48 protein-coding genes (1 of these 48 running past the window's edge) are annotated in these 57,671 nt (G+C 58.5%); 30 read left to right on the top strand and 18 right to left on the bottom strand.

Annotated elements, in window-relative coordinates; translation table 11 throughout:
- Positions 1-371: the beginning of an ATP-binding protein gene (locus CFII64_RS22360; RefSeq protein WP_020293126.1), read on the bottom strand. Its footprint begins 892 nt before the window's first position; only the first 371 of its 1,263 coding nucleotides appear in the window; it begins with the start codon at positions 369-371; the stop codon falls past the left edge of the window.
- Positions 372-785: 414 nt separating this feature from the next.
- Here CFII64_RS22360 and CFII64_RS22355 point away from each other — a divergent pair, with 414 nt between their 5' ends.
- The 11 genes from CFII64_RS22355 (at position 786) to CFII64_RS22305 (ending at position 16,029) form a co-directional block, all read left to right on the top strand.
- A complete protein-coding gene (locus CFII64_RS22355; RefSeq protein WP_020293125.1) occupies positions 786-1,499 on the top strand; it encodes an SIMPL domain-containing protein in 714 nt (237 codons plus the stop codon).
- Positions 1,500-1,750: 251 nt separating this feature from the next.
- Complete coding sequence (locus CFII64_RS22350; protein ID WP_020293124.1) at positions 1,751-3,292, top strand: HET-C-related protein; 1,542 nt, start codon at positions 1,751-1,753, stop codon at positions 3,290-3,292.
- 130 nt (positions 3,293-3,422) lie between these two features.
- Complete coding sequence (locus tag CFII64_RS22345; RefSeq protein ID WP_020293123.1) at positions 3,423-5,024, top strand: ABC transporter substrate-binding protein; 1,602 nt, start codon at positions 3,423-3,425, stop codon at positions 5,022-5,024.
- Positions 5,025-5,308: 284 nt separating this feature from the next.
- The gene (locus CFII64_RS22340; RefSeq protein WP_020293122.1) at positions 5,309-6,937 is read left to right on the top strand and encodes an ABC transporter substrate-binding protein; all 1,629 of its coding nucleotides are present in this window, start codon (positions 5,309-5,311) and stop codon (positions 6,935-6,937) included.
- A 323-nt stretch (positions 6,938-7,260) separates the two neighbouring features.
- Positions 7,261-8,856 carry an ABC transporter substrate-binding protein gene (locus tag CFII64_RS22335; protein WP_020293121.1) on the top strand — a complete coding sequence of 532 codons (1,596 nt, stop codon included), beginning with the start codon at positions 7,261-7,263 and terminating at the stop codon, positions 8,854-8,856.
- A 163-nt stretch (positions 8,857-9,019) separates the two neighbouring features.
- Positions 9,020-10,399 (top strand): OprD family porin, encoded by a 1,380-nt coding sequence (locus CFII64_RS22330; RefSeq protein WP_020293120.1) that lies wholly within the window; start codon positions 9,020-9,022, stop codon positions 10,397-10,399.
- Between the two features lie 74 nt (positions 10,400-10,473).
- Positions 10,474-12,069, top strand: a complete 1,596-nt coding sequence (locus CFII64_RS22325; protein ID WP_020293119.1) for an ABC transporter substrate-binding protein — start codon at positions 10,474-10,476, stop codon at positions 12,067-12,069.
- 74 nt (positions 12,070-12,143) lie between these two features.
- Complete coding sequence (locus CFII64_RS22320; protein ID WP_020293118.1) at positions 12,144-13,154, top strand: ABC transporter permease subunit; 1,011 nt, start codon at positions 12,144-12,146, stop codon at positions 13,152-13,154.
- 10 nt (positions 13,155-13,164) lie between these two features.
- Positions 13,165-14,076, top strand: coding sequence for an ABC transporter permease subunit (locus tag CFII64_RS22315; protein WP_020293117.1), 912 nt, complete (start codon positions 13,165-13,167; stop codon positions 14,074-14,076).
- Between the two features lie 10 nt (positions 14,077-14,086).
- Positions 14,087-15,055, top strand: a complete 969-nt coding sequence (locus CFII64_RS22310) for an ABC transporter ATP-binding protein (RefSeq protein WP_020293116.1) — start codon at positions 14,087-14,089, stop codon at positions 15,053-15,055.
- Positions 15,055-16,029 (top strand): peptide ABC transporter ATP-binding protein, encoded by a 975-nt coding sequence (locus CFII64_RS22305; RefSeq protein ID WP_020293115.1) that lies wholly within the window; start codon positions 15,055-15,057, stop codon positions 16,027-16,029. The genes CFII64_RS22310 and CFII64_RS22305 overlap by 1 nt, the downstream gene beginning before the upstream one ends.
- 74 nt (positions 16,030-16,103) lie before the next feature.
- On the opposite strand, the gene CFII64_RS22300 is transcribed toward CFII64_RS22305, so the two are convergent.
- Positions 16,104-18,653: a sulfite reductase flavoprotein subunit alpha gene (locus CFII64_RS22300; protein WP_044901629.1), complete on the bottom strand. Its 2,550-nt coding sequence runs from the start codon at positions 18,651-18,653 to the stop codon at positions 16,104-16,106.
- Positions 18,654-18,961: 308 nt separating this feature from the next.
- Positions 18,962-21,211 (bottom strand): TonB-dependent siderophore receptor, encoded by a 2,250-nt coding sequence (locus CFII64_RS22295; RefSeq protein WP_020293113.1) that lies wholly within the window; start codon positions 21,209-21,211, stop codon positions 18,962-18,964.
- 216 nt (positions 21,212-21,427) lie between these two features.
- Between CFII64_RS22295 and CFII64_RS22290 the strand changes: the two genes are divergently transcribed.
- Both CFII64_RS22290 and CFII64_RS22285 read left to right on the top strand, forming a co-directional pair.
- Positions 21,428-22,108, top strand: a complete 681-nt coding sequence (locus tag CFII64_RS22290; protein WP_020293112.1) for a Fe2+-dependent dioxygenase — start codon at positions 21,428-21,430, stop codon at positions 22,106-22,108.
- A gap of 3 nt (positions 22,109-22,111) precedes the next feature.
- Positions 22,112-22,909, top strand: coding sequence for a tetratricopeptide repeat protein (locus tag CFII64_RS22285; RefSeq protein WP_020293111.1), 798 nt, complete (start codon positions 22,112-22,114; stop codon positions 22,907-22,909).
- Here the strand turns inward: CFII64_RS22285 and CFII64_RS22280 are convergent.
- Positions 22,873-23,526: a hypothetical protein gene (locus tag CFII64_RS22280; RefSeq protein WP_156883252.1), complete on the bottom strand. Its 654-nt coding sequence runs from the start codon at positions 23,524-23,526 to the stop codon at positions 22,873-22,875. The genes CFII64_RS22285 and CFII64_RS22280 overlap by 37 nt on opposite strands.
- Before the next feature lie 56 nt (positions 23,527-23,582).
- Positions 23,583-24,746, bottom strand: a complete 1,164-nt coding sequence (locus CFII64_RS22275; protein WP_020293109.1) for an alpha-xenorhabdolysin family binary toxin subunit A — start codon at positions 24,744-24,746, stop codon at positions 23,583-23,585.
- Positions 24,747-25,063: 317 nt separating this feature from the next.
- Here CFII64_RS22275 and CFII64_RS22270 point away from each other — a divergent pair, with 317 nt between their 5' ends.
- Together CFII64_RS22270 and CFII64_RS22265 are read left to right on the top strand one after the other, a co-directional pair.
- Complete coding sequence (locus tag CFII64_RS22270) at positions 25,064-26,272, top strand: alpha-xenorhabdolysin family binary toxin subunit A (RefSeq protein WP_020293108.1); 1,209 nt, start codon at positions 25,064-25,066, stop codon at positions 26,270-26,272.
- A gap of 51 nt (positions 26,273-26,323) precedes the next feature.
- Positions 26,324-27,298: an alpha-xenorhabdolysin family binary toxin subunit B gene (locus tag CFII64_RS22265; protein WP_020293107.1), complete on the top strand. Its 975-nt coding sequence runs from the start codon at positions 26,324-26,326 to the stop codon at positions 27,296-27,298.
- Between the two features lie 68 nt (positions 27,299-27,366).
- Here CFII64_RS22265 and CFII64_RS22260 read toward each other — a convergent pair whose 3' ends face one another.
- On the bottom strand, positions 27,367-28,530 hold the full coding sequence (locus tag CFII64_RS22260) for a type III PLP-dependent enzyme (RefSeq protein WP_020293106.1): 1,164 nt from the start codon (positions 28,528-28,530) through the stop codon (positions 27,367-27,369).
- Positions 28,531-29,372: 842 nt separating this feature from the next.
- On the opposite strand from CFII64_RS22260, the gene CFII64_RS22255 reads away from it, so the two are divergent.
- Positions 29,373-29,582 (top strand): DUF6124 family protein, encoded by a 210-nt coding sequence (locus tag CFII64_RS22255; RefSeq protein WP_020293105.1) that lies wholly within the window; start codon positions 29,373-29,375, stop codon positions 29,580-29,582.
- Positions 29,583-29,889: 307 nt separating this feature from the next.
- On the opposite strand, the gene CFII64_RS22250 is transcribed toward CFII64_RS22255, so the two are convergent.
- The 4 genes from CFII64_RS22250 to CFII64_RS22235 are packed head-to-tail and all read right to left on the bottom strand — an operon-like array spanning position 29,890 to position 33,342.
- Positions 29,890-31,056, bottom strand: coding sequence for a betaine/proline/choline family ABC transporter ATP-binding protein (locus tag CFII64_RS22250; RefSeq protein WP_020293104.1), 1,167 nt, complete (start codon positions 31,054-31,056; stop codon positions 29,890-29,892).
- On the bottom strand, positions 31,053-31,706 hold the full coding sequence (locus CFII64_RS22245; RefSeq protein ID WP_020293103.1) for an ABC transporter permease: 654 nt from the start codon (positions 31,704-31,706) through the stop codon (positions 31,053-31,055). Before CFII64_RS22245 ends, CFII64_RS22250 begins: the two co-directional genes overlap by 4 nt.
- 13 nt (positions 31,707-31,719) lie before the next feature.
- A complete protein-coding gene (locus CFII64_RS22240) occupies positions 31,720-32,613 on the bottom strand; it encodes a glycine betaine ABC transporter substrate-binding protein (protein WP_020293102.1) in 894 nt (297 codons plus the stop codon).
- Between the two features lie 15 nt (positions 32,614-32,628).
- The gene (locus CFII64_RS22235) at positions 32,629-33,342 is read right to left on the bottom strand and encodes an ABC transporter permease (protein WP_020293101.1); all 714 of its coding nucleotides are present in this window, start codon (positions 33,340-33,342) and stop codon (positions 32,629-32,631) included.
- A gap of 335 nt (positions 33,343-33,677) precedes the next feature.
- Here CFII64_RS22235 and CFII64_RS22230 point away from each other — a divergent pair, with 335 nt between their 5' ends.
- Positions 33,678-35,261 (top strand): peptide chain release factor 3, encoded by a 1,584-nt coding sequence (locus CFII64_RS22230; protein ID WP_020293100.1) that lies wholly within the window; start codon positions 33,678-33,680, stop codon positions 35,259-35,261.
- Between the two features lie 118 nt (positions 35,262-35,379).
- Here the strand turns inward: CFII64_RS22230 and ggt are convergent, their stop codons facing one another.
- The 4 genes from ggt to CFII64_RS22210 form a co-directional block, all read right to left on the bottom strand.
- Complete coding sequence (ggt, locus tag CFII64_RS22225; protein WP_020293099.1) at positions 35,380-37,047, bottom strand: gamma-glutamyltransferase; 1,668 nt, start codon at positions 37,045-37,047, stop codon at positions 35,380-35,382.
- Positions 37,048-37,160: 113 nt separating this feature from the next.
- On the bottom strand, positions 37,161-38,057 hold the full coding sequence (locus CFII64_RS22220) for an NAD-dependent epimerase/dehydratase family protein (RefSeq protein ID WP_020293098.1): 897 nt from the start codon (positions 38,055-38,057) through the stop codon (positions 37,161-37,163).
- Positions 38,058-38,248: 191 nt separating this feature from the next.
- Positions 38,249-39,145, bottom strand: a complete 897-nt coding sequence (locus CFII64_RS22215) for a LysR family transcriptional regulator (RefSeq protein ID WP_020293097.1) — start codon at positions 39,143-39,145, stop codon at positions 38,249-38,251.
- Positions 39,146-39,208: 63 nt separating this feature from the next.
- Positions 39,209-39,973, bottom strand: coding sequence for a sulfite exporter TauE/SafE family protein (locus CFII64_RS22210; RefSeq protein WP_020293096.1), 765 nt, complete (start codon positions 39,971-39,973; stop codon positions 39,209-39,211).
- A gap of 105 nt (positions 39,974-40,078) precedes the next feature.
- Here CFII64_RS22210 and CFII64_RS22205 point away from each other — a divergent pair, with 105 nt between their 5' ends.
- From CFII64_RS22205 to CFII64_RS22195, 3 genes are all read left to right on the top strand, one after another.
- Complete coding sequence (locus CFII64_RS22205; protein WP_020293095.1) at positions 40,079-41,014, top strand: LysR substrate-binding domain-containing protein; 936 nt, start codon at positions 40,079-40,081, stop codon at positions 41,012-41,014.
- Between the two features lie 39 nt (positions 41,015-41,053).
- Entirely contained in the window at positions 41,054-41,398 is a 345-nt protein-coding gene (locus CFII64_RS22200) for a cupin domain-containing protein (protein ID WP_020293094.1), read from the top strand.
- Between the two features lie 353 nt (positions 41,399-41,751).
- Positions 41,752-42,747: an NAD-dependent epimerase/dehydratase family protein gene (locus CFII64_RS22195; RefSeq protein ID WP_229635575.1), complete on the top strand. Its 996-nt coding sequence runs from the start codon at positions 41,752-41,754 to the stop codon at positions 42,745-42,747.
- Between the two features lie 60 nt (positions 42,748-42,807).
- Here CFII64_RS22195 and CFII64_RS22190 read toward each other — a convergent pair whose 3' ends face one another.
- The 3 genes from CFII64_RS22190 to CFII64_RS22180 all read right to left on the bottom strand — a co-directional run bounded on the left by CFII64_RS22190 (position 42,808) and on the right by CFII64_RS22180 (position 46,136).
- Positions 42,808-44,049 (bottom strand): OprD family porin, encoded by a 1,242-nt coding sequence (locus CFII64_RS22190; RefSeq protein ID WP_020293092.1) that lies wholly within the window; start codon positions 44,047-44,049, stop codon positions 42,808-42,810.
- 387 nt (positions 44,050-44,436) lie between these two features.
- Positions 44,437-45,363, bottom strand: a complete 927-nt coding sequence (locus CFII64_RS22185; RefSeq protein WP_020293091.1) for a glyoxylate/hydroxypyruvate reductase A — start codon at positions 45,361-45,363, stop codon at positions 44,437-44,439.
- Positions 45,360-46,136: a class II aldolase/adducin family protein gene (locus CFII64_RS22180; RefSeq protein WP_044901628.1), complete on the bottom strand. Its 777-nt coding sequence runs from the start codon at positions 46,134-46,136 to the stop codon at positions 45,360-45,362. Before CFII64_RS22180 ends, CFII64_RS22185 begins: the two co-directional genes overlap by 4 nt.
- A 122-nt stretch (positions 46,137-46,258) precedes the next feature.
- Between CFII64_RS22180 and CFII64_RS22175 the strand changes: the two genes are divergently transcribed.
- Entirely contained in the window at positions 46,259-47,230 is a 972-nt protein-coding gene (locus tag CFII64_RS22175; RefSeq protein WP_256208153.1) for a LysR family transcriptional regulator, read from the top strand.
- A gap of 72 nt (positions 47,231-47,302) precedes the next feature.
- On the opposite strand, the gene CFII64_RS22170 is transcribed toward CFII64_RS22175, so the two are convergent.
- Positions 47,303-48,274: a LysR family transcriptional regulator gene (locus tag CFII64_RS22170; protein ID WP_044901617.1), complete on the bottom strand. Its 972-nt coding sequence runs from the start codon at positions 48,272-48,274 to the stop codon at positions 47,303-47,305.
- 162 nt (positions 48,275-48,436) lie between these two features.
- On the opposite strand from CFII64_RS22170, the gene argH reads away from it, so the two are divergent.
- The 9 genes from argH (at position 48,437) to CFII64_RS22125 (ending at position 57,564) form a co-directional block, all read left to right on the top strand.
- Entirely contained in the window at positions 48,437-49,864 is a 1,428-nt protein-coding gene (gene argH, locus CFII64_RS22165) for an argininosuccinate lyase (protein ID WP_020293087.1), read from the top strand.
- Between the two features lie 22 nt (positions 49,865-49,886).
- Positions 49,887-50,762, top strand: coding sequence for an amino acid ABC transporter permease (locus CFII64_RS22160; protein WP_020293086.1), 876 nt, complete (start codon positions 49,887-49,889; stop codon positions 50,760-50,762).
- 16 nt (positions 50,763-50,778) lie between these two features.
- The gene (locus CFII64_RS22155; protein ID WP_020293085.1) at positions 50,779-51,543 is read left to right on the top strand and encodes an amino acid ABC transporter ATP-binding protein; all 765 of its coding nucleotides are present in this window, start codon (positions 50,779-50,781) and stop codon (positions 51,541-51,543) included.
- Between the two features lie 28 nt (positions 51,544-51,571).
- Positions 51,572-52,408: an ABC transporter substrate-binding protein gene (locus CFII64_RS22150; RefSeq protein WP_020293084.1), complete on the top strand. Its 837-nt coding sequence runs from the start codon at positions 51,572-51,574 to the stop codon at positions 52,406-52,408.
- Positions 52,409-52,474: 66 nt separating this feature from the next.
- A complete protein-coding gene (locus CFII64_RS22145; RefSeq protein WP_020293083.1) occupies positions 52,475-53,323 on the top strand; it encodes a polysaccharide deacetylase in 849 nt (282 codons plus the stop codon).
- Positions 53,316-54,218, top strand: a complete 903-nt coding sequence (locus tag CFII64_RS22140) for a polysaccharide deacetylase family protein (RefSeq protein ID WP_020293082.1) — start codon at positions 53,316-53,318, stop codon at positions 54,216-54,218. The genes CFII64_RS22145 and CFII64_RS22140 overlap by 8 nt, the downstream gene beginning before the upstream one ends.
- A complete protein-coding gene (locus CFII64_RS22135; RefSeq protein WP_020293081.1) occupies positions 54,215-55,576 on the top strand; it encodes an MmgE/PrpD family protein in 1,362 nt (453 codons plus the stop codon). The genes CFII64_RS22140 and CFII64_RS22135 overlap by 4 nt, the downstream gene beginning before the upstream one ends.
- Before the next feature lie 38 nt (positions 55,577-55,614).
- Positions 55,615-56,430, top strand: a complete 816-nt coding sequence (locus CFII64_RS22130; RefSeq protein ID WP_020293080.1) for a transporter substrate-binding domain-containing protein — start codon at positions 55,615-55,617, stop codon at positions 56,428-56,430.
- A 144-nt stretch (positions 56,431-56,574) separates the two neighbouring features.
- A complete protein-coding gene (locus tag CFII64_RS22125) occupies positions 56,575-57,564 on the top strand; it encodes an NAD(P)H-quinone oxidoreductase (protein ID WP_020293079.1) in 990 nt (329 codons plus the stop codon).
- Positions 57,565-57,671 lie beyond the last annotated feature (107 nt).

The raw sequence follows: 57,671 nt of genomic DNA, 5'->3' as shown, positions 1-57,671 counted from the left end.
AGCGAAAAACGCCATGGCAGCGTTACGGCAGCGATGGTCAGCGGCACCAGATAATAAGAAACAAACGGGTTGGTCGAGCCGCCGGAGTAGTACAGCAGCGCGCTATGGATCAGCAGGTCGAAGGCCAGCTGCACGGCATATTCCAGTTCGGTGACCGGCAACGACGTGCGCAGCCGAACGGCGGTCAGGACACACCAGACCATGGAAAAGCCGAGGGTAATCGCCAGCTGCATCCAGGGCAGCGGCAACAAGTGAAACAGGTAGGCAATACCCACTGATCCAGCCTGCGCGGCCAGCACCAGCATACGGATAAGCGTCAGGCGCCAGAGGTTCTGGCGAGTAGCGGACAGCAATTGAACGGGGGCGAGCATGAGCTCTCCTGATGAGTGCTCCAGGCGAATCGGTGCGAGTATAACCAGCCACAGGTGAAAACTGCGAAAAGTGAGGCATGTTTCATGAAGCTTTGCGCTTAAGAGCGAACTTGCTCGCAAGACACTATTTCAGTGCATGCCGGACGAATGCCTCGCCAACAAGTTGCCTCGCGGTGTCACTTACATTGCGATATAGGCCAGCACCCAAGTTCCGCAGGACCGGCTTCAGCCGGGAGGGCGCAAGGTCTGACGATGCCACTGCGGCGATGTACCGGCCTCCTCCCGGCTAAAGCCGGTCCTACGGCATGAAGTCAGCGCTGGCACCCTTAGTTCGCGCGAGGAACCTGCCCCCGCTTTCACAGTCTGATAGCTTTGCGTCTCAGCTCGACCACACGTCTATAAAAGGAAGTTTCCATGTTCAGCCTTCGTCCTGCCGCCACCCTGCTCGCCTTGGGTGCTGCCGCCCTTTCCAGCGTTTCAGCCATGGCTGAAGACGTTCATTACAACCAGATTTCCGTGCGCGCCGAAGTCGACCAGGAAGTCGCTCGTGACTTGATGAACGTCACGCTCTACAGCGAGGCGCAGAACACCGACCCGGCCAAACTCGCTGCTGAAATCACCGAAACCCTGAACAAGGCGCTCGCGCAGGCGCGACAGGTTAACGGCGTGACGATCCGCCAGGGCAATCGCAGCAGCTATCCGGTCTATGACGACAAGGGCCAGAAGATCACCGGCTGGCGTGAACGCGCTGAGCTGCGTCTGGAAAGCGCGGATTTCGCGGCGCTGTCCAAGCTCACCGGGGAAATGCTCGGCGACATGAAAATGGGCGGCATGGACTTCTCCATCGCCAAACCCACCCGCAAGACCAGCGAAGACGCCCTGCTCAAAAGTGCCGTAACAGCATTCCGCGCCCGGGCGCAGCTGTTGACCGAAGCGTTGGGCGGCACTGGCTACAAAGTGATCAACCTGAACTTCAATACGTCGGGCTACCCACAGCCGTATCTGCGCGCACCGGTCATGATGATGAAAGCCGAACGCTCTGACGCAGCACCCACTCCGGATGTCGAAGCCGGCACCAGCCAGGTCACCGTCACCGCCGACGGCGTGATTGAAGTCGCCATTCCCTGATTGACCCTGGCGGCAAGCAAATCATGGTTGCCGCCATTTCCTCCAAGTCCCGCCGACACCTCGCTACACCTGTGTGCCTTCTGCCTACAACCCCTGGTGAACTGGCTGATTCCGCCGTTTTTCCCAGTCCGTAAACTCACACCCCGTTACACCCAATTCATTTTTACGCGCACGTCGCTAGCCGTCGACGGCGGCTGCACGCTTGCGTTTACTGCATGCACTCACGTGCATCTACTAAAGAGGAATCACGGATGAATCCTTCAAAAAATACAGCTGAATCATTTCTCGATGACGAGACCATTATTGAGCCGCGTCCGGTCGCGTTCCGATTCGAAGCCGGCAAAGGCGACGAACATAAAGCCACCCACGGCTCAATCGAGGCGGTCCTCGCCAGCGCAGGTTTCACCCCGTATCAGATGCGCGCCATCTATTACGGCAATTGGCTCAGGGATTATTCGCAGCTGCTCGACCCCAAACTTGTCCGCGCAGTCGACATGCCGAAAAACTTCCCGGACGTGCTGTCTCGGGAAGCCTTGACCCAAATCGTCGATGTGCTGGCGGTGCGGGAATTTACCGACCTGATGCAAAACGATCGGGAAAATTTCAAGGTGACTCCCGAGCGCCTCGGCGTCTATCGCCCAAGCGAACACCTGGACAACCCCAAACCCGCCAACGACAAACGTAGCGACCCGAAAAGCATCGACACCGATTTCGAAGACGGGGTCGCACCTGATGACGCGTCGCTGCAAGTCGACCCTGAAACGTCAATGAAGCGGTATTTGCAGCAGGGTCTGGGCTTCATGACCGCCCAGCTCAACCTGGCGCGTCAGGCTGGCCCGCAATCCGCCGACGGCCTGCGGACATTGGGCTCTGCACTGCATGTGCTGGAAGACTTTTTCGCCCATTCCAATTTCGTCGAGCTCAGCCTGAAAAAGGTGGGCCATGACGACGTGCTGCCATGGACCTCCAAGGCCGACTGCAAGCATGGCTTGCCTTTGGTGACCGGCACTTTCGGCGGTACCGACATCATCGCCAGTCTGGCGGCGCCGCTGGGCAGGATCCTGTTCTCCACCGACGACAAACCGTTTGAAGCCACCAGGCCCGGCGTACGTTATGAGCGTGACCAGATCATCCAGATCCTGCTCGGTGAACACCCGGACCCGAAATGGAATGACGCCCACGAGACATTCCTGAGCGCTCGCGATAAATGGGCCGATCTGCCGTTTGCCAGCAAGGTGGAAGAAATATTCAATGTCATTGGCGCGCCGGGCAGAATCGTTGGCAACGCTATCGGCACCGCCATGCAAGGCCTGACCACGCTGTTCGGTAACAGCGTTGACGACGCGCAAACCGTCTTTGGCGAAGATCCCAACACCAGTGGCTCGACAGATCCGTCTCACTCGCAGCTCGCCAAGGACCATGCCGAACATCCCCTGCATCGGCTTGCGGCACTGCTGGCAGAAACTGCGGTACTTCGCGTCGGGCAGGCCATGCTCGGGCAATGGGAACAGAAGTTCGGGGTTCAGGACCCGGCACAAATAGCAGCGCAGTACTTTACCCACCCCATGGACAGTAACTGGCAGGACGCACTGGTGCGCGAATGGGCGAAAGACAATCCCGGTCTTGTGATGCGTGCAACCCGCAAAAGCGAGCTGGATAACGTCCATAAAAAATTACAGAACAGTGCGGAAAAAGCGCTGGACCGATTCAAAAACGAGAGCAGCAATTTCCTGAGCAAGTTCAGCGAAATAAAATCGGTCAAAGACGTGTGGAACCTGATCACTGGCAAGTAGCGTTTCGCGAGTCGCCGCTGGCTGGCAGCCCAGCAAGAAGTTTGTAGGAACCCAGACAGTGCGGCACTATCCGATGTCTATCGTTTGTCGATATTCAGGCACGGCTATTGCCGCACTTCGCGAGGACTCCATGACACCGAAGTTATTCAAACCGCTGTTGCTGACTACCGCGCTGCTGGCTTGCGCGCCTCTCGCCCAAGCCGCCAGCACCCTTGTGTATTGCTCTGAAGCCAGCCCCGCAGGCTTCGATCCGAGCCAGTACACCAGCGGCACGGATTTCGATGCGTCCGCCGAAACCGTGTTCAATCGCCTGACTCAATTCAAGCGTGGGGGCACCGAAGTCGAGCCCGGACTCGCGACCCGCTGGGATGTTTCCAGCGACGGCCTGAACTACACCTTTCACCTGCGGCCCGGCGTGAAGTTCCACACCACCGATTACTTCAAACCAGGTCGGGATTTCAACGCCGACGATGTGCTGTTCACCTTCAATCGGCTACTGGATGCCAACCAGCCGTTTCGTAAGGCGTATCCGTCCGAGTCGCCCTATTTCACCGACATGGACATGAACAAAACCATCAAGAGCGTGGAAAAGGTCGACGACCAGACCGTCACGTTCAAGCTGAACAACATCGACGCCGCTTTCGTGCAGAACCTGGCGATGAGCTTCGCCTCGATTCAGTCCGCCGAATACGCCGACCAATTGCTCAAGCAGGGCAAAGCCGAAGAGATCAATCAAAAGCCCATCGGCACCGGCCCGTTTGTGTTCAAGCGTTATCAGAAGGACACGCAGATTCGCTACGACGCCAACACGTCGTACTGGAAACCTGAGGACGTCAAACTCGATCACCTGATTTTCTCGATCAACAGCGACGCCGCCGTACGGCTGCAAAAGCTCAAGGCCGGCGAATGCCAGGTCAGCGGTTACCCGCGTCCGCAAGACATCGAGCTGATGCAGAAAGATCCGAATCTGAAGGTGCTGAGCCAGCCCGGTTTCAACCTGGGTTTCCTGGCTTACAACGTGACCCACCCGCCCCTGGATCAACTCAAGGTGCGTCAGGCGCTGGACATGGCCATCGACAAGCCCGCAATCATCAAGGCGGTTTACCAGAGTGCCGGCCAGTTGGCCGAGAACGCCATTCCACCGGGCCAGTGGAGCTATGACCCAAGCGTGAAAGACGCGCCATACGACCCGACCAAGGCCAAACAGCTGCTCAAGGAAGCCGGCATCGCGCCAGGCACCCAGATCAACCTGTGGGCCATGACCGTCCAGCGCGCGTCGAATCCCAATGCACGCATGTCGGCGCAGATGATTCAGGCCGACTGGTCGAAGATCGGCATCAAGGCCAACATCGTCAGCTATGAATGGGGCGAGTACATCAAGCGCGCCAAGGCTGGCGAGCACGACGTGATGATCTATGGCTGGACCGGTGACAATGGCGACCCGGACAACTGGCTTGGCGTCTTGTACAGCTGCGCAGCGGTCAAGGGCAGCAACTACGCCAAATGGTGTGATCCGGCCTACGACAAGCTCGTGCAACAGGCCAAGCTGACCACCAACCGCGACGAGCGGATCAAGCTTTACCAACAGGCCCAGCACATTCTCAAGGCCCAGGTGCCGATCACGCCGATTGCCAATTCCAAGGTCTTCCAGCCGATGCGCAAGGAAGTTCAGGACTTCAAATTGAGCCCGTTTGGCCTGACGCCTTTTTATGGGGTTAGCCTGAGCCAATAAAGCGGACCAATGCAAAATATTGGTAACACTCGCGCGCCAACCGGGTGCATTCACCACGTTCGGTTGCGCGCAGTTGGTGCGTAAAACTTTCCTGAATGCGACGCGCAAACGATCAAATGCGCTAATAATTATACTTATGCGACATTCGTGTACGCTCGTGCCACACATTGTGTCTTCTTTGACGTCAGGATCTTGCTTTGGGTATGGCCCCTGCATAACTATCCGCAAGGTCTAGCCCACAAGGTCAGATCCTCTCTTAAAAAATGACAACAACTGAGGCCACCATGCTCAAACAAGCGGTCATTCCGTTTCTACTCAGCGCAGGTTTGCTCGCTGCAGCTCCTTTCGCCCAGGCAGCATCGAACCTAGTGTTCTGCTCCGAAGGCAGCCCGGCCGGTTTCGACCCAGGCCAGTACACCACTGGTACTGACTTCGACGCAGCGGCAGAAACCATTTTCAACCGTTTGAGCCAGTTCGAACGTGGCGGTACCGCAGTTGTGCCAGGTCTGGCAACCAGCTGGGATATCTCGCCCGACGTGCTGACCTACACCTTCCATTTGCGTGAAGGCGTCAAGTTCCACACCACGCCGTACTTCAAGCCTACCCGCGAGTTCAATGCCGATGACGTGCTGTTCACGTTCAATCGCATGATCGACAAGGATATGCCGTTCCGCAAAGCGTACCCGACCGAATTCCCGTACTTCACCGACATGGCCATGGACACCAACATCGCCAAGATCGAAAAAGTCGACGACCACACGGTCAAGTTTGTCCTGAAAACCGTTGATGCCGCGTTCATCCAGAACATGGCGATGAGCTTTGCCTCAATTCAGTCCGCTGAATATGCCGCGCAACTGCTCAAGGAAGGCAAGGCTGCGGACATCAACCAGAAGCCAGTCGGCACCGGCCCGTTCGTCTTCAAGAGCTACCAGAAAGACTCCAATATCCGCTACACCGGCAACAAGGATTACTGGAAGCCTGAAGACGTTAAGATCGACAACCTGATCTTCGCTATCACCACCGACGCTTCGGTACGTGCGCAAAAGCTGAAGAAAGGCGAATGCCAGATCACCGCTTACCCACGTCCGGCCGACCTTGCGCCGCTCAACGCTGACAAAGACCTGAAGATGCCGGATCAGGCAGGCTTCAACCTGGGTTACATCGCCTACAACACGATGGACAAGATCAAGGGTGACGACAAGCCGAACCCTCTGGCCATCAAGGAAGTACGCCAGGCGCTGGACATGGCCGTGAACAAGCAAGGCATCATCGATGCCGTGTATCAGGGCGCGGGCCAACTGGCCGTCAACGCCATGCCGCCGACCCAATGGTCGTACGACACCACCATCAAAGATGCTCCGTTTGATGTTGAAAAAGCCAAGGCACTGCTCAAGCAGGCGGGCGTCAAGGAAGGCACCGAAATCACCCTGTGGGCGATGCCGGTTCAGCGTCCTTACAACCCGAACGCCAAGTTGATGGCCGAAATGCTCCAGTCCGACTGGAAGAAGATCGGTATCAACGCCAAGATCGTCAGCTATGAGTGGGGCGAGTACATCAAGCGCGCCAAGGCCGGTGAAAACGGCGCCATGCTGATTGGCTGGAGCGGCGACAACGGTGACCCGGACAACTGGCTCGGCACCCTGTTTGGCTGCGACGCCGTCAATGGCAACAACTTTGCCAAATGGTGTGACAAGCCGTTCGATACCTTGATCCACCAGGCCAAGGAAACACCTGACCAGGCCAAGCGCACCGAACTGTACAAACAGGCGCAACACCTCCTCAAGGAAGCCGTACCGATGACGCCTATCGCGCACTCGACGGTTTACCAGCCAATGCGTACCTCCGTTCAGGACTTCAAGATCAGCCCGTTTGGTCTGAACTCCTTCTACGGCGTCAGCGTTAGCGGCAAGTAACAATGATGTAATTGCGCCACTACTGTGGCGCAATTACGTTTGTTATCCGCAAGCTTAAAGTATTCGACAAGTGGCAATTTGTTCCAATATGGAAATTTCCTACTTTATAGACGACTTATTCCTACGAACTGCGTCTGCATAATTTCCATTTACTGTATTGGCTGACCGACATACCTTCGACGCCGGCAGTAATTGCCATCACCCCTATAAAAACAATCAGGAAGATTTCCGGATTGGAGTTTTCCTTTTGTCAGCGATTAACGATGGACGATTTCAGTTCGTCCCGCGTTCGTTGCTCACTCGTTGAAAGGATAAGGAGCATCATGAATAAAAATATCGTCATGGCGTCAGTGTTCGGGCTTGGCCTGGCCAGCGCGCCGTTCGCCCAGGCCGCCAGCAGCCTGGTGTTCTGCTCTGAAGGCAGCCCCGCCGGTTTTGACATTGCCCAATACACCTCGGGCACCGACAACGATGCAGCCGAGCCGATCTACAACCGGCTTACCGAATTCGAACAAGGCGGCACCGGCGTGGTTCCGGCGCTGGCGACCCAGTGGGACGTCTCGCCAGACGGTCTGGTCTACACCTTTCATCTGCGCGAAGGGGTGAAATTCCATAGCAATGCCACGTTCAAACCGAGCCGCGATTTCAATGCGGACGACGTGCTGTTCACTTTCAACCGCATGCTCAAGCCGGATCATCCATTTCGCGTTGCTTACCCGACCGAATTTCCGTACTTCAGCAGCATGGGCCTGAACAAGAACATCAAGTCCGTCGAAAAGACCGACCCACTGACCGTGGTCTTCACGCTCAACAAGGTGGACGCCGCCTTCATCCAGAACGTGGCGATGAACTTCGCCTCGATACTGTCTGCCGAATACGCCGATCAACTGCTCGCCGCCGGCAATATGCGCGATATCAATCAGCAGCCGATCGGTACGGGTCCGTTCGTATTTCAGCGCTATCAGAAAGATTCGCAGATCCGCTACAAAGGCAACAAAGAGTTCTGGGATCCGAGCCGGGTCAAGATCGACCAGCTGATATTCGCGATCAACACCGACGCTTCGGTGCGCCTGCAAAAGCTCAAGAAAAATGAATGCCAGGTGACGCTCAATCCGCGTCCGGCCGACGTTGCGGCGCTCAAGGAAGACAAGCAACTGAAGGTCATCGAACAAGCCGGCTTCAACCTCGGTTATATCTCCTACAACGTGCGCCATGAGCCTTTGGGCAAGCTGGAAGTGCGTCAGGCGCTGGATATGGCCGTGAACAAACAGGCCATCATCAACGCCGTTTACCAGGGCGCGGGCCAGCTGGCCGTGGGCGCCATGCCGCCGACCCAATGGTCTTACGACGACACCATCAAGGACGCGGGCTACAACCCGGAAAAAGCCAAGGAGCTGCTGCGTGCCGCGGGCGTCAAGGAAGGCACCGAGCTGACCCTGTGGGCCATGCCGGTACAGCGTCCGTACAACCCGAACGCCAAGCTGATGGCTGAAATGCTCCAGGCCGATTGGGCCAAGGTCGGCATCAAGGTCAAGATCGTCAGCTATGAATGGGGCGAATACCTCAAGCGCACCAAGAACGGCGAGCACGATATCTCGCTGATTGGCTGGACCGGCGACAACGGTGACCCGGATAACTGGCTCGGCACGCTGTACAGCTGTGCTTCGATTGGCGGCAACAACTACTCGATGTGGTGCGACGAGAAATACGACGCCCTGGTCAAGGCCGCTGTTGCCACCGCCGACAAAACCCAGCGCATCGACCTGTACAAACAGGCCCAGCAGTACCTGAAACAACAAGTGCCGATCACGCCGATTGCGCACTCAACGGTCAATCAGCCATTACGCGCTGAAGTTCAGGGTTTCCGCGTCAGTCCGTTCGGCCGCAACAACTTCTCCGGCGTCAGCATCGCCGAATAACCGTTTTGATCGATCTGGAGCTCGCTGCCTTTACGCAGGCGGCGCGCTCCGCTGTTCCAGCGATTCAGGTTTTAGCTAAAAAACAAAGCCGGGCCACAAGTCCGGCGCCGTCAAGCCAGACCAAAAAAACTGGCGTTAATAAGAGCAGTAAGGGAGCGTCACCGTGAAGAAAGTCAACACCGCTGCATTCGCCTTGTCCATCGCCACCTTGAGCGCAATGGTCCAGGCAGAGCCAACCAGCCAGGCATTCGTGCCCACCGAGCTCAGCTCGAAAAGCGCACAGGGAGAAGCCAATGGTTTCTTCGAAGACCAGCACCTGACCGGCACAACGCGCAACTGGTACGCCAACGAGCTGGCCCGTCGCGACACCAGCTTCTCGTACCGCAAGGGCGGCGACACCCCGACGCCAACCTCGCGCCGGATCAACTGGGTGCAAGGCACCATCGTTGACTACACCTCGGGCTTCACTCAGGGCACCGTGGGTTTCAGCACCGAAATGGCGCTGTACAACGCCATCGCCCTGGACCGTGACCGCAAGGACATGGCCGGCGGCTCGAACCGTACGCTGACCGAAAACGACGGCGACGCCGTGGGTCAGTGGAGCAAAATGGGCCTGGCCAACGTCAAGGCGCGGATCTCCAACACCACCCTGACCGGCGGGCGCCAGTCGGTGAACACGCCGGTCATCGCCTACATCGGCAACCGTGCGCTGCCATCGAGCTTCAACGGTTTCGCCCTCAAGAGCGACGAGTTCAACAACCTGTCGTTCCAGGCCGGTAGCTTCGACCGCGTTTCGCCGCGTACCGAACAGAGCCTGACCAAGTTCCGCTCCGAATACGCCAGCACCACCGCCTTTGCCGATCGCATCGACATGGCCGGCGTTGACTACAAACCGTTCGAGAGCCTGACCACCAGCTTCTACGCCTCGAACGTCGAAGACTTCTGGCACCAATACTACTTCGCCTTCACCCACGAACTGGGTGACACCGATGTACTGGGCCTGAGCACCAACCTGAACTACTACAAGACCAAGGATGCCGGCCAGCGCAAGCTCGGCCCTATCGACAACGACACCTACAGCCTGTCGTTCACCGCGACCCACCAGGCGCACAGCCTGACGCTCGCGTATCAGGAAGTCGAAGGCGACGAATACTTCGACTACGCCCACGAAACCAACGCCATCTTCCTGGCCAACTCCCTGCTCTCGGACTTCAACGGCCCGAACGAGAAATCCCTGCAGATCGGCTACGTGCTGAACATGGCCGAATACGGCGTGCCGGGCCTGAAGTTCAACGTTTACCAGGCGCGCGGCTGGGGCATCGACGGTACGCATTACAAAGGTACTGCCTATGACGTGAAGAGCATGGACGGCGAATCTCATTACGAATATGGCGTCGGCACTTCTTATACGGTACAAGACGGCCCGCTCAAGGCCACCGCTGTACGTGCGACCTACACCACGCACCGCGCCAGCGAATTCCAGGCTGATGGCAGCCTGAACGAGTTCCGTCTGGTCACCACCATTCCGTTCAACATCCTGTAAGCGACATCGACAAGGCCGGGCGAGCGCCACGCGCACGTCCGGCTCACAGGCGTCACCTTAATGGAGGGTTCCTATTGAAACTGTTATCACTACGCAACTCGATTGCCCTGGCCTTGTTCAGCGTCGCGGTCGGCGTCTCGGCAAAACCGCTGGTGGTCTGCACCGAAGCCAGCCCCGAAGGCTTTGATATCGTTCAGTACACGACAGCGGTTACCGCCGATGCCACGGCAGAAACCCTCTTCGACAAGCTGGTCGCGTTCAAGCCCGGCACCACGGACACCGAACCGAATCTGGCGCAAAGCTGGGACATCAGTGAAGACGGCCTGACGTACACCTTCCACCTGCGCAAGGGCGTCAAGTTCCAGACCACCGATTACTTCAAGCCGACGCGGGAAATGAACGCCGACGATGTGCTGTGGAGCTTTCAGCGCCAGCTGGACCCCAAGCATCCCTGGCATGCGAAGTCCCTCACCGGTTTCCCGTATTTTGAAAGCATGGGCTTCAATGACCTGCTGAAGAACATCGAAAAGCTCGACGACTACACCGTCAAGTTCACCCTGACGCGTCCCGAATCGCCGTTCCTGCGCGATCTGGCGATGCCGTTCACCTCGATCTATTCGGCCGAGTACGCCGACCAGCTGCTCAAGGCTGGCAAGACCGGCGAACTGAACAGCAAACCCATCGGCACCGGGCCGTTCATCCTGACCCGCTATGCCAAGGACGCCCAAGTCCGATATAAAGCCAACCCTGATTACTGGAAGGGTGTGGTGCCCAGCGAAGCGCTGATTTTCGCCATTACGCTGGACAGCAATGTCCGTCTGCAAAAGCTCAAGGCGAACGAATGCCAGGTCGCGCTTTATCCAAAGCCGGACGACATCGCCAGCATCAAGGCTGACCCCAATCTCAAGATCGACGAGATGGAAGCCATGATGACCAGTTACATCGCGATCAACACCACACATAAGTACCTCAGCGATGTGCGTGTGCGTGAAGCGATCAACCTGGCCTTCGATAAAAAGGCGTATATCCGGGCGTTGTTCGGCGAAGGCAAGGCAACCGAAGGCGTAAACCCTTACCCGCCTACACTGTTGGGTTATGCCACCGATATCCAGAACCCGCCGTTCGATCCGCAGAAGGCACGGGCATTGCTCAAGGAAGCAGGCGTACCGGATGGCTACGAATTCAGCCTGTTCCTGCGCAATGGCGGTGCGGTGACCAACCCGAACCCGGCCCTGGGCGCGCAAATGATGCAGGCGGACCTGGCCAAGGTCGGGATCAAGCTCAATCTGCGGGTGCTGGAATGGGGCGAAATGCTCAAACGCGCCAAAGGTGGCGAACATGACATGGTGTTTGCAGGCTGGGCCGGCGACAACGGCGACCCGGATAACTTCCTGACGCCAAACCTGAGTTGCGCTGCGGCCAGTAATGGTGAAAATTACGCGCGCTGGTGTAACAAGGCGTTTGAGGAAGCGATTTCCAGGGCTCGGGAGAAGACCGATCCGGCCGAACGCGCCGCCTTGTACGAGCAAGCGCAGCAAATCGTTCGCAAGGACATGCCATGGATAAGCCTGGCGTATCCGAAACTGTTTACCGCAATGCGCAAGAACGTCGAAGGCTACCAAATCAGCCCGCTGACCAATAACAACTTCGCCACTACCAGGGTGAAGTAGAAGAATAATCCGGCGGGCTCATAACCCGAGACCCGCCGGAACACGCCTAACCGGCCGATGAGGTACACGAGAAGATGTTTAGTTTTATTGCCCGCCGAGTGGGGTTGCTGATACCCACCTTCTTCGGCATCACCTTGCTGACGTTCGCCCTGATTCGCCTGATTCCTGGCGACCCGGTCGAAGTCATGATGGGTGAACGCCGGGTCGATCCGGAAATGCACGCCCAAGCCATGGAACGTCTTGGCCTCAACAAGCCGCTTTATGCGCAATACATCGATTACGTCGGCAAGCTCGCTCAAGGCGATCTCGGCGAATCGTTGCGTACACGGACCAGCGTCTGGACCGAGTTCACCGCACTGTTCCCGGCCACTCTGGAACTGTCGCTGGCGGCGCTGATCTTCGCGGGCATTCTCGGCTTGCTGGCCGGGGTCATCGCGGCGTTGAAACGAGGGTCCCTGTTCGACCATGGGGTGATGGGTATCTCCCTGGCGGGATACTCGATGCCGATCTTCTGGTGGGGCCTGATCCTGATCATGTTCTTCTCGGTCACCTTGGGCTGGACCCCGGTTTCCGGGCGGATCGACCTTTTGTATGACATCCCGCCAAGAACCGGCTTCATGCTGATCGATACCCTGCTCAGCGATGAAGAAGGCGCGTTTCTCGACGCCCTGCATCACCTGATTCTGCCGGCCATCGTGCTGGGGACCATTCCGCTGGCCGTTATTGCCCGGATGACCCGTTCCTCGATGCTTGAAGTGCTGCGTGAAGACTATGTGCGTACCGCCCGGGCCAAAGGCCTGTCGCCGGCGCGCGTGGTATTCGTGCACGGCCTGCGTAATGCGCTGATTCCGGTGCTGACCGTGTTTGGCCTGCAAGTCGGCACGTTGCTGGCCGGTGCGGTGCTGACCGAAACGATCTTCTCCTGGCCGGGTATCGGCAAGTGGCTGATCGAAGCCATCGGCGCGCGGGACTATCCTGTCGTGCAGAACGGCATCCTGTTGATCGCCTGCCTGGTGATCCTGGTCAACTTCGTGGTGGACATCCTCTACGGCTTTGCCAACCCACGCATTCGTCATCAGCGCTGAGATCATTCCTATGACCACCACTACTCCAGCGGTAGCAGTCGATCAAAGCCTGCTCTACCCCTCGCCGTACAAAGAATTCTGGCAAGCGTTCGCCAAGAACAAAGGCGCCGTTGCCGGCCTGATGTTCATGATCCTGATTGTGTTCTGCGCGCTGTTCGCGCCGTGGGTCGCGCCCCATGATCCAAGCGAGCAATACCGCGACTTCCTGCTGACCCCGCCGGTCTGGCTTGAAGGCGGCCAATGGCAATTCCTGCTGGGCACCGACGAACTGGGTCGCGATCTGCTTTCGCGTCTGATCCAGGGTTCGCGCCTGTCGCTGCTGATCGGCCTGTCATCGGTTGTGATGTCGTTGATTCCGGGCATTTTCATGGGCCTGCTGGCGGGTTTCTTCCCGCGCATCCTCGGCCCGTCGATCATGCGCCTGATGGACATCATGCTCGCCCTGCCCTCGCTGCTGCTGGCTGTGGCCATCGTCGCGATCCTCGGCCCTGGCCTGATCAACACCGTGATCGCTATCGCCATCGTGTCGCTGCCTTCTTATGTTCGTCTGACCCGCGCGGCGGTGATGGGCGAGCTGAATCGCGACTACGTGACCGCTGCACGTCTAGCCGGCGCAACCTTGCCACGCCTGATGTTCATCACCGTGCTGCCCAACTGCATGGCACCGCTGATCGTGCAGGCGACCCTGAGTTTCTCCTCGGCGATTCTCGATGCCGCCGCGCTGGGCTTCCTGGGTCTGGGCGTACAACCGCCGACACCTGAGTGGGGCACCATGCTCGCTTCGGCCCGGGACTACATCGAACGCGCCTGGTGGGTGGTAAGCCTGCCTGGCCTGACCATTTTGCTCAGCGTGCTGGCAATCAACCTGATGGGCGACGGGCTGCGCGATGCGCTGGACCCGAAACTCAAAAATGCCGCCTGAGGAGATTCGCATGTCACTTCTAGAAATCAAGAATCTCAACGTCCGCTTCGGCGACGCGACGGCGGTGCCGGTTGTCGACGGCCTGTCCATCAGCGTCGAGAAAGGCGAAGTCCTGGCCATTGTTGGCGAATCGGGTTCGGGTAAATCCGTGACCATGATGGCGCTGATGGGGCTGATCGATCACCCCGGCGTGGTCACTGCCGATTCCCTGAACTTCGACGGCAAAGAGCTGCTGCAGCTCAATTCACGCCAGCGTCGCAAAATCATCGGCAAAGACATGGCGATGGTGTTCCAGGACCCGATGACCGCTCTGAACCCCAGCTATACCGTGGGTTTCCAGATCGAAGAAGTTCTGCGTCAACACTTGAACATGTCCGGCAAGGCGGCACGCCAGCGTGCCCTTGAGCTGCTGGAAAAGGTCGAAATCCCCGGCGCCGCCGCGCGCCTCAATGCCTACCCGCACCAACTGTCCGGCGGCATGAGCCAGCGCGTGGCGATTGCCATGGCAATTGCCGGCGAGCCGAAACTGCTGATCGCTGACGAACCGACCACGGCGCTGGACGTGACAATTCAGGCGCAGATCATGGACCTGCTGCTGAGCCTGCAAAAAGAGCAGGACATGGCTTTGGTGCTGATTACCCACGACCTGGCAGTCGTCGCCGAAACCGCCCAGCGCGTCTGCGTGATGTACGCCGGTCAAGCGGTGGAAGTCGGCAACGTTCCCGGTTTGTTCGACGTACCGGCGCATCCGTACAGCGAAGCATTGCTGGCGGCGATTCCGGAACACAGCATGGGCGCTGAACGTCTGGCGACCTTGCCGGGCATGGTTCCCGGCCGTTACGACCGTCCGCAAGGCTGCCTGCTGTCGCCGCGTTGCCCGTACGTGCAGGACAACTGCCGGACCCAACGCCCTGGCCTGGACCCGAAAGCCCATAGCCTGGCCCGTTGCTTCTATCCCTTGAATCAGGAGGTGGCGTAATGAGCGTCGTCTTAACCGCCCGTGACCTTACCCGTCACTACGAAGTGTCCCGCGGCCTGTTCAAGGGTCACGCGCTGGTACGCGCCCTCAACGGGGTTTCGTTCGAGCTGGAAGCTGGCAAGACGCTGGCGGTGGTCGGTGAATCCGGCTGCGGCAAGTCAACCCTGGCCCGCGCCCTGACGCTGATTGAAGAGCCTTCATCCGGCTCGCTGAAAATCGCCGGCAACGAAGTGACCGGCGCGACCAAAGAACAACGCAAGCAATTGCGCAAAGACGTGCAGATGGTTTTCCAGAGCCCGTACGCGTCGTTGAATCCTCGGCAGAAGATCGGCGATCAGCTGGGCGAGCCGTTGCTGATCAACACCAAGCTGTCGGCCAAGGAGCGTCGCGACAAAGTGCAGGCAATGATGGCCCAGGTCGGCTTGCGTCCTGAGCACTACCATCGCTACCCGCACATGTTCTCCGGCGGTCAGCGTCAACGGATTGCCCTGGCCCGGGCCATGATGTTGCAGCCAAAAGTATTGGTCGCGGACGAACCGACCTCCGCGCTGGACGTGTCGATTCAGGCGCAGGTGCTGAACCTGTTCATGGATCTGCAGCAGGAATTCAACACGGCCTACGTGTTCATCTCCCACAACCTGTCAGTGGTGCGTCACGTTGCCGACACGGTTTTGGTGATGTATCTGGGCCGCCCTGCGGAAATGGGCCCCAAAGAAGAGATCTACAACCGTCCGCTGCACCCGTACACCCAGGCGCTGCTGTCGGCGACTCCGACGATTCATCCTGATCCGCTCAAACCCAAGATCAAGATCATCGGCGAGCTGCCCAACCCGCTCAACCCGCCCACCGGCTGCGCCTTCCACAAGCGCTGCCCGTATGCGACCGAGCTGTGCGCCACCGACGAACCGGCCTTGCGCCTGGTAGACAACCGCCAGGTTGCCTGCCATTACGCCGAGCAGTTTGTAGCGGCGTAACACGCTAGCCCGTAGGACCGGCTTTAGCCGGGAGAGCTTTCTCGCGGCTAAAGCCGCTCCTACGGATTTTTCTGTCAGTAAACATCCCTTCTGTAACGCCCCTGCTCAATCAATTCCCCCACCGCCTGCGCGCCGAGAATTTCGATCAGCGCCGCATCGACGCCCGCTGCCATGCCTTCCAGGCTGCCGCAGATATAAATCGCCGCACCGTCCGCCAGCCATAGACGCAACTCATCCGCCGCCTCCAGCAAACGATCCTGCACATAGACTTTCTCGGCCTGATCCCGGGAGAACGCCAGGTCCAGGCGCGTCAGCTCGCCAGATGCCAGCCAGGCCTGCAATTGATCCCCGCAATGGAAGTCATGGGCCGCATTGCGCTCGCCAAACAGCAGCCAGTTGCGCGTCTGCCCTTGGGCAATTCGCCCTTTGAGCAAGCTGCGCAGCCCTGCCAGCCCGGTGCCGTTACCCAGCAGAATGACAGGGCGCGGATCGTCCGGCAGATGGAAGCTGCTGTTGCGCCGCACCCGCAGACTCACTGCTTCACCCAGCGCGACATGTTCAGTCAGCCAGCCGGAACCCAAACCAAGGCTGCCATCGGGATGCAGCTCCTGACGCACGATCAGTTCCAGCACGCCATCCTGCGCAATCGACGCAATGGAATACTCGCGCATGGCCAGCGGCACCAAGGCATCGATCAACGCCTGAGCGTGCAGCCCGACCAAGTGCGCGCGATGTTGCGGCAACTGGCGGCTGGCCAGGGCAATCTCGATGCTTTCATTCAGCCCGCCGACCTTGACTGAAGTGTCGCCCGCGATACCCAAACCGCCGAGAAACTGCTGGATCGCCGCCTGGCTATTGCGCGGCAGGATCTCCACCAGATCCCCCGCTTCCCAGCGCATGGAAGGCGGCGGAGTCAGGCCCAGCAAGAACACTTTCGACCCACTGCTGCCAGGGTTCAGATGCTCGCGCTGGCAGAGTGTCCAGTTGTCATAACTCGGTGCCTGCCACAACATCGACGGCGTGCTGCCGGTCAAATGCCCCAGCTGTTGCTGCCAGTGCTGCAGGGCGGCGGGATCGGCGCTGTCCACTTCAACGGAGGCAAACAGCGTATTGCCGCCGCGCTCGGCAAGCCAGTCGTGCAAGCGGCGAGCAAATGCACAGAAGTGCTGATATTGCCGATCGCCCAGGCCAAGCACTGCGTAATTCAGATTGCCCAGCGCCAACTGACTGCCCAGCAACTTGCGCTCGAAACCCCGGGCGCTGTCCGGTGCTTCGCCATCGCCGAACGTGCTGACTACAAACAACGCGTTCTGGCTCTGACTCAAATCCCGCTCGGTCACGTCAGCCTGGCGCTGGACCTTGACCGGCATGCCTGCGGCCTGCAATTGCCCGGCGGTCTGCCAGGCCAGCTGTTCGGCAAAACCGCTCTGGCTGGCAAAGCCGATCAACCACGCAGGGGTGTCAGTGGCGGGCGGAGCGACTGACACGGCACCACGCGCATTGCGCACTTCTTTCTTTTTGCGCCGGCGATCCAGATACAGCAACCAGCCGGTAATAAAGAACAGCGGCATCATCAGCGCTGCAGCGGTCATGATGATCCGCCCGACGATGCCGAAGTAACTGCCCACGTGCAGCGCGTAATTGCTGATCAACAATTGGCCGCCGAGGCTTTTTTCCGCGTAACGGGAAACTTCACTGACCTTGCCGGTGGCCGGATCAAGGGTGATGGTGTTCAGCGCGCGCGGGTGCGGCGAGTCCTTGAGCAGATAGAAAATCGTCGCCTGTTGGCCCGCGACGTTGGGCAGCCGAATGTTGTAACCCGCCAGGTCTGGACCGGCAGTGGATTTGATGCTGTTCCACACCGCGACATAATCGACGGTTGGCAATGGGCCTTGCGGCGCGCCTTTGCCACCGGGACGACCACCGCCGCCGCCACCTTTGCGCTGCTCGCCCGCAGGCGCGTCACCGAGCAAACGGGTCATGCCATCCTTGACCCAGTCGTAAGACCAGGTCAGGCCGGTAATCGCGAACAACAGGTAAAACACCAGGCACCAAGTGCCGAACACGGAGTGCAAGTCCCAGTTGAAACTGCGGCCTTTCTTCGCCCAGTCCAGGGTCAGCCAGACCCGCCAGTTCAGGGCTTTGCGCGGCCAGCGCAGGTACAGGCCGGACAGGCAGAAGAACACCAGAATCAGCGTGCAGGCGGCAGTGACTTGCTTGCCGTATTCGCCCAGCGCGAGAAAGCGGTGCAGCTTGAGGACGAAATCGAAGAAGCCCGCGCCAGTAGCGTCCGGCATGAGGTCGCCGGTATACGGATCGAAATTGCGCATCGGCCCGCGCCGCTCGCCCGGCGCCGGGGTGAAATACACTTGCGCGGCTTTATTGCCGACGGTTTCAACCCGCAGGATCGCGACGATCAGCCCAGTGGTGGATTCGAGCTTGCGCACCAGTTCCACCGGCGGCAACTGCTCGCCGCGCTGTTCGACATACAAGGCATCCGGGTTGGTCCACTCAAGGATTTCATCCTCGAAGGAATAGATCGCCCCGGTGATTCCCATCAGGGCCAGCACCAGACCGGCCGTGATTCCGAAGAACCAGTGGACTTGAAACAGGACTTTCTTCAACACCCGTGCTACCTCGTTCTCATTCAACCGTCGCGCCGCGCAGTATGCGCCAAACGGAAGACGTTCTCATTTGCTGTGTGCTACCAAAGCCCCGACCGCGCAGCAAATAGAGATCCGGCAGGAGGGGACTTGTCCCCGAAGGCGTCAGCTCAGGCGACGCTTAATGTCCGGATTCTCTCGCCGCATGGGCAATTACCTTCGGGGACAAGTCCCCTCCTACCGGTATTCATTTATTTGAATCATGCCACCCACACAACCAAAAGCCCCGCCAACCACAACGGTCAGCAGGGCCTGGGTAACACTTCAAATCAGAAGTGGAAGTTGGCGCTCATCAGGGCGGTACGGCCAGCGGCCATGTGCGCGTAGTGAGTGGTGAACACCTGATCGTAATAACGCTTGTCAGTCAGGTTTTGCACGTTCAGTTGCAGGTCGACGTTCTTGGTCAGGGCGTAGCTGGCCATCGCGTCGTAACGCCAGTAGGAAGGCACCTCGACCGAGTTGGCTTCGTTGCCAAAACGCGAATCAATAAAGGTCGCGCCGCCGCCGATGGTCAGCTTCGGAATCAGCTCGTAGGTCGACCAGAGGTTGAAGCTGTTACGCGGCGTGCTCGGCATGTGATTGCCTTTGTCCGCTGCCAGCGTGGTCTTGACCAGCTCGCTTTCCATGTAGGTGTAGCCGCCGTAAACCTTCCACTTGCTGGTGATCTTGCCGGTGTAGGTGAACTCGAAGCCGTCGACACGCTGCTCGCCGTCCAGCACCTGGAACGTGGTGTTGTCCGGGTCAGTGATGCGCGCGTTGGTTTTTTCGGTGCGGAACAAGGCAGCGGTCAGCGACAGGTCATCGCCGAAGAAGTCCCACTTGGTGCCCAACTCGTAGTTACGGTTCTTTTCCGGCTCAAGATCGTTGTTGGCCGCAGAAATTTCCAGGCCGCCGTTACCGCTGGTCTCGCCGGACGGGTTGCTGGAAGTCGACCAGGCCGCATAAACGGTGCCGTTAGGCAGCGGCTTGAAGACCAGACCCACTTGATAGTTCCACAGCTGGCTGGTGTTCTCGCGTTTGAAGTTACCGGCAACTGTGCCACGGCCAGCATTGGCGAAGCCGCTGGATTTGATGTCGTAGTCGTCATAACGCAGGCCGAGGTTCAGCGACCATTTCTCGTTGAACTTCAGGGTATCGAACACATAGGCAGCGCTGGTTTTGGTGTCGGTATCGGTGTACGCCAGGCTGTCGGTGATGGTGCCGTTCCACGCGTCTTTCGGCGTCGGGTTATACAGGCTGGTGCAGTCGCCGGAGCGCAGCAGCGCTGGCGAACAAATCGTCGGGATGGCGCCGCCCGCTGCGTTGAGCACGTTGTAATTGCGGTTGTGGGTGTCCTGATACGAGAACTCGACACCGGTTACCAGGCTGTGATTGATGAAGCCGGTGTCGAACTTGGCGCTCAGGTCAGTCTGGTTGACGAAGCCGCTGGAGGTCGAATTGCGGCTTTTGGCCGAACGGGACAGCGTGCCGTTAGCGACGTTGCCACGGCTGTCATCCGGGTTGGTGACGATGTAGTCCAGGGTCGAACGCGACATACGCAAGCTGTTGGACAGGGTCAGGTTGTCGTTCAGATCGTGCTCGATCCGGAACGTGCCGCTGTCGTTCTTGCTCTTGCGATAGTCGCGGTCGGTCAGGCCGTAGAAATTGCTTTCGTTGACGTGGGCCGGCTTGTCGACCCGGTATTTGCTACGACCGGTGGTGGAGGTCAACGGGATGCCGTAGTCCGGCATGTCGTCAGTTTCCAGGTGGTAGTAATCGAGTTTGACGCGGGTGTCAGTGCCCAGGCCGAAGGCGAACGAAGGCGCCACGCCCCAACGGCTGACGTCGACGTTATCGCGACCGGCAACGTTCGCGTCGTGCTTCATCAGGTTCAGACGGAACGCCGACGTATCAGTGATCTGCTGGTTCAAGTCAGCGGTGTAGCGCTGGGTCTGGTCGGAACCAAAGGTGTAGCCGCCGTTATAGGCGTTGCCCAGGTGAGCGCCTTTGGTGATCAGGTTCAGGCTGCCGCCCGTGGAACCGGCACCCGTGAACGCCGAACCCGGGCCTTTGCTGATTTCGACCGATTCAACGTTGAAGATTTCCCGGCTTTGCGCGGCAACGTCACGCATGCCATCGATGAATACGTCGCTTTCGGCGTTGAAGCCGCGAATGATCGGACGGTCAGCGTTCGGGTTGCCGCCCTCGCCCGCGCCAAACGTAATACCCGGCGTGGTGCGCAGCGCGTCAGCCAGGCTGGTGGCAGCGGTGTCGCGAATCACTTGTTGCGGGATCACCGTGACGCTTTTTGGTGTTTCGCGCAGTGGCGCGGTGTACTTCCTGGAGGCCGACTCTTCGGTCTTGTAGCTCGCGTCCTGTTCGCCATTGATGCTGGTTGCTCCCAGCGAAATGGCTTTCTCATCGGTGCTTTCTGCGGCGTGGGCCATATGGCCCGCCGACATTGCAGCGATGGCAACGCCCACTGCCGAAGCGAGTGAACGTGGCTGAACAGCCGTGGATAGTGGTGATTGACGCGACATGTTGATTCCTTCCCCAAGGAGTTGAGGCGGCGGAATATAGGGTAAACAAGTATTTGTAGCAATTGAGATACATTACTATTCGCGAAAAACTTACATTCTTTACATTTGGAATTTACGAAATTTTCATGTTCATTGACGTAGGTCGCCGTTCAGGGTTTTACACAGTCAATAAGAATCACTACCATTCGCTCCCTCTCCTGCACACGGTGTCGCGCCATGCTTCTACACATCCCCGGCTTGTTCGACCGCGACGAAGTGGCGCGCATCCGTCAGGCACTGGAAGCGACGGACTGGGCCGACGGCAAAATCACCGCTGGCTATCAATCGGCCAAGGCCAAGCACAACCTGCAACTGCCCGAAGGACACCCGCTGGCGCTGGAAATCGGCACCGCCATGCTCGAACGCTTGTGGGCCAACCCTTTGTTCATGTCGGCGGCACTGCCCCATAAGGTTTTTCCGCCGCTGCTGAACTGCTACACCGCTGGCGGCAGTTTTGATTTCCATATCGACAACGCCGTGCGCCAGTCCAAAGGCAGCATCGAGCGGGTGCGGACCGACCTTTCCAGCACCGTGTTTTTCAGCGATCCGGATGAGTACGACGGCGGCGAGCTGGAAATCCAGGACACTTACGGCGTCCAGCGCATCAAGCTGCCAGCGGGCGACATGGTGCTGTATCCCGGCACCAGCCTGCATAAAGTCAATGCGGTTACCCGTGGCGCCCGTTATGCCTCGTTCTTCTGGACGCAAAGCCTGGTGCGCGAAGACAGCCAGCGAACACTGCTGTTCGAGATGGATAACGCGATCCAGAAGCTGACCCAGGATGTGCCCGACCATCCGTCGCTGATCCAGTTGACCGGCACCTATCACAACCTGCTGCGCCGCTGGGTCGAGGTCTGACCCATGAGCTGGAATCTGCAACGCAAGGAAGAACTCGACGGCGACCAACTGCGCGCCATGCTCGCCGATCATCCGGCCAAGGCCGCCCAGGCAATCATTGGCGCGGCGGCTGATAACCTCGTTGATGCTCAGGCACTGCTGGGGCAGATCCTGCTGGATGGCAAAGGCATAGAACGCGATCCGAAGCTGGCGCTGGTCTGGTTCGAAATCGCCGCGCGCAATGGTCACCTCATGGCGCGCAACATGCTCGGCCGCTGCTTTGAGCATGGCTGGGGTTGCAGCGCCGATGCCGCCAAGGCCGCCGGCCATTATGAGATGGCCGCCAAGGCGGGTCTGGACTGGAGCCTTTACAACCTGGCCAACCTGCTGGCCACCGGGCGCGGCGTGGTCCGGAACCAGCAACGTGCCTTGCAGTGTTACCACCGCGCTGCGCAGATGGGCCATGCCAAATCCATGAACCTGCTGGGCAGGTATCTGGAGGATGGCCAGTTCTGCCAACAAGACCTGCCCGCCGCCTATGACTGGTACCGGCGCTCAGCCGAGGGCGGCGACTTTCGCGGGCAGTTCAGCCATGCCGCCGTGTTGGCGGATCACGGCAAAACTCATGAAGCGCTGGCCTGGCTGCAACTGGCCCTGGAGAACGGCAACCTGAATTTCCTGCGGGTCAGCCGTTCGATCCTGTTGTCGTCGACCGATCCGCGAATCAGCGCGCTGGCCCTGGATTACCATCGGCGCGCCGCAGAGCTGGGCGATGAAACCGATGTTCAGCTTTTCCAGACGTTGTGCAACTCCCAAAGGTAATCGACCAGCTCGTCTGCATGGCGCAGGAAGTCTTCAGCGCGCTGGATGACGTCCGGGCTGCCTTCCAGCACGTTGTCGAAAAAGTAATTCACCGCAAAAACCAGCTTGCTGACTTCATGCACATAGCCAGCTCTGGATTTGTCCATTCCCAGAACGCCGCGAAACTCGTCCAGGCAATCGCGGATTCGCTGCGCCTGTGCGCCCGTAGCCGTTTCAAGTCGCGCCTGCAGCTCGGCTATCGGCGCAAGGACATCATCAATGGATGATGTTTCAAGGGACAAAAGGCTCGCGTCCAGAGCACGGACGGAGGTCCTGACCGACGCCGCTGCGTCGCACAACAGATTGGATACTTCCTCTTGATATTGCAGGCAAGCGCGGCTTTCCTCGGTCGTTCTCCCGGGCTTGTCCAGCAAGAGAATGGCCTGCTGGTAAGGGGCAATGTCGATATTGCCCAGGACTGTGTCGCCACAGATGATCAGCGTCATGACAGCGGCATCCACGGCGTTGACCTTTTCCAGTAGCGCCTGTAACTGCTGCCTCAGGGACGGCCAGTACATGTCACCGGGAGTGCTGGCGAACCGGGTCATGTCACGGCGATGCTCCTCGAGCTTTTCCATGTTCGGCAACGGACACGCCTCAATTATGTTTGCCGGCAAAATTTCAGTGGCGACTGTCATAGCTCAACCTCCGCCACCGCCTGGTTAAAGGCGGTCAGCAAATCCTGACTGTGTTTCCTGATCTCGGCCCAGCACTGGATCATCGCTTTGAGGCGGGCGACAAAACCCACGAGGTACACGGCGTCATTCATATTGCCCAGGCGTCTGGCGGAGTTGTCGATATACGCCAGGAGCAGTATCCAGAGGCTTTCCAGATTGGAGGCACCCGACGCTGCGGCACTCATGCGCACACCCAGATCCTGAACATCGGTTTGCAGGCTGAACAGCGCGGCAATCACTGCGTGGCTATGACGAATCTGGTTCTGCACCTCGCGTTTGCGCGCCAGCAGCACTTCCAGTTGGGTTTGCGGGGAAGGCTCGGCATCGGGAATGAACAAGCCCTCGGCGAACGACAGCAAGCTCCACTGTCGCTCAAGGAAATCTTCGAAACTGTCGGCTTGCTGCCGGATCTGGCGATTGAGCTCCTCCAGCTCCTGATTCAATTCGATCAGCGCACTGTCCTTGCGATGCCTTCGCATAAGGGTCAGCGTCAAGCCCACCGCCGGCGCGATACGGGTCTTGAGTTCAGTCTTGAACGAAGTTATGTCGGAGCTGACCTGAGTGGTGGTGCGGCTGCACTCGCGAATGACAATGCGCAGATCTTCCACCAGCGCCAGCAGCGTCGGCGTGCGGCTTTTGTCCCGTGCGGTCAATTCCATACGCGGGTAACTGGCCATGTCCAGCGCATCGACATCACCGACCACGCCTATTGCGCTTTTAAAGCCTTCCAGCCCTTCGATAAAAGCAATCAGGGTCTGTCCGCTGCTTTTCAACGCATCGGAAAACACCACAAGGTCCGAGCCGACCGTCTTCATGCCATTTTCGATTCCGGGCCAGCCGTGGGCATGACGCTGGACTGACTGGTGCAGGTCCTGCATTTCCGTGGGTTCAAGTCCGGCGACGCCAGCAACTTCATAACCGAGGAATTTCTTCACTTGCGCAAGTTCATAAGGCAACTCCATTGCCGAAGCCACATAGCGCTTGATTGCCCTGACATCCGTATCGGTCACGATCAGGCCCGGCGTCTGGCCTGCGCCAACATGGCGTCTAGTGCGAGTGTTTATATAATGAGTGCTTATCTCATTCAGCTGTTCGACGGTGAGTTCATCGCCAGGTTGCATTTTTGTTTCCCCTAAAGACAAAGTGTGCGGACCGGCCTCACAATGGTGGTTACCGTACGCGCAAATAATGATATTTCCAGACATGAGCAGCCTACTCACTCATCAGGAATACCAAGCGATAACTATTTACCTACCCGCCGGTAAAATTCAAAAACAGCACCACGCTATACACCGACAATTGAGTAACTTTCCTACAAGAAGCGTCATTACCCACAACTGCCTCAAATCGTGACGACGTGCTAATTTTTCTGAAACTCAAACAACCGGCTTACTTCAGACCTCAACAGCCTGAACGCCTGATGGAAGGAAAATACAGCATGCAGACATTAAAAAAATATGATGACAAAGCACGGTCACTGGATGAAGGTCTTGACCACCCCATCGATAACGCACTTGAAATCCCTCTCGACAAAGCTATTGGCAGCTACATTGAAGCCTCGTCGGGGCAAAAAGAGGGGATCGCTCGTTCACGAGGATTTTTCATCGCACAGCAGGATCTGGGGAAAATAAAAGCGTTTACTGAATATGCGTCCAGACTGCCAGTCGATCTGACCCAGGTTCAAAACTATCTGGGCTACGAGCACAGCTATATACCGGCACTGGAACCCAATGCTATTCAGGCACTGCATAAAAGAGCCAAGGGTTCGGCCGACTTTTGGGAAGACATTGAAATCCGGATGAAAAAAGTCGCGAGCGAGCTGATCGTATTTTCGTCTGAACTGAACATTACCGGCCAATCGATTATCAACTTCATTAGAAACCTGAGCGGTTATGATGACTACAAAACGCTGATCACCAGCAAAAAAACCGAGCAACTGCCGGACCTCAAACTCAATGCTAAAGATGCACCGAAAGTCGGTGGCCTGCTCGCACTCTCAAGCGAGCTACTGGAAACGGTTCAGGGCTATAAGCGTAACGCCACCGACGTCAAACACAGGGTCGAATATTTCCAGCTGGACCTTTCCGAAGTCAAGGATACGGTCAGCCAAGCCTTGCAAGCCGCAGTTAGACATGACCTCGACAAAACTTTCACAGAGAAGGTCGAAGAACTTCAGCGCCTCAATACCAGAATCGAAGAACTTGGCCGGACGTACGAAACCTACGCTCGATATGGCTGGGTGGGGGCATGGTGGGGGCCGGTAGGCCTGACGGTAACCAAAAGCATCTATGGTCCGAAAGCCTCGGCCGTCCGTGACGAACAGAACTCCGCTATCCATCAGAAGACCCTGTTGGAAGGTGAAGTCAATCGTATCAACAAGGTCATCGGCGCGCTCGCCGGTCTGCAGACGACCCTGCAGCACTTTGAAATGCTGACCATGGACGCGCTCAGCGGTGCAAAAAACATTGAAGATATCTGGTTGCTCATCAACAGTTACATTGAAGCCTCCATGAACCAAATGAACAAAAACTCCACTGCAACAACCTTATTGATATTCGAAAACCGGCTGGCCAACATGATCGCCCAGTGGATAAAGATAAGCGAAGAGGCCCGCAAAATAATCACCTCACCGACTGACGACCAATAAACTCAACAGTACTCCCCATCAACTGCTCCGGCGACAAGGGATATACCTATCATGACCCTACATTACATTGATCCTACGTTCGTGCCGACCATGCCGAACACCGACATTATTAAAGCCAGCAAGGCCAGTCTCGAAAAGTCCTATGTGAAATTAAGCGTTCTTGAAACACCTGTTTTACAGGCGCAGGTCACGACCATCAAGTCCCAGCAAGTGGCCATTGACACTTTGCTGAGGGCGCTGCTGGTAACGGTTCCCGTTGACTTGCATCTGGACGACATTCAAATGCTCCGCGAGCAAGCCAACTCCAAACAAGGCGCGGCCAGACTCTATGCCGCAGAAATGGCCGACATTATCTCAACCAGCGTGGCAAGCATCCGCTTAAAGTCGATCGAACTCGACGAAAAACTGACCGCGCTGAAAGTTTCTACTTTGAGTGAGGTCAACGATTACATTGAAGCCAACGAAAAACAGATAGAGATACAACAATCCGCCTCCCAGACGCTAGAGCAAGCCGTTGCTGAAATAACCGCAGAAATAGAGATATTAAGCACCGCAATGCGGATAACCGAAGATAAAACACTTTGGGACGAATTTATCCCACTGGTGAAAAGCCTTGCTGTTCTGGACCCGAAAAATCCCCATGTGTCGGCGATAAGAGCAGCAGTGAAAGGCGCTTCCAATATCCTGCGTATTGCCAGCGAGTCCATCACTTATGGCAAGCTTGTCGAGGCCAGAAAGCGCCTGCAGGTCCGCCTGGATGATCAGTTTGCGAAGATCAAGGTGTACAAGGATCAGATCAGCACCCTGACCCGCCAAAACGAAGATTACATGCACTTTCAGGAAATCAGCCAACCCAAGAGCAGTTATGAGGATGAGGTTGATAAAATTGCGCAGACGCTGGATTCATTCGTGAGCATTCACAGCCAGGTAGATCAGGGCAATGCCCTCGAGCATGCCCGGTCATTTCTGTTGCACGGTGCGGCACTGTCGCGATATCTGAAAGAAATAAAGGACGCATCAAGATAAGCCCGACGAAAAATACCCGGGCATGAAAAACCCGCGATCACTCGCGGGTTTTTAATCAGCCGTAACGCTTAAACGTAAAACGATTTCAGCGGCGGGAAGCCGTTGAATTCGACTGCGCTGTAGCTGGTGGTGTAGGCGCCGGTGGACAGCCAGTACAGGCGGTCACCGATGGCCAGGTTCAGTGGCAGGCCGTACTTGTAGTTCTCGTACATGATGTCGGCGCTGTCGCAGGTTGGACCGGCGATAACCACTTCTTCCATTTCGCCTTTTTTCTCGGTCCAGATCGGAAACTTGATGGCTTCATCCATGGTTTCGATCAGGCCGGAGAATTTGCCCACATCCGTGTACACCCAACGCTCGACAGCGGTGCGGGATTTACGCGACACCAGCACCACTTCACTGACCAGAATACCGGCGTTGGCGATCAACGAACGGCCCGGTTCCAGAATGATTTCCGGCAAATCATCGCCGAAGTCTTCTTTCAGATAGCGAATGATTTCTTCAGCGTAGGTTTCCAGGCTGTTGGTGCGGGTGATGTAGTTGGCCGGGAAGCCGCCGCCCATGTTGATCAGCTTGAGGACGATGCCGTCTTCTTCCTTCAGGCGCTCGAAGATCACTTTGACCTTGGCAATCGCCGCGTCCCAGACGCTGATGTCGCGCTGCTGCGAACCCACGTGGAACGAGAGGCCGTAAGGCACCAGACCCAGGTCACGGGCGAGGATCAGCAGGTCCATGGCCATGTCGGTCTGGCAACCGAATTTGCGCGACAAAGGCCAGTCCGCCGTGGTCGAACCTTCGGTCAGGATCCGCACGTAGACTTTCGAGCCCGGTGCGGCCTTGGCGATGTTGCGCAGGTCGGCTTCGGAGTCGGTGGAAAACAGACGCACGCCCTTCTCGTAGAAGTAGCGAATGTCCTTGGATTTCTTGATGGTGTTGCCGTAGCTGATGCGGTCGGCGCTGACGCCACGGTCCATGACCTTGTCCAGCTCGTAGATCGAGGCGATGTCGAAGCTCGAGCCTTTTTCCTTGAGCAGATCAATGATCTCGACAGCCGGGTTGGCTTTGACGGCGTAGTAAATGCTGGCGAATTCGAAGCCTGCGCGCAGGTCGTCGTAGGCCTTGCTGATCATCGCGGTATCGATGACGACGAATGGGGTTTCTTGTGTGTCGGCAAACGCCTTCATTTTGTTGAAGGTGTCGCGCTGGAAATAGTCTTCGACCTGGATCGGCATGCGGAAACTCCTACTGGCAAACTGCATTAATCAATGGGTGCGAGGCGTGTCTCCACGCGCTCAACGAACGCCCTCCGTATCCCCACTTTGGTTCGCCTACTTCCCAAGGCTGTTCGCCGAAAGCAAAAAGACCATATGGATGCGGTTAGCGCATTCCCTATGGCCTTGCTGTCTCGTCGTCAGTACTTGAGCCGGATGGATCGTTTCCAGCATGGACGTTCGGCGCGAACTTTAGGACCTGAGGCGCTTGAGATCAACAAAAAATGTCGCATTTCTGCCCGTTTTTGCCTGTTCGGCAGCGGATCACGTTCCCACACCCGTAGTAACGGACCTGTGTGACAGGATGATGTTCATTCTGCAGGTGATTTAGCGACGAACTGGCAGTTATCGCCCACAGAACTGTAGGACGGCTTCAGCCGGGAGGAGGCCGGTACATTCGCAGCAGTCGCGTCGTCAGACATTGCGCCCTCCCGGTTGAAGCCGGTCCTACGGACGCCAACTTTCACAAAAATGTCACGATTTCGAAAGACCACTCTGTATCTCTTGTGTGAAATTTCCTAGACTCTCCCGCCCCGCTTGCGCCTGCCCATTCCTGCAACTAGCCTGCGCCCTGCCATTGAAAACTCAGTGGACGGGTGTGAGAACCCGGTTGTTCAGTAGGCGCATGGTCCGAACAGTTCATCATCGATATTCGGGTATCGGTGAATGCGTTATGGCAGCTGTGTGCAGGCAGACTTCGGTCTGGCCGGGTCCCTTCTGCCGGTCTCTCACCCTGCTCATAGCCGCCACCTTTTTCGTGTGAGAACGACAAAGGCGGCTTCCGGACTTGTAGGATCAACACAATGACTAAAGTTACTCCCGGCTCGCCCCACAACTTCGAAGAAAACCTGGTGCGCGTATCAGAACTGCTGCGTTGCGCGGCAGCCACCGCTTACGAAACCTGCGACCAACTGACCGGCCAGAAACGCGATCTGGTGTGTTCGGTCATGCATCTGGTCGAAATGGCGCAGGGGCTGGTTGAGCGATCGTTGACGAGCGTCGAAGTGCGATAGATCGCTCCTGATTACACCGGAATCCGTAGGACCGGCTTCAGCCGGGAGGAGGCCGGTACATTCGCAGCAGTTGCGTCGTCAGACCTTGTGCCCTCCCGGCTAAAGCCGGTCCTACGCAGATTGTGTGAAAACCACGGCGCGCGGTATCTATAGATTTACCTGTCGGAAAAACCCGACCTCTTCGGGGACAAGTCCCCTCCTACCGGGTTTGCACAAATCAAGACCGACTTGCACGAATCAGGCAGGACCGGACTTGTCCGGGAAGGCGTCAGCACCGATACCGGGTTGCGTTGGCTCGCTGCGCCTCTTAACCCTGCGCTTCAGCCGCAACGTCAGCAGGCGAGGTAATACTCGTTTTGCCACCCCGCGAACGGCCTGAACTCAGGTATTCGGCGATGGATTCCTGGGTGACTTCGCCGAGGAATACGTTTTCGGCATCCAGCACCGGCAGCCATGAGCGGTTGAACTCGTACATGCGCGACAGCAGGATGCGCAAGTGTTCGTCGTAGGCGGCGGTGGCGTTGAATGCCTGGAGGAATTGCAGGCAGTTGCCGGTCTGGCGATGCAGGTCGCGGCGACGTACGTAGCCCATGGCCTTGTTTTCGCCATCGGTGACGACGATGTAACGACGGTCGTTTTCGTCCATGACTTCCAGCGCATCGGCGACCGGGGTTTCCGGGCTGACCGAAGGCGCGTTGTCGGCGGCGTCTTCGGCCTTGACCAGCAACAGGCGCTTGAGGGTGCTGTCCTGGCCGACGAAGCTCGATACGAACTCGTCTGCCGGATGCGCCAGCAAGGTGTCCGGGTGATCGATCTGGATCAGTTTGCCCGCACGGAAGATGGCAATCTTGTCGCCCAGCTTGATGGCTTCGTCGATGTCGTGGCTGACCATGATCACGGTCTTGTTCAGCGCGCGCTGCATCTCGAAGAATTCGTTCTGGATCATTTCGCGGTTGATCGGGTCGACCGCGCCGAACGGTTCGTCCATCAGCAGCAGTGGCGCGTCAGCGGCCAAGGCGCGGATCACGCCGATGCGCTGTTGCTGGCCACCGGACAATTCACGCGGGTAGCGATTCAGGTACTGCTTGGGCTCCAGCTTGATCATGCTCATCAGTTCGCGAGCGCGGTCGTGGCACTTCTGTTTGTCCCAGCCCAGCAGGCGCGGAACAATCGTGATGTTTTCTTCAATGGTCATGTTCGGGAACAGACCAATCTGCTGAATCACATAGCCGATGTTGCGACGCAGGGTCACTTCGTCCAGGCCGGTGGTGTCTTCGCCATTGATCAACACCTTGCCGGAGGTCGGCATGATCAGGCGGTTGATCATTTTCAGGGTGGTGGACTTGCCGCAACCCGAAGGCCCGAGAAAGACGCAGATCTCACCTTCATTGACGGTCAGGCTTACCGAGTCGACGGCTTTGACTTCTTTGCCGTTGCTTTGAAAAATCTTGGTCAGGTTTTGAAGTTCGATCATTTGAGCAATCCTTTTGGAGTCAGCGTGCGTTGCAGCCATTGCAGAAGCAGGTCGGCGAAGATGGCCAGAAGACTGACCAGCACGGCGCCGACGATCAGCATCGACATATCGCTGCGGCTGATTGAAGCAAGAATAAGTACACCCAGACCGCCCGCGCCGATGGTGGCGGCGATGGTCATGACGCCGATGTTCATCACCACGGCAGTGCGCACGCCAGCGAGAATCACCGGCACGGCAATCGGCAGTTCAACCATGCGCAGGCGCTGGCCGAACGTCATGCCGATGCCTTTGGCGGCTTCGCGAATACCCGGTTCGACGCCGGTCAGCGCCAGATAGGTGTTACGCATGATCGGCAGCAACGAGTACAGGAATACCGCGGTAATCGCCGGCATCGGGCCCAGGCCCTGGCCGAACTTCGAATAGAACGGCAGCAGCAGCCCGAACAGGGCAATCGACGGCACGGTCAGCAATACCGTGGCGCTGGCTTGCAGCGGCCCGGCGAGTGACGGGAAGCGCGTCATCAATACGCCCAACGGCACGCCGACGACGATGGCCAGGGTTACGGCGATCCCGACCAGCGTGATGTGCTGCCAGGTCAGTTGCAGGATCAGCGGCCAATCCAGATGGGAGAAGGTACTTAAGAAATTCATGTCTTCTCCTTGATCAGTTCAATGGGTGCTGGCGCAGGAAATCTGCGGCAACAACAGAAGGGCTTTCGTGACCGACGTCAATGCGGGCATTGAGGTCAATCATGGTCTGGTTATCCAGCAAATCCGCCAGCGGCTTGAGCAGCGTGGCGATTTCCGGGTGGGCATCCAGATATTCCTGACGAATCACCGGCGCAGCGGTGTAGTCCGGGAAGTAATGCTTGTCGTCCTGCAAGACTTTGAGCTTGAAAGCGTTCAGGCGACCGTCAGTGGTATAGACCAGACCGGCAAAAACTTGCCCGTTGCGCAGCGCGGTGTAGACCAGGCCAGCGTCCATCTGCCGGGTATTCTCACGACCGAGATTCATGTCGTAATGCTTGACCATGCCAATCAAGCCATCGGATCGGTTGGCGAACTCGGTGTCCAGCGCTACGACATGATTCTCTTTGGCTTCGTCCTTGAGCACTTTCGTCAGGTCGCTCACGTTGTTGACCTGCGGGTACTGGTCAGCAATTTTCTGCGGCAGGGCCAGCGCGTAGGTGTTGTTGAATTTCGACGGCGAAAGCCAGACCAGGCCTTTTTTCGCGTCGAGTTCTTTCACCCGTGCGTAGGTTTGTTCGCTGTCGAGCTTTTCATCGACATGGTTGTAGGCCACCAGAGAAACACCGGTGTATTCCCACAGCATGTCCAGCTGACCGCTTTCCTGTGCGCTGCGCGCCAGGTTACTGCCCAGGCCGCCGGTGATTTGCACGTCGTAGTTCTTGGTGCGCAGGTATTGCGCGGTCAATTCAGCGAGCATGGTCTGCTCGGTAAATACCCGGGCACCAATGCGCAGCAGCGGTTTGTCCGCTGCCTGGGCAAATGCCGGGAACAGCAAGGCAAAGCCTAGAAACAAGCATAATTTTTTCATTGAAATTCCTTTCACTCAGCGAGTCAGGCCGCGTTCGAGCCAGATACGACTGGCGAATGTCACCAGGCCATCGAGCAGCAGCGCGAGCAACGCGGTACAGGCCGCGCCCAGCAGCAATTGCGGCTGATTGTTCAAGGCAATGCCGGGAAAAATCAGGCTGCCGAGGCTGTTGGCGCCAATCAGGAAGGCCAATGGCGCAGTCCCGACGTTGATTGCCAGCGCCACACGCACACCACCGATGATGATCGGCACCGCATTGGGCAACTCGACACGCCACAGCACCTGGCCAGGCGTCATGCCGATACCGACGGCGGCTTCCTTGAGTGAACCCTGAACGTTTTTCAGGCCTTCGTACGTGTTGCGCACGATGGGCAACAACGAGGCCAGGAACAGCGCGAAGATGGCAGGTCCGCTGCCAATCCCGAGGATACCCAGGGCAATGGCCAGAACCGCGAGAGGAGGAATGGTGTTACCAATGTTGAAGATCTGCATGAAGCGTTCGGCGCGGCCAACCATGCTGGGTCGACTGAGGGCAATGCCCGCCGGGATCCCGACCACAAGGGCCGCCAACATTGAAACCAGAACCAGAATCAGGTGAGCTTGCAGATAAAACAGCAGGTCATCCTGGTATTGCTTGATGGTACTTATGCCGATCCAGTGGATCAGCAGGGCCAGGAGTGCGATAACAACCGCACCTCCAATCAGCCCCTTGCCATAGCGATTAGCCACAGGCGGACTCCTTATTTCAGTCGGCGAACGCGTTGCCGTTGATCGACCATTGCGGGTGACCAAGGAATAACGTTCGCGAAGAGCAGCGGGTGGGTCGCCGTTGAGGGTGAACCTCGGCGAAAACACAAGCCATTAGCGCAGCTTCGTCAAGCTAACTCGTTGATTTAGCAGACCCTGACGATGGCTGTATCAGGGGAGTGGACGTCTCCACGGTCTGAAAGGTTCCCACACAAGATAGTAATTGGCCACCGCGCATGTGCTGAACGGTTCGGTTATTGCATCGAGATAGGCTATAATCTGCGCCCTTTTTTGACTCACCTGCCAGGCGATTTCCCATGACCCACCAGGCCGCCGAAGTCGCGAAACGCCGCACTTTCGCCATCATTTCCCACCCGGATGCGGGCAAGACCACCATCACCGAGAAGCTGCTGCTGATGGGCAAGGCCATTTCCATCGCCGGCACGGTGAAGTCTCGCAAGTCCGACCGCCATGCGACATCCGACTGGATGGAGATGGAGAAACAACGGGGTATTTCCATTACCACCTCGGTCATGCAGTTCCCGTATCGCGATCACATGATCAACCTGCTCGACACCCCGGGCCACGAAGACTTCTCCGAAGACACCTATCGCACCCTGACGGCCGTCGACTCAGCCCTGATGGTGCTCGATGGCGGTAAAGGCGTCGAGCCACGGACCATCGCGCTGATGGACGTTTGCCGCCTGCGCGACACGCCCATCGTCAGCTTCATCAACAAGCTGGACCGCGACATTCGCGACCCCATCGAGTTGCTGGACGAGATCGAAGCCGTCCTGAAGATCAAGGCCGCGCCGATCACCTGGCCGATTGGTTGCTACCGCGACTTCAAGGGTGTCTATCACTTGGCCGACGACTACATCATTGTCTACACCGCCGGTCACGGCCATGAACGCACCGACGTCAAGATCATCGAGAAGCTCGATTCGGACGAAGCCCGTGCGCATCTGGGCGACGAGTACGATCGTTTCGTCGATCAGCTGGAACTGGTTCAGGGCGCTTGCCATGAATTCAACCAGGAAGAGTTCATCAATGGTCAGCTGACCCCGGTGTTCTTCGGTACAGCGCTGGGTAACTTCGGTGTCGATCACGTACTGGACGCCGTGGTGAACTGGGCGCCAATGCCGTTGGCGCGGGTTGCCAACGAACGCACCGTGGAACCGGTCGAAGAAAAATTCACCGGCTTCGTGTTCAAGATCCAGGCGAACATGGACCCGAAACACCGCGACCGGATCGCGTTCATGCGTATCTGTTCGGGCCGCTATGACAAGGGCATGAAGATGCGCCATGTGCGTCTGGGCAAGGAAGTGCGAATCGGCGATGCGCTGACGTTCTTCTCGTCCGAGCGCGAAATGCTTGAGGAGGCCTACGCCGGCGACATTATCGGCCTGCACAACCACGGCACGATCCAGATTGGCGATACGTTTACCGAAGGTGAAAACCTAGGCTTTACGGGTATCCCGCACTTCGCCCCGGAACTGTTCCGCCGCGTACGCCTGAAAGATCCGCTCAAGTCCAAGCAATTGCGTCAGGGCTTGCAGCAACTGGCCGAAGAAGGCGCCACGCAGGTGTTCTTCCCGCTGCGCAGCAACGACATCATCCTCGGCGCCGTGGGTGTGCTGCAGTTCGATGTGGTCGCCAGCCGCTTGAAAGAAGAATACAAAGTTGAATGCGCCTACGAGCCGATCACGGTGTGGTCAGCGCGCTGGATCGACTGCGCGGATAAAAAGAAGCTCGAAGAGTTTGAAATCAAGGCCGTGGAGAACCTCGCGGTGGACGGCGGCGGTCACCTGACCTACCTGGCGCCAACCCGGGTCAACCTGGCTTTGATGGAAGAACGCTGGGCAGACGTGAAATTCCGCGCGACGCGTGAGCATCATTAAGCAATAACCGTTACGTTACCGTAGGACCGGCTTTAGCCGGGAGGTGGTTGTTACATTCGCTGCATCTGCTTCGTCAGAGATGCCGCCCTCCCGGTTAAAGCCGGTCCTACGGGCTCGTTTACTTCACCACCATCCCCACTCCCCTGCCCCGTGGATCGGATGCTGTCTCCAGCTTCGTGCCATCAACCTTGATCGCCTGCACATTGCCCATTTCCCAGCCTTGATCCTCCAGCCTGTAACCCATGGCCTTGAGGTCTTCGGCAGGTTTGCCGGTCAGTGGCGCGTAGGCGTCGTAGTAGATGGTGTCCTTGGGCAGCAACTGGTGATGCACCCGTTGCGCGCCGACGGCTTCCTTCAACGGCAACTTGTAGTCATAGATATTGTTCAGCACCTGAAAGATCGAGGTGAAAATCCGCGAGCCGCCCGGCGTACCCAATACCAGCGTCACTTCGCCGTCGCGGGTCACCAGACTCGGGCTCATGGAAGACAACATGCGTTTGCCCGGCTCGATGGCATTGGCGCTGCCGCCCACCACGCCAAAGGCATTGGCCACACCCGGTTTGGAGCTGAAATCGTCCATTTCGTCGTTGAGCAGGAAGCCCGCGCCTTTCACCACAACGCCGCTGCCGTAATCCCAGTTCAGCGTGTAGGTATTACTGACGGCGTTGCCTTGCTTGTCGACGATAGAGAAGTGTGTGGTCTGATGCGGCTCAAGGCCGGGTTTGATGTTTTCGGTCGGTGAAATCGCCGTCGGGTTGATCTCGTGGGCCCGCTTGGCGAGGTACGCCTCATCGATCAATTCGTTGACCGGCACCTTGGAGAATTGCGGATCGCCGAGGTAATCCGCCCGGTCGGCAAACACGCGCTTTTCGATTTCCGCCAGCAGGTGGATATAGCGCGCCGAGTTGAGTTCGACGCCCTTGAAGTCATCGGCGCGCTGTTCCTTGATGCCGATCAGTTGCGCCAATGCGACGCCACCGGAACTGGGCAGCGGCGCGGTATACAGCGTGTTGCCGCGCCAGTTGACGTGCAGCGGCTTGCGCCAGATGGCTTGGTAATCCGCCAGATCCTGTTTGCTGATCAGGCCGTTATCGCGCTGCATTTGCGCCACCAGCAAATCAGCGGTCTGGCCGCTGTAAAACTCTTTGGCGCCCTTGTCGGCGATGCGTTCCAGGGTTTTGGCCAGCTCCGGCTGACGCAGGGTTTCGCCAACTTTCATGTTGCCGAAATAATCGTTGAAATTGGTTGTGCCGTTGAACAGTTGCAGAGCTTCCTGGCGATACATGTATTGCTTTTCGGCGACCTTGAAGCCGTTCTGCGCGTAACCGATGGCCGGGGTCAGCAGTTCGGACCACGGCAACTTGCCAAACTTCTGATGCGCCTCCCACAAGCCCATCACCGTACCCGGCACGCCTACCGCGCGAGCGCCGACCAGGCTCATGTTTTCGATGACTTCGCCCTTGTCGTTCAGGTACATGTTGCGCGAGGCGGTCTTTGGCGCGGTTTCCCGGTAATCGAGAAAATACGGTTTGCCATCCATGAACAGGGTCATGAAGCCACCGCCACCGATGTTCCCGGCTTCGGGATAAGTCACCGCCAACGTAAAGGCCGTCGCCACCGCAGCGTCCACGGCATTGCCGCCTTTCTTGAGAATCTGCGCCGCGACTTCAGCGCCGTATTGGTCCGGCGAAGCCACGGCACCGCCTTCCAGCGTGACGGCGAACGCCGCCGACGAGCTGACAATGGCCACAGACAAAGCCAGTGTCTTGAACATGACGAGTCGCATAGCGCTTCCTTATTATTTGCAGAACTGACGGCACTGATTAATGACCAGGAATGGCACAAACGCAAACGGCCACCCGAAGGTGGCCGCTTTTTGGCAATTGCGCGTCGCAGGTCTTAAACAACCAGCTCGTCGCGGATCCAGTCGGTAACCGACGTACGCTTGGGCACCCAACCCAGCAGTTCGCGAGCATTCTTGCCCCGCACGCGGCTGTTGGAACCCAGGCCGTAGTTGGCCATTTCATAGCCCCATTCGGCTTCGGCATCCTTGAGCGGCCAGTCCTGCACCACGGCCAGGCCCAACGCCTTGGCGATGGCATTGCTCATGTCGACAAATGCCGCCTCGCCGCTCTCGACGAAGTAGAAGGTCCCGGCCGGGGTTTTCTCCAGCGCCAGCGCGTACAGCTCGACCACATCCTCGATATGCACGTTGGACCAGATGTTCTCGCCCGGACCGACGTGGCGCATGATGCCGCTCTTTTGCGCCTGCTTGATCAATCGCGGCAACTGCACGCTGTCGCGCTTCACGCCCAGGCTGTGGCCGTAGATCAAGGTGTTGCAGATCACTGCCGAACGCACGCCTTGTTTGGCGGCATCGAGCACCAGATTGTCGATGGCAACCCGCGCAGCCTTGTCGGCGGTCGGCTCCGGCAACTGACCTTCGTAATAGATGACATCGCTGCCCTTGCCGCCGGACGCATCGCCGACAATGCTCGAACCGCTGGTGTGCAGGAACGGCTTGTTCGAACCCTTGAGCCCTTCGATCAGCGCTTGCACCGCGCCGCGATGATCGCTGCTGGCGGCGTTGATCACGGCATCGGCTTTGCGCGCCTGCTCGGTGAGCAACGCGCTATCGTCAAGCGTGCCAACGACCGGCGTGATACCCAGCGCGATCATTTCTTCGGCCTGTTCGGCGCTACGCACCAAGCCGGTAACCTGATGCCCTTTCTTGATCAGGCCGGTAGCGATGGAACCACCAATGAAACCGGCGGCGCCTGTAATGAATACGTTCATGGTGACTCCCAACGTTGCGATGAATGATGGGATCAGTATCGGCTGCGGATTCATGATGAAAAAGGCGGGATGGGTGAAATGACTTTTGCGCTGCAGGCACGAATCTCGCACAGAACTGTAGGACTGGCTTCAGCCGGGAGCACACCCTCCCGGCTGAAGCCAGTCCTACGGGATGACACAGCCCGAGATATTCAGACCGCATACCCCGCCATCTTCTGCTGAATGAAATCCAGAAAACACTGGATGCGCAGCGCCAGCTGCGAGTTGCGGTAATACACGGCGTTAATTGGTTGACGATAGCCGGTGTTGGCATCGGGCAAGAGGACGTTGAGCCGACCCAGGCGAATGTCTTCATGGGTCATGAAGTGCGACAGGCACACGATGCCCTCACCCGCCAATGCCAGCTGGCGCAAGGTTTCGCCACTGGAAGCGGCAATAGCCGGCTGGATAAACAATCGATCACCTTCAACATGGCGCAACGGCCAGTGGTTGAGGGATTCGGTCTGGGTGAAACCCAACAGCACGTGTTCGGCCAGGGCTGCGACGCTGCCTGGCGTGCCATGCTTTTTTAGATAGGCCGGGCTGGCGAGGATGTTCAGCGGGCTGCTGCCCAACGAGCGCGCGTGCAAGGTCGAATCCGCCAGGGCACCGATGCGAATGGCAACATCCGTACTTTGCTCCAGCAGATCGATAATCAGGTCGTTGCTGTTGAGTTCCAGCTGGATATCCGGATACAGCGCACGAAACTCGGCGACATAAGGCACCACCGAATGCAGCATGAACGGCGACGCGGCGTTAATTCGCAAACGTCCGGCGGGCGTCTGCTGGCGCAGGGAAAGCCGCTCTTCCAGTTCTTCCATCTGCGCCAGGATCAGCCTGGCCCGCTCGAGAAAGAATTTGCCTTCTTCGGTCAGGTCCATGCGCCGCGTGGTGCGGTTGATCAGCGTGGTTTCCAGTTTGGCTTCAAGGCGCGACAAGGTCCGGCTGATGGCCGAAGGCGTTTGTCCGACTTGTTCAGCGGCAGCGGAAATCGACCCGCACTCGATCACCGAGATAAACACCTGCAATTCATCAGAGCGCGCTTTCATTGTTGTCTTCCATTCAAAACAGCCTGGATATTAGCGCTGTTAAAGACAACAAAGCATGTCGATTCAGCCGCCAATCAATAGATGCAAACCCAGCGCGCCCATGCCCGTGAAGAAAACCCGTCTGAACAGTTGCGCACTGATGCGCTGGCGTAACCATTGGCCGAGCCACATGCCGAGCAACGCGGGAATCAGCGCCAGCAGTGACGCGCCCAGCTCCGCGCCGCCCAAGGCATCGTTCCAGAACAGGCCACCGGCCAGCGCCAGGGTCGAGACGGTAAATGACAGGCCCAACGCCTGCACCAGCGGGTTGCGCTCCAACCCGAGCGCCTGAAGATACGGCACCGCCGGAATGACAAACACGCCGGTGGCCGAGGTGATGATGCCGGTCAGCAACCCGCAAAGCGGCCCCAGCCAGGCTTCATGTCGGGGCGCAATGTGCAGCGTCGGCAGCAACAGCCCGCTCAAGGCATACAGCAGCAATGCCGCGCCCAGCGCCCGGGTCATCGAATGCCCACCGCTCATTCCGACACCGATCGAGCCCAGTCCGGTGCCGATGAGGATCATCAGCAGCAGCGGCCACAGCCGCCGGATCAGCACGCGCAATTGCCCACCCGCCGCCAGTTGCCAAAGATTGGTCAAGGTCGACGGTATGATCAATAACGCGGCTGCCTGCGCCGGAAGCATAGCCAGCCCGAGCAATCCCATGGCGACTGTTGGCAGCCCCAGGCCAATGACGCCCTTGACCGTGCCGGCCAGCAAAAAGGTACCCATCACCAGTGCCGACAAGGCCCAGCCGAGTGTTTGGTAGTGTTGGATAATTGCATTCATGGGCCTATGCTGACGCGAGCCGCAGGCTTTGAAAATCTGTCATGCATTGAGCCAGCCTCAAGCTCAGACAGAGGCTGAAATTAACGCGCACGTCAAAGGCTGACCATGCACTTCGATCTGATTGATCTGCGACTGTTCTTGAACGTGCTCGCAAGCGGCAATATCACCGCCGGCGCAGCCAGCAGTCATCTATCCCTGGCCTCGGCCAGCGCCAGAATTCGCGGGCTGGAAGCGTCGCTGGACATTGCCCTGCTCGAACGCGGCCGACGCGGCGTGACACCGACTCCGGCAGGCAAGGCGCTGGCGCAGCATGCTCGACTGATCCTGCAGCAGGTCGAGCGCATGCAGTTTGACCTTGCCGACTACGCCAAAGGATTCAAAGGTCAGGTGCGCCTGCTGTGCAACACCTCCACGCTGAGTGAACACCTGCCGGAATTGCTGGCGGATTTTCTGGTGAGTCATCCCAACATCGACATTGAAGTCGAGGAACATCCGAGCCTGCGCATCCTGCATGCAGTGCGTCATGGGACGGCGGACATCGGGATCATTTCCGACGCCGTCGATGCCAGCGACCTGCAGACCCGACCGTTCCGCGCCGACCCGTTGGCGGTGATCATGCCGCTGGACCATCCGTTGCAGGATCAGACCACCCTGAGCTTCAGCCAGCTGCTGGACTACGAATTTGTCGGCCTGGCCGTCAACAGCGCCATGGCGATTTACCTCGAAGGCCAGGCGCTGCACGCCGGAAAACGCCTGCGCATCCGGGTGCGGGCCGAAGGGTTTGCCGCCGCGATCAGGATGGTTGCCCGCGGCGCTGGCCTGGGCATTGTTCCCCAAGCCGCCATCGAGCGCTGGCAGGGCGAACGTCAGTTCAAAAGCATCGCCTTGACTGACCCATGGGCCGACCGAAAACTGCTGCTGTGTGCCGTGGATTTCGCGGCCCTGCCGGGTTACGCCGGGGCGTTGCTGGCGGTTTTGAGCTGCGCTTCTGGATACCCGGATGTCGAGCACAGACAATCGGGCGGCAACCAACCGCCCTAAGGTAGCCAAGCGATTTTCGCCCATACCCTGGAGCTGTCCATGTCTACGCCGATTACTGTCCTGCGCGATACCCACCCGCTGCCGGTGCTCGATGCCTGCAAATGGGAAAAACTCGAAGGCGACCCGCACACCGTCAACCTCAACGCCTACACGTCCGAAGACGGCAGCAAGATCATGGGCACCTGGATCTGCACACCGGGCAAATGGCGTGTGGACTATGTGAAGTGGGAATACTGCCACTTCCAGGAAGGCTACTGCATCATCACCCCGGATGGCATGGACCCGATTCATTTGCGGGCCGGTGACATCTTTGTGGTTGAGCCGGGCATGAAAGGCATCTGGGAAGTCGTCGAGACGGTCCGCAAGTATTTTGTCTTTGCCTGAGCCCACGTCGCTTGATCATGCGCGGGTGCAGAGCGCGGTTTTTTCTGCACCCGCTGCAAATTCGGCGATTTACCTGTAACTCTGGAGTTACACACTCAATCGATTGTTCAATTAATTACATTCAGCACATGCTGTTCGCTTTTCAAGCTGTCTGTTTGAAACGTCGCGTTATTATTCGCACCGCCTGACAATTACCCGCTACACACCTGTTAACTTCCTGAGAAAAGCCGAAAAGCGGTTCATTAGCGCGCTAGACAGTTGCGCTAAAAAAAATCTAACCTCTTGAACAACGACTAACCTTCCCCCGTAAATCAGAGTGCCCGCGAGCTGCAACGCGCAGGGCTGCGTAACTAATGTTTGATTATTTCAGGATGATTATGAAAATACTTGTCACGGGTGGAACCGGCTATATCGGGAAAGCGTTACTGGGGAAATTGACCGCCGAGACGAATTACGAGGTTTCAGGCACAACACGTACCAGGCACCCTGCTCCATCCGTTGCCCCGTTGATTCCCGTGGGCGATTGCTGTGCAACAACTGATTGGTCTGCAGCGTTGCAAGGTGTGGATGTGGTCGTTCATGTCGCCGCTCATCTCAAGACACCTACCGGCCCCGGCATCAGCCAGCTGGAGCAACTCTGGCTAACCAATGTCGACGGAACGCTGGCCCTCGCCCGACAAGCGCTGGCCGCTGGAGTAAAGCGGTTCATCTTCATCAGCTCCGTAGGCGTCAATGGCTCGCACACGACCCACGACCCCTTCAATGAAGAATCCGTGCCTGCGCCAGAAGACGACTATGCGCGGTCAAAGCTTGAGGCCGAACGCGGGCTGATGGTTTTGCTGGCGGACACAGCCATGGCTTTCGTGATTATTCGCCCACCGCTGGTCTACGCCGCTCACGCGCCGCGTAACTTTCCGCGCCTGTTACGCTGGGTGGCGTCGGGCGTGCCGATGCCGTTTGGCTTGATCGATAACAAGCGCAGCATGATTGCCCTGGAAAACCTGGTGGATTTCATTGCGCTGTGTATCGCACATCCTGCCGCTGCCAATGAACTGTTTCTGGTTTCGGACGGCGTGGATATGTCGACTTCGCAGATAGTCAGTGAACTGGCCACCAGCATGGGAGGCCGGGCGCGATTATTACCGGTGCCAGACTGGCTAATGCGCTGGGGCGCGAGAATGGTCGGCAAACAATCCATGTATTCGACGTTATGCGCTTCTCTGGTTGTTGATTCGAGCAAGGCGCAAACGCTGCTCAACTGGACGCCACCGTTAACGGCTCGGGAAGCCCTGCTTAAAAGTGGGCAAGCGTTCAGGCCCCGTGATTGGCCGACCCCGCTGCCCCAATGAAAAAGCTCACTCCGTGATGCGCGGAGTGAGCTTTGATTTCGATGGGGAGATCGAAAGGGGTTACAGGATGCTCAGCGGGTACTCGACGATGACGCGAATTTCGTCGATTTCGCCGCCGCGATCCGAACTGCGATAGCTGGCGTGACGCACGCGCAGGCTCAGGTCTTTGGCTGGACCGGCCTGAACCACGTATTTGCCGTCGATATCGCGCTCCCACGCCTTGCCGTTGTCGCCGGTAGCCGTAGTGAAGTCTTCACCCTTGATATAACGCGCCAGGAACGACAGACCCGGCACACCATACGTGGCCATGTTGATGTCATAACGCGCCTGCCAGGATTTTTCGTTGGCGTAGTTAAAGTCGGAATACTGAATGGAGTTGCCGACGAAGACGGTGCTGTTGCCGTCAACGCCGTACTTGTAGTCGCCGGTGCCGTTGACTTGCTGACGACCAATCTGGAAGGTGTGCGCGCCAAGGGTATAACCGGCGGTCAGGCTCCAGATAGTGTTGTCCAGATCACCGCCCAGTTCCTTGCCGACACTTTTGGTGTCGTACGCATTGAAGTCAAACTTCACGACGTCATTGGGGGTCAAGGCCAGGGCGTAGGTCAGGCTGCCGTAGTATTTGCGCCAGTAATCTTCAACGTCCGAGTAATAGAGGCTGCTGGACAGATTCTTGTTGAATTTATACAGACCGCCACCGAAGTTGATGCTCGTCAGGCCAGCGCTGTCATGATTGCTCTGGTTACGGTTTTTCAACGCGGTGAAGTGGCCGCCTTGCAAGGTCAGGTTGTCGATTTCATTGCTGGTGATCAAAAGGCCCTGGGCGGTTTCCGGCAGCAGACGGCTGTCGGAAGTGGCGAATACCGGGTTGTTGACATACTGGTCACCGAACTTGACCACGGTTTTGGAGACGCGCATTTTTACCGCTGCGCCGGCATAGCCGTAGTTGTCTTTCGCGCCGCTGCTGTCTTGTTCCAGCAACCCCGTGCCGCCGCCAGTACGACCGTCACCAGTATCCAGCTTCAAACCGTACAAGCCCAACGCGTCGATACCGAAACCGACCACGCCCTGAGTGAACCCGGATTCGAAACTGCCGATGAAACCTTGCGCCCATTCTTCTCCGTAAGCCTGGGTTGCGCCGGTGGCGCGGTTATCACGGTTCATGTACATGTTGCGCGCCTTGACGCTCAACTTCGAACCTTCGACAAAACCGGTTGCGTCCGCCTGGGAATCAGCAAAAACAGGTTGCACAGTGCCCGCCGCCATCGCCAGGGCGAGGACGCTCAATTTATTCACATTCATTACAGCTGCTCCGTTGGTTATCGCATCCCGCCACCTCTGTTGGGCGGTCGGGAAAGTTATTGGCAGTTCAAAAAAGTGTGTGGCTCGCCAATACATTCGCGATGGCATTTCTTATTGGATGACTGTTTTAAAAACGTGAACAAATAGTGCCTTACCGGTAGGAGGGGACTTATCCCCGAAAAATTGACCGGACAATGACATAGCTCAAACTTTGCGCCGCTTTCGCAAACGCCATCGGGGACAAGTCCCCTCCTACCGGTTTGCGTGGGCTCGGTAGGACCGGACTTGTCCGGGAAGGCGCCGGGTCTGGCGAGGAAGATCTTCAGCGCTAGCACTGGCGTCTTCGGGGACAAGTCCCCTCCTGCCGAATTGCGGTCTCAGCTTCCGCTAGTAACCCTGCTCCGGATTGATCTCGTTGGCCAAAGGCGTTCCCGCTTCGAGGCGCGCCAGATTGTCCAGAATTTGCCCGGCGATCACTTCATAGGACGCAGACGATGCAATGTGCGGTGTCACGCAAATCTGTGGGTGACGCCAGAATGGATCGTCAACCGGTAACGGCTCTTGCTCGAATACGTCCAGCAAGGCGCTGCGCAACTGACCGCTGTCCAGCGCGGCGAGCAAGTCTTCACGGTTCAAGTGTTCACCGCGCCCACAATTGATCACCACCGAACCGGGTGCCATTTGCGCGAAGGTTTCCTCGCCGAGAATGCCGACGGTCTCCGGGGTGAGAGGCAGCAAGCAGACCAGAATGTCCAGTTCGCTCAAAAACGCCTTGATCTCGCCCGCCTGAAAGGTGGTCACACCCTCGATCTGCTGCGCACGGCGTGCCCAGCCACGGGTATCGAAATCCAGGGCGGCCAGTTGCGAAGCAACCGCGCGCCCCAGTTCACCCAAGCCCATCACGCCGACTTTGGTCTGTTTGGCCGGACGCTGTGCCGGGCGATCCCAGAACACCCATGCCTGATTGCGCAGAACCTGATCAAAACCCCGGTGGTAATGCAGCACGCCCCAAAGCACGTATTCGACCATGCCCAGGCGATGATCCGGATCGACGATGCGACAGACCGGAATCTGCGGATCACGACTAGGGTCCTTGAAAATCTGATCGGCCCCGGCAGCGATGGAATGGATCAGCCGCAGGTACGGATACATACCCAGACTGCCGGGTGCCGGATTCCAGCACAGGGCAATTTCCGCCTGCTGCGCATCGGCATCGTCTGGCCGGACGATGTTCAACTCAGGCTCACGCGCCAGGAGCATTTCCCGAACCCGCTCCAGGCCATTACCGGTGCCCAGCAACACGAGAGGCTTCATGAGCAGTATTCGCTGCGCTGGGCGTCGATCATGGTCAGCGCCGCTTCCCAGGCCAGTTCGGTAATGCCTTCAGAGTCGTCGGCTTCGAACTGTTGCGCGGTGTGCTCACAGACTTGCGGGTCCGGTTGAATCAGCGCCGTGCCGCCGGCCAGCGCCTGGATCTGCGCCTGACAGGCGCGCTCCAGAAAATAGATATTGGAAAACGCTTCAGCCGCCGATCCACCCGTGACCAGCAAACCATGGTTACGCAGAATCATCGCGCGGGTGCTGCCCAGATCGGCCACCAGACGTTCGCGCTCGGCGGTGTCCGTGGCGATGCCTTCGTAGGTGTGATAACTCAGGCGGTTGTAAAACTTCAGCGCGTGCTGGCTCAGCGGCAGCAAGCCCGCCGCCTGCGCCGAAACCGCCATGCCCGCTGCGGTATGGGTATGAATCACGCAATGCGCATCAGGGCGCGCCGTGTGGATCGCCGAATGAATCACGAAGCCGGCGCGATTGACGCGATGATTGGGGAAGAACTCATCCACGACATTGCCCTGGCCATCGATCTTCACCAACTGGCTGGCGGTCATGCGTTCGAACAGCGTGCCGTAACGATTGATCAGAAAATGTCCGGCCTCGCCGGGTACACGCAGGGAAATGTGCGTGTCGATCAAATCGGTCATGCGCAAATGGGCCAGCAAACGATAGAGCGCGGCCAGTTCGCAGCGGGCGTCGCGTTCCGCCTGGGGCATGTGCAGCGGCAACGTCGTGGAGCGTGCAGAAGAGGACATGGTGCTTACCATCAGAAAAGGTCATGGCGTGTTTCGTGCAGTCTTTTTAAGAGCAAACGTTACGCAAGCACAATGTGCGATTGCTTATATTCATTATTTTTTTCACCAATAAAGGCCGCGAAGTGACTCAAACCACCAGCCAGGCAACGCCGATCCGCCCGTCCTCCAGACCCTTGGGCGAACGGCTGGACTGGAATCTGCTGCGCACTTTTCAAGTGGTCGCTCAAGAACTGAGTATCAGTCGTGCGGCCGCGCGCCTGCATTTGTCGCAGCCGGCGGTCAGCCAGGCGCTCAAGCGTCTGGAAGAACAATTGGGCACGGCGTTGATCGAGCGGCGGGGACCGCGTTTTCTGCTGACTCAGTCGGGCATCGAAACCTTGCGCGTAGCCGCTGACGTGCAGGGGCATTTCACCCAGCTGGACGCCGCGCTGGAGCGTACCTCAGACCAGATCGTCGGCAAGGTTCGGCTGTTGACCGTGAGCGGTATTCATTGCGCTATATATGACAAGTTCCTCGCCCAGCTGCACCGTGACTATCCCGGCATCACCCTGGAAATCGACGTGCAGTCCAGCGACGCGATCCTCAGCGCGCTGTCGCAGAAAACCGCGAGCTTCGGCTTGGCGGTCAATCGCGCCGCGCCCGTCTGGCTCGGCCAGCAATGCCTGACCCAAGAGCATTACGGCTTCTATTGCAGTGACCTGCATCCGCTGTTCGGGCGCGAAGACTTGACGCTGGATGATCTGCGCAATGAACAGCTGATTATTTTCACCGGAGATTTGCTGGGCGGCACGCTGTCGTCGCTGGCCGAGTTTCGGGACCACCACGAACTCACCGGGCAGATCGTCGCCTCGTCGGCCAACACTCAGGAAATCTTGCGTCTGGTGCTCGCAGGTTTCGGCATTGCCTGTCTGCCGCAGCACATCTGTCACAACGAATTGCAGGCGGGTCGCTTATGGCGTCTGCCGCCCGAAGCGGGCGTGGGTTCGGTGGATATCAATCTGATGTGGAATCTGGACCAGCGCCTGACCAAGGCCGAATCGATTTTCCTGCAGAAGCTGCGTGAGGCTGTTCAAGAGAAGCCAGCGCCAGCCTGATGGGCAAATAAGGTGCACTTGTTACCGATATACGCAACATTGCACCGTTGCCGTGCATTTATTGAGAAGTTATTACCCGACGTTATTAACACCGGAACTTTCCTGCATGATTTGCAGGAAAACATCCACTAACGGGTTGCGTGGCACCTGTTGTCTGTACAACAGTTTGAACGGCGTGGCTATGCCAAATGTCTGCGCCATTACGGCGCGCATCTCGCCGCGCTCGACGTAACTTCTGGCCCAATGAGTCGGCAAGTAACCCAGATAACGACCGGTCTTGATCAAGATCGCCACTGCTTCTACCTGGGTTGCAACCGCGGTCACATTACGCAACCCAAGGAGCTTTGGCTTTGCTGTATGCACGGCATAAGCGTGCTCGACAAACTCGGCCTGGGCGAGGCACTTCTCGTCAATATCTTCATCGCGCATTGCGAAGAAAGTATGATTGGACGCGCAATAGAGCTCTGAAGTTTCGTCATACAACGGCATGACCTGAAAGTCATCTTTGCCGCTGTACACCGGCACGATGCCGACGGCGAACCGGCCTTTGAGAATGCCCTGTTCGATCTCGTCCAGCGGCGCCACATTCAAACGCACTCTGGCCTTTGGAGCCTTGTCCTGCAAGGCTTTCAGGGCCTCCACCAAGGGTGAATCCGGATCGGAAACGGTGTTATCGATGACCGCAATGTTAAGGTCTCCGAGCAATTCACCACGCACATTTCCCAGCCGATCGCGGAAGTTATCCAGGGCCATGAACAGGTCCAGGCTGGCTTCGTAGATAATCTTGCCTTGTTCTGTAAGGCAGAACTTTTCCCGCCCGCGCGTACATAAACGCATGCCCAAGCGTATTTCAAGATCCGATATCTGTTTGCTGATAGCCGCCAGGCTGATATTGAGTTCTACCTGTGCGGCGGTAAATCCTCCTGATTCAACCACTGCCCGAAAAACCTTGAACAGTTTCAAGTCCATGGCACTGGCCATTGAAATCGCCACATCACCACTTCGCTTGGGCAGGTTTCCACTTTCAGTAAGTTGACTTGTCATTTAAAACATTTCCCCGCTTGTTGATTTTTCCTAGCATCCCTCCCATCGAATCGATTGATTATTGTTTGAAGCCAAACTTCCATTGCTCATCTGTCTGCCACCCGGCGATCTTCACATCGCTTGATAGTGCTTGAGCAAACCACGTGCCAACGGAGAATTTACATGTCTGATGCTACTGATCGTCTTTGGGGAGCCCGCTTCAAATCCGGCCCGGCCGAAGCCATGGCCAATCTGTCCAGATCTCCCAAAGCGTACTTTCGCCTGACCCCGTACGACATCGCCGGCTCCAAGGCCCACGCCAACGAACTGAACCGCGCCGGCCTGCTCGACGCCGCCGAAACCGCGCGCATCATCGAAGCGTTGCGCAGCATTGACGAAGATTTCGCCGCCGGTTCCATCGAGCCGATTGCCGCCGACGAAGACGTGCATACCTTCATCGAGCGCCTGCTCACCGAGCGCCTCGGCACGCTGGGCGGCAAACTGCGCGCCGGTCGTTCGCGCAACGACCAGTCGGCCAACGACATGCGTCTGTTCCTGCGTGATCAAGTGCGGGTCATGACCCTGGCAATTCTCGAATTGCAAAAGGCGCTGGTGTCCCAGGCCGAGCAACACATCAACACCATCGCGCCGGGCTTCACCCACCTGCAACAGGCTCAACCCATTGTGTTCGCCCATCACTTGATGGCCCATGCCCAGGCGATTCATCGCGACATCCAGCGCCTGCAGGACTGGGACAAACGCTTCAATCTGTCGCCGCTGGGCGCCGCCGCACTGGCCGGCTCCGCCATCGCTCGCGACCCGCAGCGCTCGGCCGCCGAAATGGGTTACGCCGGGCCGTGCGAGAACTCCATCGACGCGGTTGCCAGCCGTGACCACGTCGCCGAATTCCTGTTTTGCAGCAGCATGCTCGGCATCAATATTTCGCGTCTGGCCGAAGAATTTTGCCTGTGGACGTCGCGTCAATTCCGCTGGGTTGAACTGGACGACGGCTACGCCACCGGCAGCTCGATCATGCCGCAGAAAAAGAACCCGGACATCGCCGAGCTGGCGCGTGGCAAATCGGGTCGTTTGATCGGCAGCCTGACCGGCATCCTCGCGGTGCTCAAAGCCCAGCCGCTGTCCTACAACCGCGATTTGAGCGAAGACAAACACGCAATTCTCGACAGCCTGGAAACCGTGCATCTGGTCCTGCCCGCCTTCGCCGGCATGGTGCAGACCATGAAAGTGCGCGCCGACGAGTTGCTGCGTCAGGCACCGCTGGGCTTCACCCTCGCCACTGAAGTCGCCGACTGGCTGGCGGTGCGCGGCGTGCCGTTCAAAGAGGCCCACGAGATCACCGGCAAGCTGGTGCAGCTCTGCGAAGAGAACGACATCGGCCTCGACGAACTCACGACCAAGCAACTGGCTGACACCGATTCGCGCCTCACGCCAGAAGTGCTCGACGCATTGACCCTGGAAGCTGCACTGGCCGCCCGCAGCGGTTGGGGTGGCACTTCGCCGGTCCGCGTTGCCGAGCAAATCGCGCGCTTCAAACAGCAGATGATCGCCCAGGAAAAATGGGCTCTGGATTACGCCGGTCCGCGCGGCTAAACCAATACCGGGAGCAAGGCACATGGCACAGATTCAAGCCCCAGGCAAAGACGAGCGCGTGTCGCTCGCCGCCAAGTACGACATCTCGGCCTACAAGGTCGTCCCACGCCGCTACTTCGGCCGTTACGCCGCCGCCACACTGATTGCGGTGCTGTTGATCGGGCTGGTTCAGGCGTTCATTCACGGCAACATCGAATGGTCGTTCGTGGCCCAGTTCCTGACCGCCGAATCGATCATGTTCGGCCTGTTGAACACCATCACCATGTCGATCCTAGCCATGGCGCTCGGGGTCGTGCTCGGCGTCGTGGTGGCGGTGATGCGCATGTCGCAGAACCCGCTGCTGCGCTATGTGGCGCAGAGCTACACCTGGCTGTTCCGGGGCACGCCGCTGATTCTGCAGCTGCTGCTCTGGTTCAACCTGGCGCTGATTTTCCCGACCCTGGGCATTCCCGGTCTGTTCGAGTTCAAGACCGTCGAAGTGATCACCCCGTTCGCCGCCGCGCTGCTCGGCCTGGGCATCAACCAGGGCGCCTACACCGCCGAAGTGGTGCGCGCCGGTCTGCTGTCGGTGGACAGCGGCCAGTACGAAGCGGCCAAGGCCATCGGTATGCCGCGCTTGCAGGCGCTGCGCCGGATCATCCTGCCCCAGGCCATGCGCATCATCATTCCGCCGGTCAGCAACGAGTTCATCGGCATGGTGAAAATGACCAGTCTGGCCAGCGTCATTCAGTACTCGGAACTGCTGCACAACGCGCAGAACATCTACTACGCCAACGCCCGGGTCATGGAGCTGCTGATCGTGGCCGGCATCTGGTATCTGGCGGTGGTGACCGTGCTGACCCTGGGTCAGGCGCGACTGGAAAAACGCTTCGCCCGTGGCGCTGGCAAACGTAACTGAGCCCAGGAGGCTGATCATGCTGAACATCGTCAAGGCAGTAGACGTGAACAAGTTCTTCGGCGACTTCCAGGCGCTCAAGAACGTCAATCTGGAAATCCCCCACGGCGAGGTGCTGTGCATCATCGGCCCGTCCGGCTCCGGCAAAAGCACGCTGTTGCGTTGCATCAATCAGCTGGAAAAAGTCGACGCCGGTGGTTTGTGGGTCGATGACGAAATCGTCGGCTTCCGCTCCGAAGGTCACAAGCTGATCGAGCTGAGCGACAAGCAGATCGCCAAACAACGCCTGAAGACCGGCATGGTGTTCCAGCGTTTCAACCTGTTCGCGCACATGACCGTGCTGGACAACATCCTCGAAGGCCCGGTGCAGGTCTTGCGTCAGCCGGTAGAAGAATGCCGCGCGCTGGCGTTCGAATTGCTCAAGCGCGTCGGTCTGGAATCCAAGGCCAACAGCTATCCCATCGAGTTGTCCGGTGGCCAGCAACAGCGCGTGGCCATCGCTCGCGCCCTGGCCATGCGCCCGAAATTGATGCTGTTCGATGAGCCGACTTCCGCCCTCGACCCCGAGCTGGTGGGCGAGGTGTTGTCGGTGATGCGTGACCTGGCCAAGAGCGGCATGACCATGGTGGTCGTGACTCACGAGCTGGGCTTTGCTCGCGAAGTCGCCAATCGCGTGGTGTTCATGGATGCCGGGCAGATCATCGAAACCGGTGCGCCGGAAGATGTCCTGATGAACCCGCGCAATCAGCGCACTCAAGATTTTATTGCTGCCGTTCTGAACTGAAACCAACCGCCCTTTTGAGGATGTCGATGTGAAAACTTTCGCGCTTACCGCTACCGCCGTATTGTCCGCCCTGATTTCGGTTTCCAGCTGGGCAGCAGACACCCACGTGCTGCCAAAATCCATCACCGAGAAAGGTTACATTTCGGCCGGCATCGCCCCGAACTATCCGCCGATGGACTTCAAAGACCCGGCCACCAACAAGCTGACCGGCATCGACTACGATCTGGGCACTGAAATCAGCAAGCGCCTGGGCATCGAAATCCGCTGGCAGGAAACCGCCTTCGAACAAATGGTCAGCGGCCTGGCGACCAACCGTATCGACATCGTCATGTCCGGCATGACCGATACCCCGGAGCGCCAGAAGACCGTCGACTTCGTTGACTATTTCAGCACCGGCCCGCAGTTCTACACCCTGGAATCCCAAAAGGATCTGAAGGACATCGACGACATGTGCGGCAAGAAAATCGGCACCAGCCGCCGCACCACTTTCCCGGTGGAAATCGCCAAATGGAGTGACGTCAACTGTGTCGCCAAAGGCAAGCCGGCCATCGTTGTGATCGGCACCGAAGGCAGCGCCGATGCCCGTGCACAACTGCGTCAGGGGCGTCTGGATGCCGCCGTGCAAGGCAGCGAAACCCTGCCGTACATTCAGGGCCAGGAGCCTGGCGTGTTCAAGGTGATCGGCGGCACGCTGGCGCGTCAGCTGACCGGTCTGGGCGTGGCCAAGAACAATCCTGAGTTGAGCGCGGCGATCATCGCCACCCTCAACGACATGATCAAGGATGGCAGCTACGCGAAGATCCTCGACAAGTGGCAGCTCAAAGATGGCGCAGTGGCCGAAGCGACCCTCAACGGCGCGAAGTAAGCCCCTTCCCACCCGCCTGACTTGACTCAGGCGGGTGCTTTGAATCAGTCCGCACTGGAGAAAACCATGCTCGGCACGACCGACCTGCGCTGGCCTGCAAATGCCCGCGCCAGCGTAGCCCTGGCCTTCGATCTGGACGGCCCGACCGGCGCCGCGATGCTCGACGGCTCGATCTGGCAAAAACCCGAATACTTCACCTTTGGCAGCTACGGTCCGTATCGCGCCCTGCCCCGCTTGCTGGACATGCTCAAGGCGCATGCCACACCGGCGACTTTTTTCGTGCCCGCCTGGATTGTGGAAAACTGGCCGCGACAATGTCAGGCCATTCTCGAACACGGCCACGAAGTGGCTTATCACGGCTATCGCCACGAATCATTTTTTGCCCTGGACCTCAAGGCCCAGCGCGAAGTCATGCAGATCAGCGCCGATATCTTCAAGCGTTACCTGGGCATCACCGCCACCGGTTTTCGCACGCCTTCCGGCGACTGGCACCAGGAAACCCCGGCCCTGCTCATGGACTGCGGCGTGACCTACTCCAGCAGCATGCGCGGCGACGACCGACCTTATTTCATCGACGTTCCCGGCCACGCCAACGGTTTGGTGGAAATCCCCGGTCGCTGGGAACTCGACGATTACGCGTCACTGGCCTACACCCGCGCGCCGAACTATCCGGCCGGTCTGGACCGCATCGCCAGCTACGACCAGACCCTGGATAACTGGTGCCGCGAGTTCGATGGCACCTATCGCGAAGGCCTGTGCATGACCACGCTGTTCCACCCCAAGATCAGCGGCAAACCGGGACGCATTCTGTTGCTGGAACGCTTCCTGGAACACATGCACAGCCATCCGGACGTGTGGTTCGCCACCTGCAACGACGTCGCCAACTTCTGGCTCAAGGAGCATCGCCATGACTGAAGCGAAATCCGTCTGGCCCGCGCCGTATCGCTGCGCGGTGGTCATCACCATCGACTACAACGACATTCACGGTATCCTCACCCAGGTTCCGGCCATTGCCGGGCGCGACAAGAGCCTGTCGGTGTGGCGCTACGGCACCACGCGTGGCGTGCAGCGGCTGCTGGAAGTGCTCGACGATCAGCAAATCCCCGCCACCTGGTGCATTCCCGGCATCGTCGCCGAAGAGAATCCGCAAGTGGTGCAGGCGATCAACGCCGCCGGGCATGAAATCGCCTGCGCCGGTTATCGCCATGAAGACTTCTCCCAGCTGGACCTGGTCGCGCAGCACGCCTCGCTCAAACGCGGCTGCGACGTGATCGCCGAAATGACCGGGCAACGCCCCAGCGGTTTTCGTGCGCCAGCCGGCAGCTACGCGCCGGGTTTTGTCGATGCATTGCGCGCCGAAGGCATCAGCTGGTCGTCTTCCTGGTCGGGGGACGATTTGCCTTATTTGCATCCGGTAACGCAGATGGACTCGGCACCGCTGGTGGAGTTGCCGCTGCATTGCGAACTGGAAGACGAACCTTATTTCGCCTTCAACCTCGCCCCCGCCGTGCCGGTCAGCCAGGCGCGCATCGCGTCTTATGCCGAGGTGTTGAAAAACTGGCAGCAGGATTTCGCAGGCTTCCATCGTTTTGGCCTCTGCTACGTGATGCGCCTGCACCCGGAAACCCTCGGCACCGTTGGCCGCAGTGGTTTGCTGCTGGAACTGCTGACCTGGCTCAAGGCGCAGCCGGATGTGTGGTTTGCCACCGCTGAAGAGGTCGCCGACTGGTGGAGCGAAAGCAACAACAGCCTGCCAGAAGATCATCCCGCCGCTGTTTTCGAGCGCCATCGTCCGAGCCACGCATCATGAACAATCCACTGCACAGCCTCAGCCAGTTCGTCACTCAGACGGATTACGCCACCCTGCCCGCGCCACTGGTGGAGAAAGCCAAGCGGCACTTTCTCGACACGCTGGGCGCGGCGCTTGCAGGCTCGCAAGCCGAGCTGACCCAACGCACCTTGCGCGCCATGAACGCCAGCGAATCCGACGGCGCGTCGGTGATCTGGGGCACCGAGCAAGGCTTGTCGGCGCGTAACGCGGCATTGGTCAACGGCATCGCCGCCCACGCCCTGGAGCTGGACGATGCCGGTGGCTGCGATCACTCCGGCGCTGTGGTGGTGCCGGCCATGCTCGCAGTGCTGCCGTTGTGCGATCCGATGCCCAACGGCAAAGAGCTGATCAACGCCATGGTCATCGGCTACGACGTTGCCCGACGCGTGCTGGAAGCCTGCGGCGGTTACTCGCCGCACAACGAAGCCGGCTGGCATTCCACCGGCACCTGCGGCGTGTTTGGCGCAGCGGCGGCGTGCGCCCGATTGCTCAGACTGGATGCCACACAAACCGCTTCGGCGCTGGGCCTGGCGGCAAGCATGAGCGGCGGTTTGTGGGCGTTTATCCATGACGGCGCCGACAGCAAAAAGCTGCATGCCGGCCGCCCGGCTGAAGGCGGCGTGCTCGCCGTATTGCTGGCTCGCGAAGGCGTGACCGGACCGAATCAGGTGTTCGATGACGTATGGGGCGGATTCCTGCGCACCCTGGCGCGGGACACCGCGCAACCGGCGGCGTTGACTGCCGATCTGGGCGTGGTCTGGAAACTCGCCCGCTGCTCAATCAAACCTTACGCCGCTTGCCGGGGCACGCACTCGGCCATCGATGCCATCGGTGAGTTGCTCAGCGACCTGGGCATCAAGGCTGACGAGATCGAAGCCATCGACGTCAGCGCCAGCGAGTTTCTGGTGGGCATGTGCGCGGGGCTCGATACCGCCACACTGGCCGCCTCGCAAATGAGCCTGCCATACGCGCTGGCCGTGCGTTGCCTGCTGGGCCATGCCGGGCTGGAAGCTTACGAAGAGAAGCAGCGCACGGATCCGAATGTGCTGGGTTTCATGCAGCGCATTCGCATGCACCGCGATGCGTCCCTCGCGCCGCTGGATGAACCGCGCCTGACCTTGACCAGCAAGGATGGCCGCCGCGCGTCCCGGCAAGTCAAAACCCCGCTGGGCGGCCCGCTCAACCCGATTGGCGATGATGCGCTGCTGGAAAAATTTCGCTCACTGGCGGCGCGCGCATTGCCGGAGCTGCACGTCGAACGCCTCGCCGCGCTGTGCCTGAAGCTGGATCAAAAAACAGACCTACAAGACCTGCTGGATCTTTTGCGCTTCCCTTGAAGCCTTGCTGCCCTTATCTCTGACGTAAGGAATTGACCATGCTGGATTTGAGCAATAAAGCTTCGATGCTGTTCGCGGCCTTGGGTATCGCAGCCTGCTGCAACGTGGCGCAGGCCCGGGAAACCCTGAACGTCGGCGTGGAAGCGACTTACCCGCCGATGTCGTATCGCGATCCGGCCACCAATAAAAGCGTAGGTTTCAACATCGACCTGTTCGACGCGCTGGGCAAGGCGATGAACGTCGAGATCAAGTATCAGGAAATGACCTTCGAGCAGCTGACCAGCAGCCTGAAAACCGGGCGCATCGACGTGATCGGCACCGCCATCACCGACTTGCCCAAACGTCGCACCGACATGACGTTTGTCGATTACCTGCAAACCGGCGCGCAGATGTTCACCACAGTGCGCAACACCAGCCTGGGTTCGACACCGGAAGCCTTCTGCGGGAAAAACATCGGCACCCCGCGCACCACCAATTACTACCCGGAAGTCATGGCCTGGAACGACACACATTGCGTCGCCGCCGGCAAACCCGCCGCCACCGTGCAAGGCACCGCTGGCGCTTCGGCGGCACGTCTGGACCTGCAACAGGAACGCCTCGCCGCCGTGGTCCTCGGCCCGGAATACGTGAAGTACCTGATCAGCCAGGAACCCGACACCTATGTGTTGATCGGTCAGCCGCTGTCCCTGCATCACTTCGGTTTTGCGGTGGACAAAGCCAAGACCGACGTACGCGACGACCTGGTCAAAGGCCTGCAAACCGTGATCCGCGACGGCACCTATCAGACCATCCTCAAGAAGTGGAATCTGGAAAGCCAGGCAGTCAGCGAAGTGATGGTCGACGGCGGGAAATAATGCTGCCCTTGCGATAAACACTGTAGGAGGGAATTCATTCCCGAAGGGGCCAGCGCGACTACCACACATTTGCGCTGTGCTCGCTGACGTCTTCGGGAATAAATTCCCTCCTACGAATTGCCTTGTTTAACCGGAGGCCCTTTCATGAAAACCGTCATCTTCGAACGCTTCGGCGACCCCGACGTATTGCAGCTGGTAGAACGCCCAACGCCCGGCATCAAGCCCGGCGAGGTGCTGATCGACATCCACGCCACGGCACTGAATTTTTCCGACCTCCTGCAACGGCGCGGCACTTACGTGATGAAAACCGAGGGCGAAAACATCCTCGGCATCGAATGCTCCGGCGTCATCACTGAGGTCGGCGCGAACGTCAGCAACCGGGCCGTCGGCGACCGAGTCTGCGCCTTGCTGCCCGGTGGCGGTTATGGCGAGCAGGTTGCGGTCAACGCCGAGCATGTGTTGCCCTGCCCGCAAGGCCTGTCGCTGCTCGAAGCGGCGGCATTGCCGGAAGCGGCCTGCACACTTTGGTCGAACCTGCGGGATATCGGACGCTTGCAGCCGGGGGAAACCGTGCTGATTCACGGCGGCGCGGGCGGCGTGGGTTCACTGGCGATTCAATGGGCCAGACAATGGGGCGCACGCGTGCTGACCACGGCGGGTTCGCCAGACAAACTGCAACGCTGCCTGGAACTGGGCGCTGACGTCGCCATCGATTACCGCAACGAAGATTTCGTCGACGTGGTGGCGCGGGTGACCGAAGGCCGCGGCGTGGACGTGATCCTCGACAACATGGGTGCCGCCTACCTGGCGCGCAACATCGAGGCGCTGGCGGTCGACGGCCGCATCGTCATGATCGGCCTGCAAAGCGGCCGCGAAGCGCCCATCCACCTCGGCAAAATGATGAGCAAACGCGCCGCACTGCACACCACCTCACTGCGCGACCGCTCGGCGGCGGCGAAGGCAGCCATTGTCGCGGGCGTGCTGCACGACGTCTGGCCGCATCTGCTGACCGGCACAATCAAGCCGGTCATCGACAAGACATTCCCGCTGAGCGATGTAGTGGCGGCGCACGCGTATATGGAATCGGGTGGGCATGTGGGGAAGATTGTGTTGCAGATTAAAGACTCGCGGTAAACACCGACTCCGTCGGAGCGTGCGGGCGGCGTTCCGACTTGTCCGCGAAGAAGTCAGTGCATCCGCCCGTTTTTCTGAATCAACCTTCAGCGTACCGAGCCGCAGCG

Source organism: Pseudomonas sp. CFII64, assembly GCF_000416235.1.
Classification (GTDB): domain Bacteria; phylum Pseudomonadota; class Gammaproteobacteria; order Pseudomonadales; family Pseudomonadaceae; genus Aquipseudomonas.
This window is presented reverse-complemented; position numbering and strand designations above follow the sequence as displayed.

Coding starts and splice junctions, on each gene's coding strand:
- CFII64_RS22345 (WP_020293123.1), top strand. CDS start 3,423: ATGACACCGAAGTTATTCAAACCGCTGTTGCTGACTACCGCGCTGCTG.
- CFII64_RS22130 (WP_020293080.1), top strand. CDS start 55,615: ATGCTGGATTTGAGCAATAAAGCTTCGATGCTGTTCGCGGCCTTGGGT.
- CFII64_RS22280 (WP_156883252.1), bottom strand. CDS start 23,526: ATGGAAAAGCTCGAGGAGCATCGCCGTGACATGACCCGGTTCGCCAGC.
- CFII64_RS22285 (WP_020293111.1), top strand. CDS start 22,112: ATGAGCTGGAATCTGCAACGCAAGGAAGAACTCGACGGCGACCAACTG.
- CFII64_RS22205 (WP_020293095.1), top strand. CDS start 40,079: ATGCACTTCGATCTGATTGATCTGCGACTGTTCTTGAACGTGCTCGCA.
- CFII64_RS22310 (WP_020293116.1), top strand. CDS start 14,087: ATGTCACTTCTAGAAATCAAGAATCTCAACGTCCGCTTCGGCGACGCG.
- CFII64_RS22195 (WP_229635575.1), top strand. CDS start 41,752: ATGTTTGATTATTTCAGGATGATTATGAAAATACTTGTCACGGGTGGA.
- CFII64_RS22170 (WP_044901617.1), bottom strand. CDS start 48,274: ATGACAAGTCAACTTACTGAAAGTGGAAACCTGCCCAAGCGAAGTGGT.
- CFII64_RS22245 (WP_020293103.1), bottom strand. CDS start 31,706: ATGAATTTCTTAAGTACCTTCTCCCATCTGGATTGGCCGCTGATCCTG.
- CFII64_RS22135 (WP_020293081.1), top strand. CDS start 54,215: ATGAACAATCCACTGCACAGCCTCAGCCAGTTCGTCACTCAGACGGAT.
- CFII64_RS22210 (WP_020293096.1), bottom strand. CDS start 39,973: ATGAATGCAATTATCCAACACTACCAAACACTCGGCTGGGCCTTGTCG.
- CFII64_RS22215 (WP_020293097.1), bottom strand. CDS start 39,145: ATGAAAGCGCGCTCTGATGAATTGCAGGTGTTTATCTCGGTGATCGAG.
- CFII64_RS22315 (WP_020293117.1), top strand. CDS start 13,165: ATGACCACCACTACTCCAGCGGTAGCAGTCGATCAAAGCCTGCTCTAC.
- argH (WP_020293087.1), top strand. CDS start 48,437: ATGTCTGATGCTACTGATCGTCTTTGGGGAGCCCGCTTCAAATCCGGC.
- CFII64_RS22335 (WP_020293121.1), top strand. CDS start 7,261: ATGAATAAAAATATCGTCATGGCGTCAGTGTTCGGGCTTGGCCTGGCC.
- CFII64_RS22200 (WP_020293094.1), top strand. CDS start 41,054: ATGTCTACGCCGATTACTGTCCTGCGCGATACCCACCCGCTGCCGGTG.
- CFII64_RS22240 (WP_020293102.1), bottom strand. CDS start 32,613: ATGAAAAAATTATGCTTGTTTCTAGGCTTTGCCTTGCTGTTCCCGGCA.
- CFII64_RS22140 (WP_020293082.1), top strand. CDS start 53,316: ATGACTGAAGCGAAATCCGTCTGGCCCGCGCCGTATCGCTGCGCGGTG.
- CFII64_RS22295 (WP_020293113.1), bottom strand. CDS start 21,211: ATGTCGCGTCAATCACCACTATCCACGGCTGTTCAGCCACGTTCACTC.
- CFII64_RS22180 (WP_044901628.1), bottom strand. CDS start 46,136: ATGTCCTCTTCTGCACGCTCCACGACGTTGCCGCTGCACATGCCCCAG.
- CFII64_RS22355 (WP_020293125.1), top strand. CDS start 786: ATGTTCAGCCTTCGTCCTGCCGCCACCCTGCTCGCCTTGGGTGCTGCC.
- CFII64_RS22340 (WP_020293122.1), top strand. CDS start 5,309: ATGCTCAAACAAGCGGTCATTCCGTTTCTACTCAGCGCAGGTTTGCTC.
- CFII64_RS22220 (WP_020293098.1), bottom strand. CDS start 38,057: ATGAACGTATTCATTACAGGCGCCGCCGGTTTCATTGGTGGTTCCATC.
- CFII64_RS22255 (WP_020293105.1), top strand. CDS start 29,373: ATGACTAAAGTTACTCCCGGCTCGCCCCACAACTTCGAAGAAAACCTG.
- CFII64_RS22230 (WP_020293100.1), top strand. CDS start 33,678: ATGACCCACCAGGCCGCCGAAGTCGCGAAACGCCGCACTTTCGCCATC.
- CFII64_RS22275 (WP_020293109.1), bottom strand. CDS start 24,746: ATGCAACCTGGCGATGAACTCACCGTCGAACAGCTGAATGAGATAAGC.
- CFII64_RS22290 (WP_020293112.1), top strand. CDS start 21,428: ATGCTTCTACACATCCCCGGCTTGTTCGACCGCGACGAAGTGGCGCGC.
- CFII64_RS22350 (WP_020293124.1), top strand. CDS start 1,751: ATGAATCCTTCAAAAAATACAGCTGAATCATTTCTCGATGACGAGACC.
- CFII64_RS22155 (WP_020293085.1), top strand. CDS start 50,779: ATGCTGAACATCGTCAAGGCAGTAGACGTGAACAAGTTCTTCGGCGAC.
- CFII64_RS22190 (WP_020293092.1), bottom strand. CDS start 44,049: ATGAATGTGAATAAATTGAGCGTCCTCGCCCTGGCGATGGCGGCGGGC.
- CFII64_RS22270 (WP_020293108.1), top strand. CDS start 25,064: ATGCAGACATTAAAAAAATATGATGACAAAGCACGGTCACTGGATGAA.
- ggt (WP_020293099.1), bottom strand. CDS start 37,047: ATGCGACTCGTCATGTTCAAGACACTGGCTTTGTCTGTGGCCATTGTC.
- CFII64_RS22145 (WP_020293083.1), top strand. CDS start 52,475: ATGCTCGGCACGACCGACCTGCGCTGGCCTGCAAATGCCCGCGCCAGC.
- CFII64_RS22185 (WP_020293091.1), bottom strand. CDS start 45,363: ATGAAGCCTCTCGTGTTGCTGGGCACCGGTAATGGCCTGGAGCGGGTT.
- CFII64_RS22265 (WP_020293107.1), top strand. CDS start 26,324: ATGACCCTACATTACATTGATCCTACGTTCGTGCCGACCATGCCGAAC.
- CFII64_RS22125 (WP_020293079.1), top strand. CDS start 56,575: ATGAAAACCGTCATCTTCGAACGCTTCGGCGACCCCGACGTATTGCAG.
- CFII64_RS22320 (WP_020293118.1), top strand. CDS start 12,144: ATGTTTAGTTTTATTGCCCGCCGAGTGGGGTTGCTGATACCCACCTTC.
- CFII64_RS22250 (WP_020293104.1), bottom strand. CDS start 31,056: ATGATCGAACTTCAAAACCTGACCAAGATTTTTCAAAGCAACGGCAAA.
- CFII64_RS22305 (WP_020293115.1), top strand. CDS start 15,055: ATGAGCGTCGTCTTAACCGCCCGTGACCTTACCCGTCACTACGAAGTG.
- CFII64_RS22160 (WP_020293086.1), top strand. CDS start 49,887: ATGGCACAGATTCAAGCCCCAGGCAAAGACGAGCGCGTGTCGCTCGCC.
- CFII64_RS22260 (WP_020293106.1), bottom strand. CDS start 28,530: ATGCCGATCCAGGTCGAAGACTATTTCCAGCGCGACACCTTCAACAAA.